Genomic DNA, 54,818 nt, shown 5'->3' on the forward strand with positions numbered 1-54,818 from the left:
ACCTCGGGCGAAGATCCCGCACCCTTTCTGAACGTGCATGGCGCGGGCTTTCGTGGGGTCTATGATCTGGCCGATCCCGACAGTTCGGTGTTCATCATCTCGACCGGCCAGTCGGGCCATTTCCTGTCGCGCCACTACGACGACCTGGCCCAGTTGTGGCGGCGGGGCGAATACATTCCGATGTCGCTGGATACCGAGCTGGCCCGCGCCGCCTCGGTCGGGGTCACGCGGCTGATCCCGCAATGACGCTGAGCGCGCCCGAGGGATTGCCGGCTGCGCTGATCTCGCTCGGTTTCCTGTTCCTGGCCGGGCTGGCCGCCGATGCCCTGGGGCATCGGACACGGCTGCCGCGGGTCACGCTTCTGCTCGGATGCGGACTGCTGGTGGGTCCGGCCGGGTTCGACCAGATGCCCACGATCCTGACCGGGATGTACCCGGTGATCTCGATTATCGCGCTCAGCATGGTGGCCTTTCTGCTGGGCGGGGAACTGTCGCTGAAAACCCTGCGCGCGCACGGGCGGGCAATCGTCCTGATCTCGCTCGCCATCGTGCTGGTGACCCTGCCGCTGGTGGCGGCGGGTCTCTGGCTGGTCGGGGTGCCACTGGCGGCGGCGCTGGTGCTGGGCGCGCTGGCCACGGCCACCGACCCGGCCGCCACCTATGACGTGATCGCGCAAACCGGGGTGCAGAACCGTTTCACCCATACGCTCAAGGGGATCGTCGCCATCGACGATGCCTGGGGCCTGATCGTGTTCAGCCTTATCATCGTGCTGGCCCGCGCGCTGGACGGGGGCGGGCTGTCCTTCGAAGTGCTTCAGATGTCGCTGCGCGAAGTTGCCGGGTCCGTCCTTCTGGGGCTTGCGGTCGGGGCGCCGGCCGCCCTGCTGACCGGGCGGCTGTCGAAGGGCGAGCCGCTGCGGATCGAGGCGCTGGGGCTGGTCTTTGTCACCGCGGGCCTCGCGATCTGGCTCGAGCTGTCCTATCTCATCGCGGGGATGACGGCGGGCGCGGTGATCGTCAACCTGGCGCGCCACCACACCCGCGCCTTTCACGAGATCGAACACCTGCAATGGCCGTTCATGATCATGTTCTTCATCCTTGCCGGGGCCTCGCTGGACGCGGATGCGCTGTGGCTGATCGGCCCCGCCGGGCTGGTCTATGCGGTGTTCCGGATCGTCGCGCGTTTGCTGGGCGGATGGATCGGCGCATCGCTTGCCGGGGAACCGGCAAAGGACCGCAGATGGTACGGCCCCGCGCTCTTGCCGCAGGCGGGCGTCGCCATCGGCATGGCGCTGATCGCGGCAGAGGTGTTTCCCGGCTACGGCGCCAGAATCATGGCGATGGCGGTGGGCACGACCATCGTTTTCGAGTTGATCGGACCGCTGGCCGCGGCGGTGACACTCAGCCGGGTCGCAAGGAAAACAGACCTCGAGAAAGGTTAAAGCGCGCCGTATTGCGCCTCCTGCCGGGCGGTCCAGTAGACCGTGAGGTCGAAGCCGTCCTCGGTCTGCTCCTCCTCCTGCACCACATCCTGCGCAAAGAGCCAGGCGCGTTTGCGCCCGTCGGAGAAGGCCAGGTGCAGCTGGGTTTCATGGCGAACGCCCTGCAGGATTCCCGCGATCGCGGCCAGCAGCGGCGCCATCCCCTGGCCGGTCTGGGCCGAGAGGGCAAAGGTCGTGTCGCTGCGCGCCGCGCGGGCCTGTACCGCCTCGAATTCCGCCGGGGCGAGCTGGTCGATCTTGTTCCAGACCTCCAGCCGCGGCCTTGCATCGGTGACGCCGAGCGAGGTCAGGATCGCCTCAATGTCCCGCGCCTGTTCCTCGGTGCCGGCGTGGCTGATGTCGCGCACATGCACGATCAGGTCGGCGGCCAGAACCTCTTCCAGCGTGGCGCGGAAGGCGGCGACCAGTTCGGTCGGCAGGTCCGAGATGAAGCCCACCGTGTCCGACAGGATCACCTCCGGCCCGTCGGGCAGTTGCACCCGCCGCATGGTGGGATCGAGGGTGGCGAACAGCATGTCCTTGGCCATCACCTCGGCCCCGGTCAGCCGGTTGAACAGGGTCGATTTGCCGGCGTTGGTATAACCGACCAGCGCCACGATCGGATAGGGCACCTTGGCGCGCGCCTTGCGGTGCAGTTCGCGCGTCTTCACCACCTTGTCGAGCTGCCGGCGCAGCCGCACCAGCTGATCATCGATGGCGCGGCGGTCCGCCTCGATCTGGGTCTCGCCGGGGCCGCCGACGAAGCCGAGCCCGCCGCGCTGGCGTTCCAGGTGGGTCCAGGCCCGCACCAGCCGGGTGCGCTGGTAAGAGAGCGCCGCCATCTCGACCTGCAGCACGCCCTCACGGGTGCGGGCGCGGTCGCTGAAGATCTCCAGGATCAGCCCGGTCCGGTCGAGGATCTTGACGCCCCAGGCCTTTTCCAGGTTGCGCTGCTGCACCGGGGTCACCGGCCCGTCGATCAGGACAAGTTCGATTTCGGCGGCCTCGAACCTGGCGCGCAGTTCCTCGATCTTGCCGGAGCCGAACAGGTGGCCGGGCTGCGCCCGCGGCAGGCGCACGATATCGGCTCCCGCCACATCGAGCCCCGGCAAGGCATCCGCAAGCGCGACGGCCTCTTTCAGCGCCGGCGCGGGATCGCGGCGATCAGAATCGGATTTGATGTCCGGATGAAGCACCCAGGCGCGGGTGTCTTCCTTGTCATGGTCCATCAAGAAGCGTCTTCGCCCTCATAAAGGCTGATCGGCTGGGCCGGCATGATGGTCGAAATCGCATGCTTGTAGACCAGTTGCGATTGGCCATCACGGCGCAGCAACACGCAAAAATTGTCAAACCAGGTGATGACGCCCTGCAATTTGACGCCGTTGATCAGAAAAATCGTGACCGGAACCTTGGTTTTTCTGACGTGGTTCAGGAACGCGTCCTGCAGGTTCTGTCTGTCCGAAGCCATTTTTTTAAATTCTCGCCCTTGTTCTTGCAACGCGATGCGGACCAACGCGCCCCTCGGGGGTCGAGTATGGAGTGAGGTTGAGGGAGTTTCCAGCCGAAAAAGCAATCTCTCCGCACGGGTTTTCCGCGAATCGTCTAATTCCGCCATAAATCCGGTGTGATCAGCGCAATGATCGCCAGGGTTTCCAGCCGTCCCAGCACCATCGTTGCGCAGAGCACCCCCTTGGCCCAACCGCCAAGCTCGGCCAGCCGGATCGGCGTGTCGGCGGCCACGTCGATCAGTGGCCCGGTTGTTGACAGCGCGGCAATGCTCAGAACGATGGCCTGGTCGAAACTCAGCCCCAGCGCGGAAAGAACGATGCAGATCAGAGTCAGCGACAGGGCGAACATCATGAAGAAGACCCAGGCGATAAAGGCGCCGTTTTTCTGGATTCGCCGGTTGTAACGGCCCTCACTGCTGACCGAACTGGGATGGACCAGCCGCTCCATCTCGCGCAGGCCGTTGAGGTAAAGGGCATAGACCCGGAGCAGCTTGACCCCCCCGGCGGTGGTTGCAACGCCCCCGCCGATCACCGACAGCCCCAGCAGGATCAACCCCGGCGTGGTCAGCCCGGACCATTGACCGGCCTCGTCCCAGTAAACGCTTTCGAACCCGGTCGTGGTGAGAAAGGACATCACCGTGAACACGGCCCCCCACAGGGCCTCGACCGCCAGCAGCGGGTCGCTCTGGCTGCTGACGTCCAGCGCCGCCAGCCAATGCCGCAGGAAGAGCAGCGCGGGGATGCCCAGAATCACCAGAAGTCCGGTCCGGAACTCCGGGTCGGTGGCGAGGTTGGCCCGCCTGACCGTGGCGGTGTCCGAGGAGAAGGTGAGCCGCGACAGGGCAAAGAACATGAACAGGAACAGGATCGCCTCGCCCCAGATGCCGCCATGGGCGCCGGCCATGCCGCCGACGGGCGATATCCCGGAGGTCGCCATCACCGACATCGCGTGACAGAGTGCGGTCAGCGAGGATTCTCCGGCGATCAGCAGCATGACCCAGACCACCCCGGTCAGCCCGGCATAGACCGGCGTCAGGGTGACGGTGATCCGGACCAGCCTGCGGCGCGGGTCCGCCCCGTCCAGCGCGTTGGACGAAGCCACCGCGCGGCCCGGCTGGCCCCGGGCCGTGACCTCGAATCCCCCCAGCGACAGCGGTGCGAGGATCGCCGAGGCCGCAATCCACATCACCAGCCCGCCCATCCAGCCGACCTGCGCCCGCCACAGGTGCAGCGCGCCGTCAAGCCGCGAGGGATCGTCGAACAGGTTGGCGCCGGTGGTGGTGATCGCGCTGACCATATCGAAATAGGCATTGAGGAAGGTGGTGGTCTGCAACGCCTCGTAGAACGGCAGCGCGAGGAACACCGGCAGAAGCGCGAAGGTGGCCAGCAGCACGAGAAGCTGACCCAGGCTACCGTGGCGCGATCTTCGGCGACCGAGCGCCAGCGCGATCATCGTCACCCCCACGAGACCGAGCAGCCCGGCAAAGAAGAACGTCTGAGAGACCTGGTGATTCTTGCGGATCTCGGCATGGATCGCCGGCAGCCACATCGACAGCGAGGCGATGCCCCAGATCATCAAAAACAGCGGCAGCCGCATCGCGAGGCCGGGTTGGGTGTGCCGTGCCATGATCAGAAGAAATCGATCGAGACCTGCAGCAGACGCTCGACCTCTGGCACATCCTTGGCCATGGCAAAGATCGCCACCACGTCGCCCTCCTCGATCCGCAGCCCGCCGGAAGGGCGCAGGATCTTGTCGCCCTTGCCCACCGCACCGATCAGCACGCCCTCGGGAAAGTCGATGTCACGCAGCTTCTGTCCGGCCATGGGAGAGGTCGACAGAACCTCGGCCTCGATCATCTCGGCCTCGGCATCGCCGATGGAATAGACCTGGCGCACCCGGCCGTGACGAATGTGGCGCAGGATCGAACTCACCGTGGTGGCGCGCGGGTTGATATAGGCGTCGATGCCCAGAGGGCCCATCAACGGCACCAGCGTGGGATCGTTGATCAGAGCAATGGCCAGCGGGCAGCCTTCGGCCTTGGCGCGCACCGCCGAGAGCATGTTGGTCTTGTCGTCGTCGGTGATCGCCAGCATCGCATCGGCGCGTTCGATCCCGGCCTCTTTCAACAGACCCGCGTCCAAACCGTCGCCATTCAGGACAATGGTGCGCTCCAGCGCCTCGGCGGCGCGTTCGGCCTGGGCGCGGTTGCGTTCGATCACCTTTACCCTTGTACGCGTCTTGCGTTGTTCCAGCGCGCGCGCGACCTCCAGCCCCACGTTGCCGCCGCCGACGATGACAACGCGCTCCTGGCTTTTCTGGATCTTGCCGAACACCTCGAGCGTCCGGTTCACGTCATCGGCATGGACGAAAACGTAACAGTTGTCGCCGCTGAAAAGCTGGTCGTCCGGCTCCGGCGCGAACAGGGTGCCCTCGCGCCGCACCGCCACGACGATCGCGCGCAGGGTCGAGAACAGATCGGTCAGCTGCCGCAACGGCGTGTTCACGATCGGGCAGGTCTCGTCCACCGTGACGCCAAGCAGTTGAGCGCGCCCGTCCATGAAGGTTTCGGTGTCGAAGGCCGCGGGTGCCGACAGGCGCTGCATCGCGGCTGCCGCGACCTCGCGCTCGGGGCTGATCACCACGTCGATGGGCATGTGATCGCGTCGGTAAAGATCGGAATAGATCGCGGTCAGATAGGATTGCGCCCTGAGCCGCGCGATCTTGCGCTGGATCGCAAAGACCGAATGCGCCACCTGGCAGGTGACCATGTTGACCTCGTCGGAATAGGTGGCTGCGATCAGCATGTCGGCATCCCGCGCCCCGGCGCGCTCCAGCACGTCGGGATAGCTGGCGAACCCGGCGATGCCCTGAACATCCAGCGTATCGGTGGCCCGGCGGACCAGGTCGGGGTTGTTGTCCACGACCGTCACGTCGTTGTGCTCCCCCGAAAGGTGGCGGGCGATCTGCCAACCCACCTGCCCCGCACCGCAAATGATGACCTTCATCGCCTATGCTTCCCTGCCGACAGGGGTTTTGAATGACAGATGCCCCCGGAACGGTCAATTCAATTGTACCGCCCTCCGCTCTGCGGCATTCTGAAGCCATGAAACCGCTCGCCGCCCAGCTCCTTGCCGCTCTGTTTCTGGCCGGTTGCGCGCCGCTGTCGCTCTATTACCGGCCCGGGGTTTCGGTGACGCGGATGCAGGCCGATACCACCCGCTGCGAGGTGCGCGCGCTGCGCCAGGCGCCGGTAGCGACCCAGATCCGGCAGTCGCCGCCCAGCTTTGTGCCGGCGCGGCGCATCTGCAACGGGCAGGGCGAATGCTGGGTGCGGCCCGGGCATTGGATCGAAGGGCCGATCTATACGGTCGATGCGAATGAGGGGCTGCGCGCGCGCGACGCAGCTCTGCATGGGCGAGAAGGGCTATGATCCCGTCACGCTGCCGCTCTGCCCGGCCGAGGTGCGGCGGGCGGTGCCGCCGGGGGTGACCACGGTGCTTCCGCAGCTGACCGAGATGGCCTGCGTGATCCGCAACGACGACGGCAGCTGGCAGATCGTCACGCGCTGAAAGGGCCGTCCGCCCCCTATTCCGCCGCCTCGTCGAGCCGGGCCACCCTTGCGCCGGATTTCTGCGATGTGACCACGCCCAGCGACTTCAGCTTGCGGTGCAGCGCGCTGCGCTCCATGCCGACGAAACTGGCGGTGCGGCTGATATTGCCGCCGAAGCGGTTGATCTGGGTCAGCAGGTATTCGCGCTCGAAGGCTTCTCGCGCCTCGCGCAGCGGCAGCGTCGCCAGCGCGCCGGACAGCACGACACGGCCATCGTCAGCGCTCTTGTCCTCGTCGCCGGGCAATTCCCGCGCCTCGATCGGCCCGGTCCCCTCGCCCAGGATCAGCACCCGTTCGATCAGGTTCTTGAGCTGGCGCACGTTGCCGGGCCAGACCATGGTCTGCATCAGCGCGATCGCTTCCTCGCTCAGCTCGCGGTAGGGCAGCCCCTGGCCGGTGTGGCAGCTCTCGATGAAATGGGTCGCCAGAACCGGAATATCCTCGCGGCGTTCCTCCAGCGAAGGCACGGCGATCGGCACCACGTTGAGCCGGTGGAACAGCTCCTGCCGGAAGCGGCCCTCGTCGATCTCCTGTTCCAGATCCCGGTTGGTGCTGGAGATGACCCGCAGATCGACGCGCACCTTGTCGGTGCCGCCAACCCGCTGGAACTGCTGGTCGACCAGTACCCGCAGGATCTTGGATTGTGTTCCCGAAGGCATGTCGGCCACTTCGTCGAAGAAGATCACGCCGCCGTGGGCCTCTTCCAGCAGGCCGGGTTCGACCCCGCGTTCGCTGGTCTCGCGGCCGAACAACACCTCTTCCATCCGCTCCGGTGCGATCGAGGCGCAGTTGATGCTGACGAAGGGGGCATTCGCCCGGTTCGAGTTGGCATGGATGTAGCGCGCGGCGATCTCCTTGCCGGATCCGGCCGGCCCGCTCAGCATCACCCGCCCGTTCGACTTGGTCACCTTGTCGAGCTGGCCCTGCAGCGCCCGGAAAGACGCGCTTTGACCGATCATCTCGGCGCTGGTCACCTCGCGCCGCTTCAGGGTGCTGTTCTCACGCCGCAGGCGCGAGGTTTCCATCGCCCGGCGGATCACCACCATCAACTGGTCGATGTTGAACGGCTTCTCGATGAAGTCATAGGCGCCCTGCTTGATCGCCGCGACCGCGATCTCGATATTGCCATGCCCGGAAATGATCACCACCGGAATGTCCGGGTTGTCGCGCTTGACGGTCTTGAGGATGTCGATGCCGTCCATCCGGCTGTCCTTGAGCCAGATGTCGAGGATCAGAAGCGCCGGCTCCTCGGCGTTGATCGCCGCCATGCATTCGTCGGAATTTCCGGCCCGCCGGGTGGCGAACCCCTCGTCCTCCAGGATGTCCGAAATCAGTTCGCGGATGTCGCGTTCGTCGTCAACGATCAGAATATCACTCATGTCATACCTGCTATAAATGTCTTTTTCCTCTTTGGCGGGCGCGTCGGGGCGGTTCCATCGGCGGCCACCGCCGCCGGAAGGCGGATCACGGCCATGGCTCCGAAATGGCCCTGCCCGTCGAAGACCGGCGCATCCTGCAAGCTCAGGGTGCCGCCATGTTCCTCGATGATCTTCTTGACGATGGGCAGGCCCAGACCGGTGCCCTCGTCGCGGGTGGTCACGTAAGGTTCGAACAGCCGCGCCCGATCCTCCGGCAGCCCGATCCCGTTGTCGGCGATGGTGATCTCGCAGCCCCCCTGCGTCGGCGTCATGCGCACCCGGATCTCCGGCGCGAACCCCTCCGGCGCCCCGCGTTTTTTCAGGCTCTCGATCGCCTCGCCGGCGTTCTTGATCAGGTTGGTCAGGGCCTGCGACAGCATGGTCGCGTCCACCTCTGACATCACCGGCGCCTCGGGCAGATCGGCCTTCAGCGCGACGCCGGGCTGCCCGGTCTGCTGCAACAGCACCGCGTCCGAGACAATGCGCACAAGGTCCTCGCTGTGGCGATCCGGCTCCGGCATCCGCGCGAACTTGGAGAACTCATCGACGATGCGGCGCAGGTCGTTGGTCTGGCGCACGATCACGTCGGTCATCGATTCCAGCTGGTCGCTGTCCTCTTCGCCCAGGCGCGGAGCGAACTTGCGCTTGATCCGCTCGGCGCTGAGTTGGATCGGCGTCAGCGGGTTCTTGATCTCATGCGCGATGCGCCGCGCAACGTCGCCCCAGGCCGCGAGACGCTGGGCGCTGACAAGGTCGGTCACGTCGTCGAAGGCGACGACATAGCCCTCCAGCCCACCGTCCTCCGCGGTCCGGGTCGCCATGCGCACCAGCAGATGCTCCAGCCGGCCCTGCCGCGTCACCTTGACCTCGCCCTGGGCAACGCCTGTGGCCGAGACCTTCACGCTGTCGAACAGCGGCCCGAACTCCGGTACAGCCACCTCCAGCGCCAGTGCGGTTTCGCTGCCGGTCCAGCCCAACAGCCGTTCGGCGGAGCGGTTGACAAAGGTTACCCGCCCCTCCGGATCGAACCCGACGACGCCCGAGGTCACCGAACTGAGCACCGAGTCGAACAGCCGGCGCCGTGCCTCGATCTGGCGGGTGTTGTCCAGCAGCGCCTGGCGCTGCCCGTTCAACTGGCGGGTCATCTGGTTGAAATAACGGCCCAGCATGGCGATCTCGTCGTCGCCCTCCTCCTCGAGCACCTGAACGTCAAGATCGCCGGTCCCCACCTGTTGCGCCGCGGTCGTCAGCCGCCCCACCGGGCGCGACAGCCGTTCGGCGAACCACAGGCCCAGCCAGACCGCCGCCAGAATCAGGATCACCGCGAAACCGACATAGAGCAGTCCGAATTCGAACAGCACCCGGCCCCGCTCGCTCTCGAGTTGCTGGTAAAGGACGACGGTTTCCTTGGTGTCGTCGAGAAGGTTCAGGATCCCGCCATCGACATCCCGACTGACATAGAGGAACCGGTCGACAAAGGCATTGAGCCGCACCAGCGCCCGAAACTCGTTGTTGTCCCAGTCCTGGATGATCACCAGCCCGGTGTCATCCGCCTCGGCAATCTGCTCTTCGGTGGGCTGGTCGAAATCGAACAGGTAGGAACGCTCGCCGCGGGCCCGGATTTCCCCGGTGCCGTCGATGACATAGGCCTCGCGCAGCCCGCGCTGGATCTGGCTTTGGCCCTGCGCCAGCATCTGCCGCAACTCGGCATCGTTGAGAAAGAAGACCATCTTGCGACTGCTGTCGAGGAACCGCGCCAATGCGCGGGCGTCCTCGGACAAGCCGTCGCGATGCTCGGTCTCATAGGCCTCGGCGGCGGCCAGAGAATTGCCCACAACCTCGCGCACCCGGTCGGAAAACCAGCCTTCGAGTCCGATGTTCACTGTCAGCCCGGCAAAGACCGCGACGATCACCGTCGGCACCATCGCCAGAAAGGTGAAAACCCCGATCAGCCGCAGGTGCAGGCGGGATCCTACCGATTTCGCCCGCCGCGCCGCGATCAGGCGGCCAAGCTGACCCAGAACCAGGGCGGCAACCACCAGAACATAGACGAGATCGGCCAACAGGATGACCCGCAGCCCCGGCGCAGACGCGCCGAGATCGAACGGCCCCAGCACCATGAAGGTAGCCACGGCGAGCAGCGGTCCCAGCATCACCAGCCCGAGCGTGCCGATGTTGCGGGCGCGCCGTGTGCGCCGCCACCTGTTTACTGCGGGAAACAGCCCGTATTGTGACCGGCTCGTCACCTGCCGTCCTCATCAATGTGTGCCGCTTACGCGGCAGACCGCCAAATGTCGTGGTCTATTCCGGTCCCAAATCAGGACTGACACCGGACCGCCACGGTTCTGTGGCCTTTTTACATCAACTTGCGGCGGCGTGTCACCTCTATATCGAGGTCGGTGATCTTCTTGCGCAGGGTATTTCGGTTTATTCCCAGCAATTCAGCGCATTTTGCCTGGTTTCCTCCGGTCGCTTCCAGCGCGATCTCGATCAGCGGCAGCTCCACCTCGCGCAGGATTCGCGCGTAAAGACCGGGCGGCGGCAGCATGTCGCCATGCAGGTCGAAATAGCGTTGCAGGTGGCGGGCGACCGAGGCGGAGAGCTTTTCCGACCCGCCGTTGTCGAGCACCGGCTCCATCTCGGGCTGGCGGCCCAGCACCGCCTCGACCTCCGAGCGGCTGATCTCTTCGGCGCGCCCGGTCAGAACCAGCCGGCGCAGGGCGTTTTCAAGCTGGCGCACGTTGCCGGGCCAGGAATAGGCGCGCACCAGTGCCTCGGCCTCTTCGCCGAGATTCCGTTTCGGCGCGCCTTCGCGCTCAAACCGTGCAAGGAAGTGATCGGCCAGCAGAGGGATGTCATCGACCCGTTCGCGCAGCGCCGGCACGTGGATGTTGGTGCCGCTCAGCCGGTAATAGAGATCCTGGCGCAGCCTCCCCTCTTCCATTTCCTTGGTGGCATTGCCCTGGCTGGTGGCCATGAAGCGCGGAACGTGATCGCCCGGCGCATCCATCATGCGCACGATGCGCGCCTGAACCTCTTCGTCGAGATCGCCGATCTCGTCGATCAGGAGGGTGCCGCCCTTGACCCGCGCCAGAACCCGCGCCGGCCCCTCCAGTTCCTGCAGGTCGGCGCCCGAGACCGTCACGAAGGGCAGCGTGCGCCGATCCGAGAAATCGTGGATCGCCCGCGCGATCAGTGATTTTCCGGTGCCGCTCTCGCCGGTGATCAATACCGGAAGATCGGTGTTCATCACCCGCGCCACCAGCCGATACAGCGCCTGCATCGCCGGCGTGCGCCCGACCAGCGGCAGATCGTCGGGGCGCTCGGCCTCGTCGGGCCGCTCGGGGCCGGTCGAGGCGCGGCGCTTTTGTTCCAGCGCGCGGGCGGTCCGCTTCATCAGGTCGGGCAGATCGAAGGGTTTCGGAAGGTAGTCATAGGCCTCGGCCTCGGCGGCCTGGATCGCCGTCATGATGGTATTCTGCGCCGAGATCACGATCACCGGCAGGCCGGGCCGGTCCTGGGCGATCTTTGGCAGCATCTCGAGCCCGTTGCCGTCGGGCATGACCACGTCGGAAATCACCACGTCGCCCTTGCCCTCGCCGACCCAGCGCATCAGCGTGGTCAGCGAGCTGGTCGCATGCACCTTGCACCCGGCACGCGTCAGCGCCTGGGTCAGGACCGTGCGGATCGTGCGGTCGTCATCCGCGACCAGAACCGTGCCATCCATCAACCGTTCTCCTTGTTTTCTTGCTCGCGCGGCACCCGGGCCAGCGACAGGCGAAATACCGTGCGTCCGGGCACCGAGGTGACCGAGATCCATCCGCCGTGGTCCGAGACGATCTTGCTGACCAGCGCCAGCCCGAGCCCGGTGCCATTCTCGCGCCCGGACACGAAGGGGTCGAAGATATCGCCCCGGATGTCCTCGGGCAGGCCCGGACCGTCGTCGATGATCTCGATCTGCAGCGGCAGCGACCGGCCGGAGCCATCGCTGCGCCGCAGCCGGAAGGAATGTTCGAAATAGGTGTGCAGCCGGATCGTCCCGCCCCTTGTATCGGCCGCCTCGGAGGCGTTCTTGAGCAGGTTCAGCACCACCTGAAGCAACTGATCCGGATCACCCCAGGCCAGCGGCAGCGAGGGATCGTAATCCTCGATGATCTTCATATGCGCGCCGAATCCCAGCAACGCCGAGCGCCGCGCGCGGTCCAGCACGTCATGCACGTTCACCGGCTTCATGTCCGGCGGGCTGAGGTTGCCGAATTGCTCGACCTGCTCCAGCAGCTTCACGATCCGGCGGCTCTCGGCCACGATCAGATCGGTCAGTTCCAGATCCTCCTGGGAAAGGTTCATGCTCAGCAATTGCGCCGCCCCGGTGATTCCCGCCAACGGATTCTTGATCTCATGCGCCAGCATCTCGGCCATGCCGATGGCCGATTGCGCCGCCGATTTCACCGAATGGCTCTGGGTCATGCGCCCGGCCAGTTCGCGCGGCGAGATCATCATGATCATCTGACCCGGAAACCCGGAGAGCGGTGCGATCTGCAGCGCACATTGCAATGGCGCGCGGTTGCCGGTGCCGACGTCGATATCGTTGACGAACAGCGGCGTGCCCTTCTCCCTCGCGCGGGAAAATGCCTCTTCGATCGGCGCGTCGATGGCGATCTGGTCCCAGACCGGCGTGCCGATCACCGATTTGCTCGAGGCGTTGAAAAACCCCTCGGCGGCGGCGTTGACGTCGAGGATACGGTCGCCCTCGTCGATCAGGATGGCGGGCACCGGCAGCGAGGCCCAGATCGTCTGGTCCCGGGTCATGCCGCCACCTGCGCGTTCGCGGATGTTTCAGCCAGGGCCTCGGGCAGCAGATGCAGCACCGCGCCCGGATCGCGCGCGGTCAGCACCGCGCGGCGCAACGCAGGCCCGGTTCCGACCCGGTCCATGTACCAACCCAGATGTTTGCGCGCCACGCGCAGGCCCAGATCGCCGCCGTAGAATCCCAGCATCGCCTGGTAGTGCCCCGCGACCATGTCTGCCAGCGCATCCCCGCGCGGAACCTCGGGCGCCGGTGCGCCCCAGAGCGCATGAGCAATCTCGGCCAGCAGCCAGGGCCGGCCCTGAGTGCCGCGCCCCACCATCACCCCGTCGGCGCCGGACAGCGCCAGCGCGCGGCGTGCATCGCCGGGGCCGCAAATGTCACCATTGGCCAGAACGGGGATCTCAACCGCCTGTTTCACCTCGGAAATCGCGGCCCAGTCGGCCCGCCCCTTGTAGAACTGGCAGCGGGTGCGGCCGTGGATGGTGATCATCGCCACCCCCGCCGCCTCGGCCCGCCGCGCCAGCTCGGGCGCGTTGCGCATCTCGTCGTCCCAGCCGAGCCGGGTCTTCAGCGTCACCGGCACCTCGACAGCACCCACCACCGCCTCGATAAGGCCAAGCGCGTGGTCGAGATCCTTCATCAGCGCCGAGCCGCTGGCCCCTGCCCCGCTGGCGCTGGTCACCTTCCTGGCCGGACATCCCATGTTGATGTCGATCTGCGCCGCGCCCCGGTCGGCGACCTGGCGCGCGGCCTCGGCCATCCAGTGCGCCTCGCGCCCGGCCAGTTGCACGGCGGTATTATCCACATCCATGCCCAGCTCGGCCCGTTCGCGCACGCCGGGCTTGGCCTGAACCATCTCCTGGCTGGCGACCATCTCGCTCACCACCAGCCCGGCACCGAACCGCCGGACCAGGTCGCGAAACGGCCGGTCGGTGATTCCGGCCATCGGGGCCAGGGCCACCGGGGGCGAAAGAGCCTGTATCTTAGGGTGAATGGTCAAACGCCTAATCCTTGTGCAGTTGCCGTCAATTTATGGAATGCCCGCCGGGTTAACAATCAAACCGGCGGGCCCAAAGCCCAACAAACCACCACTTGCCCAATTATTGGGCACTTTCCTTCGGGGAATTGCCTCACCCCGCATCACCGCATAAACAGAACCGCGCGCCCAACCGGGCGCCGGAAGTCGGAGCGAGCTCATGAGCACAGCTGCCATACTGGTTGCGGCCGGGCGCGGTCAACGGGCCGGCGGCGGCACGCCCAAGCAGTGGCGGCCCCTCGCCGGTCGGCGGGTCGCGGACTGGTCGCTGTCGGCCTTCCGCGACGCGCCCGGGATCGGCCCCGTCGTTCTGGTCCTCTCACCCGACGACGCGGCGGCCTGGGCGGAGTTTTCCGCCGTTCCGCGTCTGACCCTCGCCACCGGGGGCGCCGACCGGGCGGCATCGGTGCGAAACGGGCTGGCGGCGCTGGAGGGCAGCGGCGCGACCCGCGTGCTGATCCATGACATCGCCCGCCCCTGCGTCTCGCAAGAGCTGATCGCCGCCGTGATCGCCGCACTGGATGATGCCCCCGCCGCCGCGCCGGGGCTCGCGGTGACCGATGCGCTCTGGACCGGGGCAGAGGGCGCGGTGACCGGCACCCGGGATCGCAGCGGCCTGTTCGCGGCGCAGACGCCGCAGGGGTTTCACCTCGATGCGATCCGCGCCGCCCATGCGGCGCACCCGGGGGGCGCCGCAGATGACGTGGAGGTCGCCCGCGCCGCCGGTCTGAGGGTTGCCATCGTGCCGGGTGAGGCCGACAACCTGAAAATCACACGTCCCGGGGACTTCGCCCGGGCCGAACGCATATTGAGGCAGGACATGGATGTAAGACTGGGCAACGGGTACGATGTGCACCGGTTCGGGCCGGGCGATCACGTCATGCTCTGCGGTGTGCGGGTGCCGCACGACCGGGGGCTTCAGGGCCATTCGGATGCCGATGTGGGAATGCACGCGATTACCGACGCGATATACGGCGCCCTGGCGCAGGGCGACATCGGGCGGCATTTCCCGCCCTCGGATCCCCAGTGGAAGGGCGCAGACAGCGCCATTTTCCTGCGCCACGCGGGAGAATTGGCGCGGCAAATGGGCTTTCAGATATCGAACATCGACTGCACACTGATCTGCGAAAATCCCAAGATCGGCCCCCATGCGGAGGAGATGGCCCAAGTGCTCTCGCAGATTCTCGACATTGCTGCCGACCGGGTGTCTGTCAAGGCCACCACGTCGGAGCGGCTGGGCTTTACCGGTCGGGGCGAAGGCATCGCGGCGCTGGCCACCGCCGCGCTGATCGGAGGGTAAGACATGCTGCGTGCGATCAACACTTTCGGATTCGTCGGGCTGATGCGCCCGGCGCCGGGCACCTGGGGCTCGCTCGTCGCGGTTCTGCTGGGCTGGGGCATCGAGCATTGGCTGGGCTTCGTCCCGCTTGTCGCAGCTTTCGTCGCGGTGACCGCGCTCGGGTTCTACACCGTCGGCGCCGAGTTGCGCGACCGCCCGGGCGAGGACCCCTCGGAGATCGTGATCGACGAGGTGGCGGGCCAGTGGCTCGCGCTGATCTTTCCCGCGCTGGGGTTCTGGATGCGCGATGCGGCGATGGTCTGGCCCGGCGCGGTCGCGGCCTTTTTGCTGTTCCGGCTGTTCGACATCTGGAAACCCTGGCTGGTGGGGCGCGCCGACCGGCGCCACGATGCCGCAGGCGTCATGCTGGACGATCTCTGGGCCGGTGTCTTTGCCGGGGTCTGCACGGTTATCCTCGCCGGGCTCTATCACGGGGTGATGCTGCGATGACGGTTGCCGCGCTGCTCGAGGCCGCCCGCGCGGCCGGGGTGAGGATCGCCACCGCCGAAAGCTGTACCGGCGGCATGGTCGCCGCCGCGCTGACCGATGTGGCCGGCTCCTCCGACGTGGTGGACCGGGGGTTCGTGACCTATTCCAACGGGGCAAAGCGCGACATGCTGGGGGTGCGGGAAGAAACGCTTACCGCCCATGGCGCGGTCTCCGAACAGGTGGCGCGCGAGATGGCCGAGGGTGCGCTGGCGCATTCCGCCGCCGATCTGGCCGTCTCGATCACCGGCATCGCCGGCCCGGGCGGGTCGGAGCACAAGCCCGAGGGGCGGGTCTGTTTCGGGCTGGCGATGATCGGGCACGAGACCCATGTCGAAACCATCGAATTCGGCGCGCGGGGCCGGGCCAAGGTGCGCCGGGCCGCGCGGGATCACGCGCTGGCGATGCTGACCGGCGCACTTTCTTAACGCGCACGTTTTTTGATCATCATGCGCAAAAAGGCGCCCTGAATTCAGGCGGTATTGAAAAAGCGTACGATTCAGGCGGCATATTCCCCGTTTGCCTCTTTTTTCCCCGCCCCCGATCCGCTTGGTCGCACCCCAACGCTTAGGCACGAGGGGGAGAATAGCCAATGAACGGCGCCGATACCGCATGGATCATCGTGGCAACCGCGCTGGTCCTGTTCATGACACTACCGGGGCTTGCGCTGTTCTACGGCGGGCTGGTGCGGGCGCGAAACGTGCTGAGCGTCTTCATGCATTGCTATGCGATCGCCTGTTTGATGAGCGTTCTGTGGCTGATCGCGGGCTATTCCATCGCCTTTGGCGACGGCCTGTCCGGAGTCTGGGGCGGGCTGGGGAAAGCCTTTCTCGCCGGCATCACCGCCGAGAGCCTCACTGGCACCCTGCCCGAGGTGCTGTTCTTTGCCTTCCAGATGACCTTTGCCATCATCACCCCGGCGCTGATCGTCGGCGCCTATGTAGAGCGGATCGGGTTCGGATTCGTGTTGCTGTTTTCGGGCCTGTGGATGCTGCTGTGCTATGCGCCGGTGGTGCACTGGATCTGGGGCGGCGGGATGCTGTCCGATGGCGGCATCTTCGGCGCCGTGGGGGTCAGGGATTTCGCCGGCGGCATCGTGGTGCATGAGACCGCCGGCCTGGCAGCGCTGATCGTCGCCGTCTTTCTCGGGCCGCGCCGCAACCGCACTACCCCGCCGCACAACCCCGGTTTCGTGATGATCGGGGCCGCGATGCTCTGGGTCGGATGGTTCGGGTTCAACGGCGGCTCGCAACTGGCGGCCGACGGCGGCGCCGCGATGGCGCTGACCGTGACGCATATCTCGGCCGCCACCGCCTCGCTCTCCTGGGCGCTGTGGGAGCGGATCAAGTTCGGCAAGGCCTCGCTGGTCGGCACCGTCACCGGCACCATCGCCGGGCTGGCCTCGATCACGCCGGCCAGCGGATTTGTCGGTCCGGTCGAGGCGCTGATCATCGGCGCGGTCGCGGGCGTGCTGTGCCAGGAGATGGTCGTCCTGATCCGCGAGAGGCTGCGCATCGACGACACGCTGGACGTCTTCGCCGTCCACGGCGTCGGCGGCATTTTCGGCACGGTGATGATCGCCGCATTCGGCGCCGGCAGTTGGGCGGCGCAACTGGGCGGGCTGGTCGTGGTCGGCGTGTTCACCGCCCTGGTGACCGTTGCGCTGGTCAAGCTGGTGGCGCTGGTGACGCCGCTGCGGGTGGATGCCGAGACCGAGACCAACGGCCTTGACCTGAGCGCGCATGGTGAGCGGGCCTATGAGATGACGTCCTAGGGCCTGACGCGACCGGCGGGCAAGCAAACGGGCCCTCGGGCCCGTTTTCGTGTCTGCGCCGGATCAGCCGTACAGCGCCTTGGCCCGCGCCTCGAAGGCGCGCACGATGCGCTGCATCGCCTCGTTGAACACCACGCCGATGAGTTTCTGCAAAACCGCGTTCTTGAACTCGAAGTCGACGAAGAACCTCACCTCGCACCCCTCGCCGCTGTCGGCAAACTGCCATTGCGACCGCATGTAGCGGAACGGGCCATCAAGATACTCGGTGTCGATCCGCCCCTCCTCCGGCCAGAGCGTGACCCGGCTGCCGAAGCGTTCCCGGAACACCTTGAAGGAGATCACAAGATCCGCCTCCATCAGTTCTGCGCCGTTGGCGATGGGCCTGCGCGAGCGGATACGCGCCGCAGCGGTCCAGGGCAGGAACTCCGGGTAGCGGGCCACATCGGCGACCAGATCGTACATTTCACGGGCCGAATAGGGCAATTGGCGGGTTTCGGAGTGGGTGGGCATCCTGACGCGGTGTTTCCTGGGTGACAGTGGCGCCCCGTTTCGTATGCTTGGCCGCGAAGTTCAAGGGGAAGCCATGCCAAAGCGTCCATATGTCATCGACGAGTTGATCTCGGCCAAGACCATCGCCGCCCGGATCGAGGAGTTGAGCCGCGACATCACCGCGGAATTCCACGGCACGGACAAACTTGTCGTGGTGGGGCTGCTGCGCGGGTCCTTCGTGTTCATTGCCGACCTCGTACGCGAGCTGGACCTGCCCATCGAGGTGGATTTCATCGAGGCCTCCTCTTACGGCGATTCGACCGAGAGCAGCCGCGAGGTGCGCATCCTGAAGGATCTGCGCTCGGCCATCGAGGGGATGGATGTGCTGGTGGTTGAGGATATCGTCGATACCGGGTTTACCCTGAGCCATGTCATCAAGCTGCTGAAAAGCCGCAAGCCCGCGCGGCTGAGGACCATCGCGCTGCTCGACAAGCCGTCGCGGCGCGAGGCGCCCGTGCAGGCCGACTGGATCGGATTCGAGATCCCGGACGAATTCGTGGTCGGCTATGGCATCGATTTCGCACAGCGCAACCGCAACCTGCCGTTCATCGGCAAGGTGCGGTTCACGCCGTGAATTTCTTCTGGCTTCTTCGGATGCGGCGGTGGGTGCAGCACCCGCCGTCCTGGGGCCGGGTGAAACTCGTGCTGGCCGTTGTGGCAATCTGCCTTGCGCTCTATGCCATCGAACGCTGGATCGGCTGGCCCGACGCGTTGAACCTTCAGCCCGGCGGCCCGAGGATGCGTCCGCTGCACTGAGCGAGGAGGGCTTCACGCGGATGTGATGTTTTTTCCGTCTCTTCGTGGCAGAATCCGTGCAGGATGGGGCGGGCAAAGCCATCAACCCAGTGATGAGGATCATTATGAAGAAGACTGTTTTCACCCTCGCCGCCGTTGCGGCCGTGATCGGCACCGTTGCCGTCGCGCAGGATTATTCGGCAAATCTCAAGGCTCGGCAGGGTCAGTTCCGCATTCTGGCGCTGAACATCGGCATTCTGGGCGGCATGGCGCAGGGCAAGATCGCCTATGACGCCGAGGCTGCGCAGCGCGCCGCCGATTCGATGGTCGCGGTTACCCATATCGACCCCGGCCCGCTCTGGCCGGAAGGGTCCGACAACATGAGCATCGACGGCACCCGCGCGATGCCCTCGATCTGGGACGAGAACGCCGATTTCCTTGCCAAGTGGGGCGCGCTCGGCGAGGCTGCGGCCGGCATGCAGCAGGTCGCGGCCACCGGGCAAGAGGCGCTTGGCCCGGCGATGGGCAAGCTCGGCGGCGCCTGCAAGGCCTGCCACGACAAGCACCGCGCGCCCGAATAGACGATGCGCGCCCTACGCTGGCTGATCCTCGTCGCGGTGCTGGGCGCCGCGGCGGGGTGGTGGATGACGCGGGCCCGCCCCCTGCCCGGCGATGCGCTGGCGGCTCTGGAGGGCGATGCGGTACGCGGCGAGGCGGTGTTCCTCGCCGGTGGCTGCGCCTCCTGCCACGCCGCACCGGAGACGACGGACAAGCGGCGGCTCTCCGGCGGGCAGCGGTTCGCCTCGGATTTCGGCACTTTCGTCGCGCCCAACATCTCGCCCGACCCGGTGCAGGGGATCGGCAGCTGGACCGGCGCGCAATTCGCCAGCGCCCTGCGGCGCGGCGTGTCGCCGGAGGGGCGGCATTACTACCCGGCGTTTCCTTATACCGCCTATGCCAGAATGCGCGATCAGGATGTCGTCGACCTCTGGGCGTTCTGGCAGACGCTGCCGGCCAGCGATGCGGAAAGCCAGCCGCACGAGGTGGGCTTTCCGTTCTCGGTCCGGCGCGGTGTGGGTTTGTGGAAGCTGCTCTATCTCAACGATGGCTGGGTGATGCAAGGCGACCTTGATCCGACACTTGAGCGCGGCCGCTACCTGGTCGAGGCGCTGGCCCATTGCGGTGAATGCCACACGCCGCGCGGACCTCTGGGCGGGCTCGATACCGCGCGCTGGCTGCAGGGCGCGCCGAACCCCTCGGGCAAGGGCAAGATCCCGGCACTAACCCCGGACAGGTTGACCTGGGACGCGGGCGAGATCGCCTATTACCTGGAAACCGGGTTCACCCCCGATTACGACAGCGCCGGCGGTCACATGGTGGCGGTGGTGGAGAACTTCGGCCAGTTGACGGCCCAAGATCGCGCGGCGGTGGCAGCCTATGTGAAGGCGCTGCCTTAGAAGCCCCAGTCATGGCCCTGAAAGGGCGCGGAATTGTTCATCGCGCTTTTGGGCTGGAGATCCCCGCTTTCACGGGGATGACAGGTCGTGCGAAAGCGGGACAGGAGCGCAGGCAAGGCGGCGCTGACGGGCCTCAGCCCTGCGCCAGCTTGGCCTCACGCGCCGCCCTCAGCCGGGCGAAATCGTCGCCGGCGTGGTAGGACGACCGGGTGAGCGGCGTTGCCGAAACCATCAGGAACCCCTTGCCGAAGGCTGCCTTTTCGTAGGCGGCGAATTCCTCCGGCGTGACGAACCGGTCGACGGCATAGTGTTTCGGCGTCGGCTGCAGGTATTGCCCGATGGTCAGGAAATCGACATCCGCCGCGCGCATGTCGTCCATCACCTGGCGCACCTGCGGCGCATCCTCGCCCAGCCCGACCATGATGCCCGACTTGGTGAAGATCGAGGGATCAAGCTCTTTCACCCGTTGCAGCAGACGCAGCGAGTGGAAATAGCGCGCGCCGGGGCGCACCCCCGGGTAGAGGCCAGGCACGGTTTCCAGATTGTGATTGAACACGTCCGGCTTCGCCTCGACCACCACCTCCAGCACCTCGGGGGCGCATTTCAGGAAATCGGGCGTCAGGATCTCGATCGTGGTTGCCGGGCTGCGGTGCCGCACGGCACGGATGGTCTGGGCGAAATGATCCGCGCCGCCGTCCTCAAGGTCGTCGCGGTCGACGCTGGTGATCACCACGTGGTTCAGCCCCAGCTTTTCCACCGCGTGAGCGACGCGGCCCGGCTCAAACGCGTCCAGCGTGTCGGGCCGCCCGGTGGCGATGTTGCAGAAGGTGCAGCCGCGCGTGCAGATCTCGCCCATGATCATCATGGTGGCGTGGCCCTGGTTCCAGCATTCGCCCACATTGGGGCAGCCGGCCTCTTCGCAGACCGTCACCAGCCCGTTGTCGCGCATGATCTTGTGGGTGTCCGCATAGCCTTTGCCGCCCGGTGCCTTGACCCGGATCCAGGCCGGTTTCTTGGGTTGGGCATTATCGGGGCGATGCGCCTTTTCCGGGTGACGCTGCTCGGGGATCTTGAGATCACGCATGGAGGGGGCCTCGGTCATGTCTGGTTTGCGTCCCCTAGCATATAGATGACGCAGGGAAACCACCAGCGACGCATAGCCGCCATGACGCCGCGCCGGGTCTGGTCGCGAGAGTTCACAAATCGTGCGGTTCCTGGCCGCGGACCCATGAACGCTGCACTTGCAGCAATTCCCCGGTTGATGGCAATCTGGAATCGTTTTAATCCGGGCCCGAAACACCCTGCACAGGAGCCCGAGATGAAAGCCGGAATGAAACTGCCCGACGTGACCTTCCACACCCGTATCCGTGACGACTCCGTCGGCGGCCCGAACCCCTTTCGCTGGGAAGACAAGACCACCAAGGACTATTTCGCCGGCAAGCGCGTGATCCTGTTCTCGCTGCCCGGTGCCTTTACCCCGACATGCTCGACCTATCAGCTTCCCGGCTTTGAAAAGGGTTATGACGAGTTCCGGGATCTGGGCATCGACGAGATCTATTGCATGTCGGTCAACGACAGTTTCGTCATGAACAAGTGGGCCGAGGCGCAGGCGCTGGAGAACGTCAAGGTCATTCCCGATGGCTCGGGCGAGTTCACCCGCCGCATGGGCATGCTGGTGCGCAAGGACAACCTCGGGTTCGGGTTGCGCTCCTGGCGCTATGCCGCCGTGGTCAAGGATGGCGTGATCGAGGCCTGGTTCGAAGAGCCCGGCCTGGCCGACAACCACCCCGAGGACCCCTATGGCGTGTCCTCGCCGGAAACGGTCAGGGATTACCTGACCGAGGCCGCCAAGGCCGCCGCCTGATCCCCATTACCGGTTTCGACATCTTCGGGTCCGCCCTGTGCGGGCCCGTTCTGCTTTCGGTAGGCGGCGACCAGCCCCTCGCCCACGCCGCGGATCATCTCTCCCAGGGTGTCGAACCAATCTTCCGCCGGCGTGCTGTCGCGGCGCACAAGGCCGATGCGGCGCGCCGGTTCGGGCGAAGGGAACCGCCGCAGCGCCAGTTCCGGCGCCGCCGCCTGCTCCGCCGCTGCCGCCAGTTCCGGCATCAGCGTCAACCCGAATCCCGCCGCCACCAGTTGCGACAGGGTCGCCAGCGACGAGGCGCCCATGTTGATGCTGCCGCTGTTGCGGTCCATGCCGCAGACCTCCAGCGCCTGATCGGTGAGACAGTGACCGTCCTCGAGCAAAAGCAGTTGCGAGGGCTTCAGATCGGTGGGGCGTGGCGCCTGGCCGGTCGCGTCCATCCGGGCGAGACGCGCGCGCGATCCGGCCAGAAGAAATCGATCCTCGAACAGCGGCAGCTCGACCAGGCCGCGCATCCCTGTGGGCAGGGCCAGAATCACCGCGTCCAGCTCCCCCGCCCCGAGCGCGGAGAGCAGGCGTTCGGTCCGCGCCTCGCGCACCTGCACGGTCAGCGACAGATCGCCGGCCCGCAGGGTCTCGAGCACCCCCGGCAGCAGATAGGGGGCCAGCGTGGGGATCACCCCCAGCGACAGGGACCGCCCGCCGCCGTGATCGCGGGACAGCCGATCCAGCCGACCGGCGGCCGAAAGAACCTCATCAACATGGGCCAGAACCTGCCGACCCATCCCGGTCAGCACCACATCGCGCGCGCGCCGCTCGACCAGCACGCCACCCATCACCTCTTCCAGCGCGCGAATCTGGACCGAGAGTGCGGGCTGCGACACGTTGCAGACCTCGGCGGCGCGGCCGAAATTGCGTTGTTCGGTCAGCGCCTTGAAATAGGTGAGTTGCCGAAGGGTGAATTTCATAGACGAACATTATCACACCAGCGGTTTGTCGAAAATTCCCATTATGGCGCGACACCTGCGCGCAGGTCAGGGCCCCGTTGTTTCACCCCGGTCGCATCCATCATTGCGCTATCCCGTTCTCCGCCCGAAGGGCATCGGACATGATCGACTGAAATTCCCTCTGTCCCCAGCGGCAGCTGGAACGGCGTGAGGAATACGGTCGCGACCCGGTGTGCCAGACCAGCATCTGCTCGCTCGAGGCGACGATCGCCCAGTTCGCGGGCTGGCTGGCCGATCGCGGGATTGCCTTTGGCAAGGACGATGTGAAACCGCCGCGCTGACCCGCCTCAGCCGATCAGGGCATCGGTGCCGGCAGAACCGTCGTAAAAGGCCTCGAGTCGCTGCAATGCGATGCGCAGGACGATCTTTCCCGAGCGGGCCGACCATCCCAGCCGTTTCTCGGCCTGCTCCAGACCCTCCATGTAGCAACAGCACCGCAGCGCGACATCGCTGAGCCCGGGGCCCAGTTCGTCCAGCGCGCGGATCACCCGTTCGCGCGCGGCCCCGGGTCCGCGTATCGGCGAGGATTCGGCCTTGCCTCCGGGGCGAGGGCCGGTGAGGAACCTGTCCCAGTTCTGGGTGACCCGCGGGCCAACCTGGGCGAGTTCGAAATCCTCGCGCAACCGCTCGCCGGCGCGCACCAGCCCGGGGTCGAGAAACGGCTGCCCATCCCTGTCCTTGCGCCGCGCCAGCAAAAAGAGGGGGCTTTCGGCATGGCACCCGCGTCCGCCTGGCGCGTTGGCCTCGTTGCTTGCCGGCCCGCCCCGCTCGGACGCGGCGTAGGGCGCCTGCGCCTCGGCCATCCCGCTTTCGGACCGGGTCCGCGCCCGGTTTTCCTGCGCGGCCAGCATCCGTTGCAACGCACTGCGCCCGACCCCGGTGATCCGATACCGGCAGATCCGGCCCGGTGTGGCGCAGGCGATCCAGTCGTTCAACGCCATCGCTTGCGCCACGGCCACATCGACGACGGCGGTGCGCGTTCCCTCACCTTGGACATCGCCGCGCACGACCACCGCCTTTTCCATCTGCTCGGCGACGGCAAGCACCGATCCCGGTTCGCACAGCCGGCGCAGCACGGTCAACGCGTCTGTGTCAAAACTCTCACCCTCGGACGGTGTTTCTGGATCCTGTGTCCGGCGCATCGCGGATGTCTCCTTTGCTGGGGATTGCCCGGCGAGGGTCTCTACCGACCCGGAATAGACCCGGGCCAAGGTGGTCAGCGCCGCATCGACCAGCGGATCGTCCCGACGCGTTTCGATCCGGCGGATCTGACGCAGGACGGTCGAGGCATGACACCCCGCAGAGCGCGCCAGCGCCCGGATCGGCCGGCCCGCGACCGTATGGTCGAGATACCTTTGCGCGGGGATCGGAACCCAGTCCGGAACCAGCGGAAGTGGGGTATGCGTCATCTTATCGCCAGCGGGTCGTCTCAAGGGCAAATCGAGTTATCCGAAATTCGTCCCCAAGGTCGCCCACAAGGGTCGGTAACCTTGGTTACGCGGGGGTTAAGAAATCGCCTGGACGGAAAGCATTGTTTCTAAAAGATAAACAAAAGTGAAAGCTGCGCGCGATCACTGCAACCCCGCAACACCCTCTAAAGTTGTGCGAAACTCGTACCTTTCTCCCCAAACGGAAAGGAAACGCGATGCAAGATATCCACAGCCTGATCGCCCGACGTCGGCGCCCCCGGCTATTGGTGCGGGCGGCGCGGATCGGGGCCCGGGACTATCGCCGCGCGGCGCATCTGCCCCGGCTGCTTGGCTATGGCCGCCTGCCCGATCCGGCGCCGGCGCTGCTGCGTCTGATGGAGATCGAGGACGAGATCGAGGATCTGCGACACGCCCAGGATGCCGGATACTCGCTGGTCCGGCACCTGGACGTTCTGATCGCGCTGGTCGGCGAGGCCCACTTGCTGCGCGTGCCGTGCGACGCGCCGAAACTTTTCCCGGTTACATGCCCGGTTACATGAAGGCGTCGGGCATCGAGTTCTTCTTGTCGGCGACGTAGGCGTTCAACGCCTCGCTTATCGCCGGGTCGAGCGGTGGTTGCTGATAGACGTCGAGCAGATGCGCCACCCGGGCCGATGCCAGCGCCTGGGTGTCGCGTGCGCCTTGCTCCTCCCAGGTTTCGAACGGCTTGTAGTCCAGCAGATCGGTGCGCCAGAAAGCGGTTTTGAAATTGGCCTGGGTATGCGCGCAACCAAGGTAGTGGCCGCCCGGCCCCACCTCGCGCAGCGCGTCCATCGCCTGGGAGTCCGCATCGATCGCGATCCCGGCGGCGAGTTTGTGCAGAACGCCAAGCTGATCGGCGTCCATCACGAATTTCTCGAACGAGGAGACCAGCCCGCCTTCGAGCCAGCCGCAGGCGTGCAGCATGAAGTTGACCCCGCCCAGCAGCGCCGCGTTCAGGGTATGCGCGGTCTCGTAGGCGGCTTGCGCATCGGGCAGTTTCGAGGCGCAAAGCCCGCCGCCAGACCGGAACGGTAGCCCCAGCCGCCGCGCCAACTGGCCGGCGCCATAGAGGATCTGGCTGGCTTCCGGGGTGCCAAAGGTCGGCGCGCCGCTGTTCATGTCGATCGAGGTAACGAAGGCGCCGAACACCACCGGCGCACCGGGGCGGACCAGCTGGCTGTAGGCGATACCGGCCAGGACCTCGGCCAGGACCTGGGTCAGAGTGCCCGCAACCGAGACCGGCGCCATCGCACCTCCGACGATGAAGGGCGAGATCACGCAGGCCTGGTTGTTGCGGGCATAGACCTCCAGCGCGCCCATCATCACGTCGTCGAAAGTCATCGGAGAGTTGATGTTGATGAGCGAGGTCATCACCGTGTTCTCCTGCACGAAGTCCTTGCCGAACAGGATCTCGCACATCTCGACGCTGTCCTGCGCCCGGCTCGGATCGGTGACCGACCCCATGAACGGCTTGTCGCTCAGCGTCATATGCGCCAGCAGCATGTCCAGATGCCGCTTGTTGACCGGAATGTCCGTGGGTTCGCATACCGTGCCGCCGGAATGGTGCAACCATTTCGACATGTAGCCCAGCTTCACGAACTTGCGGAAATCCTCCATCGTGGCATAGCGACGGCCGCCGGCGACATCGCGCACGAAAGGCGGGCCGTAGACCGGGGCGCAGACCAGCGTCTTGCCGCCGATCTCCACCGACTTTTCCGGGTTGCGGGCGTGTTGGGTGTAGCGTGACGGTGCGGTCGCGCACAGCTTGCGCGCCAACCCGCGCGGGATGCGCACCCTCTCGCCTTCGATCTCGGCACCGGCTGCGCGCCAAAGTTCCAGCGCGCCGGGATTGTTGACGAAATTCACCCCAATCTCTTCGAGCACCGTTTCGGCGTTGGCTTCGATGATCTCGAGCGCCTCTTCGGTGAGGATCTCGTAGTTCGGGATGTTGCGCTCGATGAACTTCGCCGTCTCGATCCGCACCGCTGTCCGCTCTGCCCGCCGGGCGGCGCCACCGCCACCCCGCGCCCTGCGCCGTGCAACTGCCTCTGACATGTCTTCATCCCCCGACCAGCCGGATTGTTCTGACCCGTTTGATAGCGCAGCCGCATCCGCTGCCCCGCAAAGATAACGGCGCATCCGGGGGAAAAGCGACATCCCGGACACCACACAAAACATATGAATCACCATATATCTAAAAAATCCTATGCGAAACGCCTGAAGGCTGCATACTGTAGCGCACCGGATACCCTCGCGGGCGTTCGGGCAAACAACGAGAGGACGGGCTCGCAGACCAGTTGCCGGTCCGTTTCAGGGAGAGGGACATGACAACAAAAAAAACGATCGACCGCATCGCGGTCGGCGGGTTCGCGTCAATTGTGGCGGCATTTGCTTTCAGCGCACCTGCCCATGCCACGAACGGTTATTTCGCAAACGGTTACAACGCGGAATCCAAGGCGATGGCCGGAGCCGGCGTCGCTGTGGACAACGGGGTCATCGGGCTGGCACAGAACCCGGCCCTTGGCAACAAGGTGGGCAACGGCGCCGAGGGCTGCATCAGCCTTTTCGCCCCCGATCGCGGGTTCACCATCGGCGGCGCCGCGCCGCTGACACCGGGCAGCTATCGCAGCGAAAACGACATGTTCGTGATCCCCTGCGGCGGCGCGAACTTCCGGCTCAACGATCGCAGCACGCTGGGCTTTCTGGTCTATGGCAACGGCGGTATGAACACCGAGTACATCGGCAATCCCTTCGCGGGGTTGGGCGCTGGCTCCTCTCCGCTGGGCGTGAACCTGGAGCAGGTGTTCATGTCTCTCAGCTATTCCTTTGAAGTGAACGAGAGCCTGACACTGGGCTTCGCACCGATCTTCGCGGCGCAACGGTTCAGCGCCACCGGGTTAGAGGCGTTTATCCCCCTGTCCAGCAACCCTGCGGGCGTGACCAACAATGGCGATGACTGGTCGCATGGCTGGGGTGCCAACCTGGGCCTGGTGTGGCAGCCGAGTACCGAATGGACCCTCGGAGCCTCCTACCGCACCAAGATCGAGATGGACCCCTTTACCAAATATTCCGGCCTGTACGCCGAACAGGGAGATTTCGATATTCCCGCCACCGCGACACTTGGCGCGGCCTATACGCCGGCGTCGAACTCCGCTCTGACCCTGTCGGCAGAGTTTCAGCGTATTTTCTACAACGATGTCGCCGCCATCGCCAATTCCGGTGCGCTGCTGGCCACCCCGCTGGGCGCCGCCAACGGCCCCGGTTTCGGCTGGAAGGACATGAACGTGGTGCGCATCGCCGCCATCTACCAGGCAAACTCGCAACTTACCCTGCGCGGCGGTGTAAGCTATGCCACCGATTTCATCGAGCCGAACGAGGTTTTGCTGAACGTTCTCGCCCCGGCGACGATCAACTGGCATGCCTCGATCGGCGCAAGCTACAAGATGACGAATGGCTGGGAACTGTCCGGCGCCTACACCCATGCGCTGGACTCCAAGATGAGCGGCGCCAACCTGACCCCCGGTTTCGGCCAGCCGGTGACGCTGGACATGTCGCAGAACGAATTGACCTTCGGCGTCAGCTACGAATGGTGACACCCCGCGCGCCCGCGTGCCCCGGTGCGCGGGCGCCACTTGCGGAAACCGGGAAGCGGCGCTATCGACCGCTGCATGACCCAGACAGCGCATGACCGCATCCTCATCATCGAGTTCGGCAGCCAGGTAACGCAGCTCATCGCGCGCCGCCTGCGCGAGCTGAACGTGTATTGCGAAATCCACCCCTATCAGAAGGTGACCGAGAGCTTTCTGGACACCTTCGCGCCAAAGGCCGTGATTTTTTCCGGCGGGCCGGATTCGGTGACGCGCGAAGGCTCGCCCCGGCCGCCGAAGGCGGTCTATGATCTGGGCGTGCCGATCCTGGGCATCTGCTATGGCCAGCAGGTCATGATGCAGGATCTGGGCGGCAAGGTGGAGGCTGGCGAATCCCACACCGCCGAATTCGGCCGCGCCTATGTCTCGCCCACGGAGGCCCGAACCGAACTGCTGTTCGGCTGGTTCCTGGAGGACCGCGAGCAGGTCTGGATGAGCCACGGCGATCACGTCTCGGCCCTGGCCCCGGGATTCGAGGTCTACGGCACCTCGCCGGGCGCGCCCTTTGCCATCACCGCCGATCTGGAGCGGAATTTCTTCGCGGTGCAGTTCCACCCCGAGGTCCACCACACCCCGAACGGCAAGACGCTTTACGAGAATTTCGTGCGGCTCGCCGGGTTTGTCGGCGACTGGACCATGGACGCCTACCGCGAAGAGGCGATCCGCAAGATCCGCGAACAGGTCGGCGATGCCAAGGTGATCTGCGGCCTCTCCGGCGGCGTCGACAGCTCGGTCGCGGCGGTGCTGATCCACGAGGCGATCGGCGATCAGCTGACCTGCGTCTTTGTCGATCACGGGTTGTTGCGCCAGGGCGAGGCCGAAGAGGTCGTGACCATGTTCCGCGACCATTACAACATGCCGCTGATCCATGCCGACGAGCAGGAGCTGTTTCTTGGCGCGCTCGACGGTGTCTCCGACCCCGAGATCAAGCGCAAGACCATCGGCAAGCTCTTCATCGACGTGTTCCAGAAACATGCCGGCGAGGTCGGCGGCGCCAAGTTCCTGGCCCAGGGCACGCTCTATCCCGACGTGATCGAATCGGTTTCGTTTTCCGGCGGGCCGTCGGTCACCATCAAGTCGCACCACAATGTCGGCGGGCTGCCCGAGAAGATGGGGCTGAAACTGGTCGAACCGCTGCGCGAGCTCTTCAAGGACGAGGTCCGCGCATTGGGCCACGAGCTGGGCCTGCCGGCCAGCTTCATCGGGCGCCACCCGTTCCCCGGCCCCGGTCTGGCGATCCGCTGCCCCGGCGAGATCACCCGCGAGAAACTGGACATCCTGCGCAAGGCCGACGCCGTCTATATCGACCAGATCCGCAAGCACGGTCTTTACGACGAGATCTGGCAGGCCTTCGTCGCGATCCTGCCGGTGCGCACGGTGGGCGTGATGGGCGACGGGCGCACCTATGATTTCGCCTGCGCGCTGCGCGCGGTCACCAGCGTCGACGGCATGACCGCCGATTATTACCCCTTCAGCCACGAGTTCCTGGGCGAGACTGCCACCCGGATCATCAACGAGGTCAAGGGCATCAACCGCGTCACCTATGACGTGACCTCGAAACCGCCGGGCACCATCGAGTGGGAGTGAGGCACGCGGCGGGCTGACCGCACCGCCCGCCACCTCGGGATGAAACCCGCTTGACCTCCCCCGGCTTTGGCGGTTCGGTGCGCGCCGAGGAGAGGTCGTAACATGCAGGATACATCGCCGCCCCGAGTCGGCCGCGCCGCACTCTGGATGACCGGGGCCATCGTGTCGTTTTCGGCGATGGCGGTCTCGGGCCGCGAGGTCAGCGGCGTCCACGATACCTTTGAGATCATGATGTATCGCAGCTTTCTGGGCTTCGTGATCGTGGTCGTCATCCTGGCGGCGACCGGCAAGCTGGGCCAGGTCAACACCCGCGACTTCGGCACCCAGGCCGGGCGCAACCTGGTGCATTTCGCCGGTCAGAATCTCTGGTTGCTGGCGGTCACCCTGATCCCGCTGGCGCAGGTCTTTGCGCTGGAGTTCACCGCGCCGCTCTGGGTGGTGGTGCTGTCGCCGCTGGTGCTGGGCGAACGGCTGACCCCGACCCGGGTCTTGGCGGCGCTGATCGGGTTTGCCGGCATCCTGATCGTCGCCCGCCCCAGCGCCGAGACGCTGAACATCGGGCTGTTGGCGGCGGCCGGCGCGGCCCTGTTCTTTGCCTTCACCAACATGCTGACCAAGAAACTCACGCGGCGCCACAGCGTGGCGAACATCATGTTCTGGCTGACCCTGCTGCAGCTTGTTTTCGGGGCCGTGGCCGCCGGGTTCGACGGCGATGTCGCGCTGCCCGATGCCACCTCCCTGCCCTGGCTGGTGGTGATCGCGCTGGGCGGGCTCCTGGCCCATTTCTGCATCACCAATGCGCTCTCGATCGCGCCGGCCACGGTGGTGATGCCGATCGACTTCGTCCGTCTGCCCACCATCGCCATTGTCGGCATGATCCTCTATGCTGAACCGCTGGAGATCTGGGTCTTTGTCGGTGCGGCGGTAATCTTTGCTGGCAACTATCTCAACATCCTGGCCGAAACCCGCAAGTTCCGGGTCGTCTGACTTGACGGCGGGCGGGTAACTGGCGCCATGAACGCACAAAAATCCATTTCCCCCCGCGCCTGGGGCGAGCTTTTCCTGCTTGGCCTGATCTGGGGCGCGTCCTTTCTGACCCTGCGCATCGCACTGGACGAGATCCCGGTGCTGACTGCGGTGCTGCACCGGGTATTCTGGGCCATGCTGGTGCTCTGGGTCGTGGTTATCGCGATGCGCCTGCCGGTGCCGCGTGACCCGAAGGTCTGGGCCGGGTTCCTGGTGATGGGGCTAATGAACAACGTGATCCCCTTTGGCCTGATGACCTGGGGCCAACTCCACATCGAATCCGGCCTGACCGCGATCCTGAACGCGACCACGGCAATCTTCGGGGTGCTGGTGGCCGCCCTGGTCTTTGCCGACGAACGGCTGACCTGGCGCAAGGCCATCGGCGTCGGGCTTGGCTTTTCCGGTGTGACCCTGGCGATCGGCGCCGGGAGGCTGACCGAGTTCGACCCGCGCAGCCTCGCCCAGCTTGCCGTCTTGGGCGGCACACTGAGCTACGCGCTGGCAAGCGCTTGGGCGCGGGCACGCCTGGGCGGGCTGGCGCCGCAGGTGGCAGCGGCGGGGATGCTGACCGGCTCCACCCTGATCCTGCTGCCGGCCACCCTGATGATCGACGGCCCGGTGACGCTCGCGCTGCGACCGGTGACCTGGGCCGCCATCGGCTATTACGCGCTGGCCGCGACGGCCGGGGCCTATCTGCTCTATTACCGGGTGCTGGGGATGGCCGGGTCCGGGAACCTGATGCTGGTCACGCTGATCATCCCGCCGGTGGCAATCGTGCTGGGCGCGCTGGTGCTGGGCGAGGAACTGACACCCCGGGCCTTCGCCGGATTCGCCCTGCTCGCTCTGGGTCTTGTGGTTCTCAACGGATGGATCGGACGGCGCCGCGATTGACCCCCCCGCGCCCCGCCGCTAGCAAGGGCAAAAGGGATCGAGGAACCATGCTTTACACTTCGGCGGACGACTGGCGCGCGGCGCCGCGCAAGCGGGTTCTGTTCTTTGGCATGTCGGGCCTCGGCAAGACCCATGTCAGCAACATGCTGCGCGCGGCGGGCGACTGGTTCCACTACAGCATCGATTACCGCATCGGCACCCGCTACATGGGCGAATACATCACCGACAACGCCAAGGCCGAGGCGATGAAGGTGCCCTTCCTGCGCGATCTGCTGCTGTCGGATTCGATCTATATCGGCTCGAACATCAGTTTCGACAATCTCACCCCGGTCTCGACCTACCTGGGCAAGCCCGGCGACCCGGCCAGGGGCGGGCTGCCGATCATCGAATACCGCCGCCGGCAGGAGCAGTTCCGCCTGGCCGAGATCCACGCGCTGCTGGACACCGAGTATTTCATCGACCGCGCCGAACGCCTTTACGGCTATCCCAATTTCATCTGCGACACCGGCGGCTCGATCTGCGAATGGGTCGATCCCGAGAATCCCAGGGACCCGGTGCTGAGCGAATTGGACCGCCATACGCTGATGGTCTGGATCAAGGGGGACGACGCCCATACCGAGGCGCTGATCCGTCGCTTCGACCGCGCGCCCAAGCCGATGTCCTATCAGCCGGAATTCCGCGACACCGCCTGGTCCGCCTACCTCGACCAGAAGGGCGTGGACGAGGCCCGGGTCGACCCGGACGACTTCATTCGCTGGACCTATGCCCAGGCGATGGCGCATCGCCAGCCGCGCTATGCCGCGATGGCGCGCAACTGGGGTCTCACGGTCACTGCCGACCAGATCGCGGCGCTTCGCGACGCGGGCGATTTCGACGAACTGATCGCCGGGGCGATTGCCGCGCGCGGCTAAGCGACGGCCCCCTGCCCCATTGCCACCCGGGAACGGCAGCCGTTGTCCGGGTGAGCGCGGCTTGACGCGCGCGCGATCACGAAACCGTTTGATTCCATGGCATGGCGGCGAAAAACGAACAAAAACGACCTTTCTGATGTCGTTTCCGTACTTTTTTCGGACGCGGTCCGTGAATCCCGGCGCAGAGACCGATATCAAGACCCGCAACCCGGGACGGACGGCTTGGCACCGCCGCAGGCTCGGATTATCTAGCGGGAGAAAAAGGAATGATCTTCGACATGCCCATCAAAATCCCATCCGACCTGCCCGCCTACGATGTCCTCACACGCGAGGGCGTCCTGGTCATGTCCGAGGAACAGGCGGCCCGTCAGGATATCCGCCCGCTGAAGATCGGGCTTCTCAATCTCATGCCCAAGAAGATCCAGACCGAGACGCAGTTCGCCCGGCTGATCGGCGCGACGCCGCTGCAGATCGAGTTCTCGCTGATCCGGATGTCCGATCACGAGAGCAAGACCACCTCGTCCGAGCACATGGAAGAGTTCTACCATCCGTTCAACGAGGTGAAGGACCAGAAATACGACGGGCTGATCATCACCGGCGCCCCGATCGAACACCTGGATTTCGGCGATGTCACCTATTGGGACGAATTGCGCGAGGTGTTCGAGTGGACCCAGACCAACGTGCATTCCACCTTTGGCGTCTGCTGGGGCGCGATGGCGATGATCAACCATTTCCACGGGGTCGAGAAACACCTGCTCGATCACAAGGCCTTTGGCTGTTTTCGCCACCGCAACCTTGCGCCGGCCTCGCCGTTCCTGCGGGGCTTCTCCGACGACCTTGTCGTGCCGGTCAGCCGCTGGACCGAGATTCGGCAGCCGGAACTGGACGCCAGGCCCGCGCTGACCACCCTGCTGCGCAGCGACGCGGTCGGCCCCTGCCTGGTCGAGGATCAAGGCCATCGCGCGCTCTATGTCTTCAACCACTTCGAGTACGACAGCGACACGCTCAAGCAGGAATACGACCGCGACGCCAGGACCGGCACGGCCGTCAAGGTGCCGGTCAACTACTATCCCGATGACGACCCGTCGCGAACGCCGCTGAACCGCTGGCGCGGCCATGCGCATCTTCTCTATGGCAACTGGATCAGCGAAATCTACGCCACCACGCCCTTCGACATCGACAGGATCGGCCTGGAATCCTCTGACCTGAGGGGCTGAACGGCGCGGCGCCCGCGACCCGCCGCATTCGGCGGGTTTGCGTTAAGCTGATTAACATTACATATAGAGAGAAACTGGAATTTGAAAGGCAGGCGCATGGACCTCCCGTTTGACGGCGCAATCACCCGGTTCTTTGATCACGAGGCGCCCGATGACATACGCAAGACGATCCGCCGGGCCGACAAGGACGATATCCTGACCCCGGCCTATCCGCACTCGGAACGGCTGGGCAAGAAGACCTACGAGCGCGATCTGGAGGCGTTGCAGATCGAACTGGTCAAGATGCAGTCCTGGGCCAAGGAAAGCGGAGCGCGCATCGTTGCCGTGTTCGAGGGGCGCGATGCCGCTGGCAAGGGCGGGACGATCAAGCGGTTCCGCGAATACCTCAACCCGCGCGGCGCCCGCGTGGTGGCCCTGCCCAAACCCACCGAGGCCGAGCGCGGCCAATGGTATTTCCAGCGCTACATCGACCATTTGCCGACCGCCGGTGAGATCGTGTTTTTCGACCGCAGTTGGTACAATCGCGGCGTGGTCGAAAAGGTTTTCGGGTTCTGCACCGAGGGTGAGCGCGAACGCTTCTTTCGCCAGGTACGCCCCTTTGAACAGGCGCTGGTCGATGACGGGATTCACCTGTTCAAGTTTTGGCTGAACGTCGGCCGGGCCGAACAGTTGCGCCGGGTCCTCGACCGCGAGCGCGACCCGCTGAAACACTGGAAACTCAGCGAGATCGACGTCAAAGGGCTGTCGCGCTGGGAGGCTTATTCCGAGGCCATCAATGAGACCCTCACGCGTAGCCATACTGAACGCGCGCCCTGGACCGTGATCCGCTCCGACGACAAGCGCCGGGCCCGGATCGAGGCGATCCGCCATGTGCTGCTGGCCCTGGACTACGATCACAAGGACCCAAAGGCGCTGGGAACACCCGATCTTTCGGTCTGTGGCGGGCCGGACATCTGGGATGGCTAAACGCGGGTATCACCACGGCAACCTGCGTCAGGCGCTGATAGAGGGCGCGCTCAAGCTGATCGAGGCCAAGGGGCCGACCGGCTTTACCCTGTCGGAGGCGGCCAAGACGGCGGGCGTCACCCCGGCGGCGGTCTATCGCCATTTCGCCGGGCGCGAGGATCTGATCGCCGAGGCGGCGCGCCAGGGGTTCGAGATGTTCGCCGACCTGATGCAATATGCCTTTGACAAGGGGCAGCCCTCGGCACTTGCCGCCTTCGAGGCCACCGGACGGGCCTATCTCGCCTTTGCGCGCAAACATCCCGGCCATTACATCGCCATGTTCGAAAGCGGCATCTCAGTAAACCGCACGCCGGAGCTGGCCGCCGCCTCGGCCCGGGCGCGCGGCGTTCTGGAAAAGGCCGCCGCCAATCTCTCCGAGCATATCCCGGAGAGCAAACGCCCGCCCGCTTCGATGTTCAGCGCCCATATCTGGGCGCTGAGCCACGGCGTGGTCGAGCTTTACGCCCGCAACGCCGGGGCCACCGCGCCGTTTTCGCCCGAGGATCTGCTGGAGACCGGAATCGGCATCTACCTGCGTGGGCTGGGGCTGATCGAACCGGACGCATAGGCGCGGACCGGACACAAAAAAGGCCGCGCAACCGCGCGGCCTTTTCGTTTGGGTATCGCCAGCGATTAACGCTTGGAGAACTGGAAGCTCCGGCGCGCCTTGCGCTTGCCGAATTTCTTGCGTTCCACCACGCGGCTGTCGCGGGTCAGGAAGCCAGCAGCCTTGAGCGCACCGCGCAGGCTCGGGTCATACAGTTGCAGCGCCTTGGAGATGCCATGCTTGACTGCACCGGCTTGGCCGGACAGGCCACCGCCCTTGACCGTCGCCATGACGTCGAACTGGTCCTCGACACCGGCCACGGTGAACGGTTGACGCAGGATCATCTGCAGCACCGGACGGGCGAAATAGGTTTTCATTTCCTTGCCGTTCACGATGACCTTGCCGGAGCCCGGCTTGATCCAGACGCGGGCAACCGCATCTTTCCGCTTGCCGGTGGCATAGGAGCGACCGAACTCGTCACGCACGGACTCGCGCACGATGATCTGTTCGGCCACGGGTTCCACGCCTGCGACGGCGCTCAGCTCTTCGAGAGTGTTGATCTGATCAGCCATCTGTTTCAGCTCCGGGTGTTTTTCTTGTTCATGGATTTGACATCCAGAACTTCGGGGCTCTGGGCCTCGTGCGGGTGGTCGGTGCCGGCATAGATGCGCAGGTTGGTCATCAGCTGGCGCGACAGGCGGTTGCCCGGCAGCATGCGCTTGACGGCTTGGATCACAACGCGCTCGGGGTGTGCACCCTCGAGGATCTGCTGCTTGGTGCGCGACTTGATGCCGCCCGGATGCCCGGTGTGCCAGTAGAAGTTTTCTTCGCGCTTCTTGCCGGTCATCTGCACCTTGTCGGCATTGATGACGATGACATTGTCGCCCATGTCCATGTGCGGCGTGAAGGTGGCTTTGTGCTTGCCACGCAGACGCGTGGCGATGATCGAGGCAAGGCGGCCCAGAACGACGCCCTCGGCGTCGATCAGGATCCATTTCTTCTCGATCTCTGCAGGGGTCGCAGAAAAGGTTTTCATCGGATCGGTCCCGTTTAGTCGTGAACGACGGGCCAGATGGCGCCGCCGGAATTCGATGGACGGGGTATATGGAAGCGCCGCGCGCAGGTCAACGGCAATACGATCCAATTTAATGCGTTAAAACAATAGTTTAAAAAATAGGTATCATTTTACCCCACGTCTCACACGCTGATCTGCTCCGGCGGGTTGTCCAGCAGGTCGCGCAGGCGGGTCATCGCGCTGTCGAAGGTGGCGAGGCTGACACCGGCATTGACCGCCATGCGTACCGCGTGCGGCACACGCGCGCTGCGCAACGTGAAATCCTCCGACGAGCGCACCCTTACCCCGCGCGCCTCGGCGGCCTGGCAAAAGGCACCGGCACGCCACCCCTGTGGCAGGGTCAGCCACATGAACGGCAGGTCGGCGCGCCATGCCAGATTGTAGACCCCCAGCGTATTGACCGCGACCTGAACGTATTCGCCGATGCGCTGCAACATCTTCTGCTCCAGCCCCGGTAGATCAGGATGCACCAGCAGCTTGGCCCCCAGGTCGGAAATCGGTGTGGCGAGCCCGAAGAAGCTTTGCTCGGCCACCCTCCGCAGCCGCCCCACCTGCCCCTCGGGCGCCAGACCGAAGCCCAGCCGCAGGGACGGCGACACGCTCTTGGAAATCGACGAGACATACCATGTCCGTTCCGGCGCCAGCACCCGATAGCTTGCCGCCACATGGGCGCCGCTGACGTAACAGTTATCCTCAAGGATCTGCAGATCGGCCCGCCGCGCCGCCGCCACCAGCGCCCTCCGGCGCGGCTCCAGCGTGGCCAGCAGGGTCGGGTTGTGCGCCTCGGGCGAGGTGCAGACAATCTGCGCGTCGTGCCCGCGCGCCGCCGCCTCGAGTGCCTCCGGAATAAGCCCGTGTTCATCCATCGCCACCGGCACCACATCGGCGCGCAGCAGTTCCGCCGCGCGGCGGACCCCCGGCTAGGCCAGTTCCTCCACCAGAACCGTCGGGCGCCGCCCCCGCAGTACCGCGCTCAGGATCAGCACCACCGCATTCTGCCCGCCGTTTGCAAGCACAACATCGTCCTCCCGCACCGGGCCGATCGGCATTCCCTGCAGCCACTCCGCCGCCGCCGCGCGGACCGGGCGTTCGGCGGTCTGGCTGGGGTAATGCATCAGCCCCGATGGCGGATCCTGCGCCACCTCGGCCAGCAGCTTGCGGATCAGTGCGGCCTGCCCCACCTGCGGCAGATGTGGCGCGAACAGGTTGACGTGATGCCCGTCGCCCCCTTCCGATCCGTGCGGCGCCACGTCCGCCACCAGCGTCGAGACCTCCTCGGGCTCGGGGCCGGCGACAAAGGTGCCGCGCCCCACCTCGGCCTGAAGCACACCCTCTTCGGTCAACAACGTATAGGCGCGCGCGACCGTTCCGGGGGTGATCCCCAACTGATAGGCCAGTTCGCGCACCGGCAGCAGCCTTTCGCCCACCGCAAGCTGCCCGGACCCGATTCCCGCCCGGATGCGGTCGGCGACGGCCCTGTATTTGGGCCCTTTGGTTTCGGAGAGGGCGCCGGCCAATATTGTATCCATGACAATCTTTCCTTTGACCCCTTGAAGGGTCGTATTGTATCCATACTTGTATCGAGACTAACACTTCGTATCAATACAATTCAAAAGGTGCCCAAATGTCACGCGTCCTGCACAACGGTTATCCCAGCCCCCTCGCCTCTGGCCAGCGCCGGATCGCACGTGGTGTGCGTCTGGTGACCGTGCTGGGCGTCTGGATCATGCGCCGCCGTACACGCAACCGGCTGAGCGAGTTGGAGCCGCATATGCTCGCCGATATCGGCCTGACCGCGGCCGAGGCCCGCAAAGAGGCCGGGCGTACGTTCTGGCAAGGCTGACCTGAATCCCCGTCCGGAAACGGACCTCTTCCTCGCCGGGGCACTGCCCCGGCGTTTTTTGTTCCGCGCCGTTATTCCGGCTGACAGATCTCGTGTCGGCCGATCGCAATCACGGTACGCGCCAGCAGACCCGCGATGATGACCGCAAGGACCGTCAGACCGATCAGACCGACGGTCTGATAGACTCCGGACCCGGTCAGGCGGGCATAGACGAAGGAGGCGATGGTCAGCGCGGCGACCGGAAAGGACAGCGCCCACCAGCTCAACGCGAAGGGCAGCTTGAGCAGCTTCGGCACCTGGACCAGGATCAGCGCGGCAAAGACATAGGTCGTGTTCATCAGGATGTGCCCAAAGGGGTCGATTTTCCCAACAAGTTGAATATACGAGATGAAACCGACAGCCGGCGGCGCAATCAGGATCAGGAGCGTCGGAAACAGCCGGGCCGGAATCGGATTGTGAAAGACCATCCGGTTCATCACCAGCGTCAGCAGCACGATCCAGAACACCAGCCCGCCGGAGAAGAACAGCCAGGAGATCTCCGGGTAGCCCAGCCGCACGCCGACGACGGGAACGATGATGTTGCCCACGGCGGGGATGAACCAAGCGGGCGTCAGGTGACCGACCTCGAAGGACCGGTGACTGATCCAGCCGGAGACCACGGCGACGGTCAGCACACCCTGCGCGATTGTCCCCACCGCCCAGAGTGCGTGGGAGGCCTGCGGATAGTTCGCATAGCAGGCGACCGCCATCAGCAGCAGCGAGATCGACATCGCCGGAAAGAAGGCCAGTCGCACCGGATGGTTCCATTCCCACAGCACCGCATCGCGGTGGCGCAGGATCTTCGCCACGTAAAACAGCGCTATGACCGCAAAGACGGCAACGCCGAAAAACAGTGCGACCGTGACCAGGGGCTCGACCCAGGGCAGAACCTCATGCGCGCTGTGAAGCGCCAGCACCAGCCCCATCAACCCCATCACGATGGCGAAAAAGGTGATCGGGAAATGCGCCAGACGGTGAAAATCGGTGTCTTCCGGCGCGGTGCCGGATGCGGTTGTGTCGCTCATGGCGTGTCCTCATGCATCTTTTGTTCTACCTTGCGCGACAAAACGGTGAAAAGCCTTGATACAAATCAAACCTGTACCCTGAAAGTATCTTTATTGCCGCAGGCAAGCCGACCACGGCGAGCATATTGTATCAATACAGGATCGGGGAGTTTTCGGGCCGTTCTGTACGAACCGCCCGGCGTCGTTCAGCGCGGCGGGATCGAATAGGTCAGGCTCGCGCGGGCCACCGGTTTATCGCTGCCCTCGGAGGCCATCAGAACGTCGCAGACAGCGAGCATGCGACCGAGCTTGAGCAGACGGCAGTGCGCGATCACGTCGCGCCCCGATTCGGGCTTGCGCATGAAGTCGAGCGAACAATTCGTGGTCACCGCCAGCGCCTGGCGGCCAATCCGCGCCAGCACCATCGCGTAGACCGAAACATCGGCCAGGGCGAACATCGAGGGCCCCGACACCGTGCCGCCGGGGCGCAGGTGCCGCTCGCGGGTGAGAAGCCGCATGGTGATGGTGTCCTCGGTCAGCGCGTCGATGGCGAAATCGTCGCGGATCTGGGGAAAGACCTGCGCCAGGTATTCGGCCAGGTCTTCTTTGTTCAGGACCAGAGACATGCTTTTCCTCCCGCTGGCTTGGCCCTAGAGTTGCCTCAACATCCAATGGGAGGGCAAGATGACAATTCTGGAACGTAGCGGCACGGGTGCGGTGGCACATCTGCATATGAACGCGCCGGAGCGGCTGAACGCGCTCTCGGACGAGATGATCGCGGCGCTGCAATCCCAGTTCGACGCGCTAAAGGACGATAAAGACATCCGCGCGGTGATCCTGTCGGGCGAAGGCAAGGCCTTCTGCGCCGGCCACGACCTCAAGGAGATGACGGCGGGACGGCAGGCCGAGGATGGCGGCAAGGCCTATTTCAAGGATCTGTTCGAACGCTGTTCGAAAATGATGCTGTCGATCCAGACCCTGCCGCAGCCGGTGATCGCGCGGGTGCATGGAATCGCCACCGCCGCCGGCTGCCAATTGGTGGCCAGCTGCGACATGGCAGTGGCGGCACAGGGCACGCGGTTCGGCGTCAACGGGGTGAACATCGGGCTGTTCTGTTCGACGCCGATGGTCGCGCTAAGCCGCAACATCCCGCGCAAGCACGCCTTTGAAATGCTGAGCACCGGGGAATTCATCGAGGCCGACCGCGCCCGCGAGCTGGGCCTTGTGAACCGCGCCGTGGCGCCCGAGGACCTGGAGGCGGAGACCGCCGCGCTGGCGGCGAAACTGGCCGGCAAGCTGGGCGCGGCGGTGCGGATCGGCAAGCAGGCGTTTTACGAGCAGGCGCAGATGCCGATCGCAGAAGCCTATGCCTATGCCGGGTCGGTGATGGTGGAAAACATGCTCTACCGCGACACCGAAGAGGGGATCGCGGCCTTTCTCGACAAGCGTCCGCCCGACTGGTCCCAGTAAACATCGAAACGAATGTTTCGAAAACTCTCCGCACTGTTTCCAAAGCTCCGCTTCTCTTTGTGGTTGAGTTATGGCACAGTTTTCGTGACGCCTCGTCTCGAGCCGCCGCCGAAGGAGGGTCCCTCCAGGCCGGATTCTCATCCCGGTCGATTCCCTTGCTGCGGCGGCTCCGGGGCGTGGCTCCTATTCTCCTGACAGTCTGTCGTTGCACCGCGCCCGCCGCTGCCTTATCTGGCAGCGCATGAGCGAGACATTACATATCGTGGGCGGCGGCATGGCCGGGTCCGAGGCCGCCTGGCAGGCGGCGCAGGCGGGCATCGACGTGGTCATCCACGAGATGCGCCCCAAGATCGAAACCTTTGCCCACCGGACCGGCATGCTGGCCGAGATGGTCTGTTCCAATTCCTTCCGCTCCGACGACAGCGAACAGAACGCGGTCGGGCTGCTGCATTGGGAAATGCGGGCGGCGAACGGGCTGATCATGGCAACAGCGGACGCGCACCGGCTGCCCGCCGGCGGCGCGCTGGCGGTCGATCGCGATCCCTTTGCCGAGGCCGTGACAGCGCGGCTGGTGGCGCATCCGCGCATCTCGGTTAGTTATGAGGAAATCGACAGCCTGCCCGACGACGGCCAGTGGATCATCGCCACCGGGCCGCTGACCTCGGCCGGGCTGGGCCGGGCGCTCCAGGCCGAGACCGGGGCCGAGGCGCTGGCGTTTTTCGACGCCATCGCCCCGATCGTCTATGCCGAGAGCATCGACATGTCCAAGGCGTGGATGCAGTCGCGCTATGACAAGGGCGAGACGGAGGAGGAACGCACCGCCTACCTGAACTGCCCGATGGACAAGGGCCAGTACGAGGCCTTCATCGACGCACTGCTGGCCGCCGACAAGACCGAGTTTCACGTGGGCGAAGAGACGTCTTCCCCCGTACCCACCCCATATTTCGACGGCTGCCTGCCGATCGAGGTGATGGCCGAACGCGGCCGCGAGACCCTGCGCCACGGACCGATGAAGCCCGTGGGCCTGACCAACCCGCACCAGCCCGATGTGAAGGCGCATGCGGTAGTGCAACTGCGCCGCGACAACAAGCTGGGCACGCTGTTCAACATCGTGGGCTTTCAGACCAAGATGAAATACGGGAGCCAAACGGAGGTTCTGCGGATGATCCCGGGGCTGGAGCAGGCCCGCTTTGCCCGGCTGGGGGGCATTCACCGCAACACCTTCCTCAATTCCCCGACCCTGCTGGACGGGCAGATGCGGCTGAAATCAAAGCCGAACATCCGCTTTGCCGGGCAGATCACCGGCGTCGAGGGCTATGTCGAAAGCGCCGCGATGGGGCTTCTGGCGGGGCGGCTGGCGGCGGCCGAGATCCAGGGCCGCGCGCTGACACCGCCGCCGGGCACCACCGCCACCGGCGCGCTGATCACCCACATCAGCGGCGGTGCCGAGGCCAAGACCTTTCAGCCGATGAACGTGAACTTCGGGCTGTTCCCGCCGGTCGAAGGGCTCAAGGGCGGCCGTCGCGGGCGCAAGGACCGCTACAAGGCCTATACCGACCGGGCCAAGGCCGACTGGGCCGACTGGCTGGGCGCGGCGGTCTGAGCAGGGCCGGTTGCGTGGGCCAAGCTGCCGCTCTAGGCTGCGGGCATGAGCGACGAAAGCTATCTAGACAAGGTCTATGACGCGCGCGATGCCGAGAGCACCCGGCGCCTTTATGACGACTGGGCGGCGAGTTATGAGGACGAGCTGACGCGCAACGGCTATGCCACGCCGGCGCGCTGTGCTGCGGCGCTGGCGGCGCATGTGCCCGACCTCTCCGCGCCGATCCTCGATTTCGGCTGCGGCACGGGTCTGTCCGGCCAGGCGCTAAACGCCGTCGGGTTCACCGCGATCGACGGCGTTGACCTTTCGCCCGACATGCTGGAGGTGGCCCGCGAAAAGGATCTCTATCGCAGGCTCGACGTGATCGAGGCGGGCGCGCCGCTGTCGCGGGGCGGCTATGGCGCGATCTGCGCGGCGGGGGTAATCGGCGCGGGCGCCGCCCCGGTTTCGATCTTTGACACGCTGATGGTGGCACTTTCCCCTGGCGGGCGGCTGATGTTTTCCTTCAACGACCACGCGCTGGCCGAGCCAGAGTACGAGGACAAGATCGACAGCTATCTCGGCGCCGGAAAGGCAGAGTTGCTGTTCCGGGAACATGGGCCGCACCTGCCCGGCATCGGGTTGGGCGCCACGGTCTATGTGATCGCCAAAACGTGAGTTTCACCACCCGGTTCGCCCCCTCGCCCACCGGGCCGCTGCACCTGGGCCATGCCTATTCGGCGCTGCTGGCCAATGACATGGCGCGCGCGACGCAGGGACGTTACCTGCTGCGCATCGAGGACATCGACCAGAGCCGCGCCCGCCCGCAGTGGGAGGCTCAGATCTATGACGACCTGCGCTGGCTGGGGCTGCGCTGGCCTGAACCGGTGATGCGCCAGTCTGACCGGATGGCGCGTTATGGCGCCGCGCTGGACCGGCTGGCGGCGATCGGGCTCAGCTATCCCTGCCGCTGCCGCCGGGGCGATATCGAGGCCGCTGCGGGCGCCCCGCAGGAGGGCGTGCCGAAATTCGGCCCCGATGGGCGGATCTATCCCGGCACCTGCCGCAGCCGGCCGATGGCAGACGCCGGGCCAGGGGACGTGATCCGCCTGAACATGGAAAGGGCCACGCACGCCCTGCCCGCGCTGGGGTTCACCGAGACCGGCCCGGCGCATTCCGGTCATCACGCGTTGAGCCGCGATCACCTGTGCCGCGCGGTGGGAGATATCGTGCTGATGCGGCGGCAAATGGGCGGCTCCTACCACCTATCGGTGGTGGTCGATGACGCCGACCAGGGAATCACCCATGTGGTGCGGGGCGAGGACCTGTTCGGGGCGACACAGATCCACGTGCTGTTGCAGCACCTGCTGGGCCTGCCGACGCCGACCTATCACCATCACCGGCTGATCCGCGACGCGGCGGGCAAACGGCTGGCCAAGCGCGACGATGCACGGGCGATCTCGAAGTATCGCTCCGAGGGGGCGACGCCAGAGGACATCCGGCGGATGGTCGGGCTGGGCTGAGCCCTGGATGGGGGCGCTGCCCCCCGCGCTGCGCGCGCCCCCGGAGTATTTTCAGCCAGAAAAAGGCGGCGATGCGCGCCAGTCTCAGCCCTCCATCGGTTTCATCAACTCGACCTCTTCGCCGTCGCGCACGGCGGTGTAGAAACAGCTGCGCCGGTTGGTGTGGCAGGCCGGGCCGGTCTGGTCGACCAGCACCAGCAGGCAGTCGCGGTCGCAATCGATCCGGAAATCCACCAGTTTCTGTACGTGGCCCGAGCTTTCGCCCTTGACCCAGTAGGACTGGCGCGAGCGCGACCAGTAGGTCACCCGCCCGGTCTCCAGCGTGCGCGCGACCGAGGCGGCGTTCATCCAGGCCATCATCAGCACCTCGCCGCTGGTCGCGTCCTGGGCGATGGCGGGGATCAGCCCGTCGGCGGAAAAGGTGAGCGTGGCTGGATCGAAGGACATGGGCGGAAAACCTTTTGCATCGCGGGATCGGCCCCCTATGTATGGGGAACACGCTACGAGGGAAACCCATGTCCGGCGACACCGACCTGATCAAGCTCTACTCGGCCCGCATCCTGGCGTTGGCTGCCGACATTCCGCACCTGGGCCGGCTGGACGGCCCGGACGCCACGGTCAAGAAACGCTCGCCACTCTGCGGTTCGACGGTGACCGTGGACGTCAAGGTCAAGGATAACCGGATCGCCGATTTCGGACAGGACGTGAAGGCCTGCGCGCTGGGCCAGGCCTCGGCCTCGGTGGTGGGGGGGGTCATCATCGGCGTGACCCGGGCACAGGTCGAGGCCGCGCGCGACCAGCTCAAGGCGATGCTGAAACAGGACGGCCCGGCCCCCGATGCCCCCTTCGAGGGGTTGGAGGTGCTGCGCCCGGCGCGCGAATACAAGAACCGCCATGCCTCGATCCTGCTGGCGCTGGAGGCCACCGCCGAGGCGATGGAACAGGCCGAACAGGCCGATTGCGCCTGACGGCACAACGAAATTGAAATCTATATCCTTTGGAGAGCGGTACAGGCAGTGATCATCCACGGCATTCTGGAACAGATCGTTACATTGTGGGTCGTGATAGACCCGATCGGAACCATCCCTGTCTTTATCGCCATCACCGCCGGAGCCGGGGCCGCCCTGCGGCGGAAGATCGCGCTGCAGGCCGCGCTGGTCAGCGCCGCAGTCTTGTTGTTTTTTCTGATCTTTGGTCAGATCCTGATTGATGCACTTGGCATCGGGCTGAACTCGTTTCAGGTGGCCGGAGGGATTATTCTGTTCCTTTTCGCGCTGACCATGATTTTTGGCGAAGGCAAGACCGAGGCCGAGCAGCGGGCAATCCCGGACATGGTCGGCGATGAACGGCGCGCCACCAACCCGGCGATCTTTCCCCTTGCGGTCCCCTCGCTGGCGTCGCCCGGCGCGATGCTGGCCATTGTCATCCTGACGGACAACAAGCGGTTCAGCGTATCCGATCAGGCGATAACGGGTGTGGTTATGCTGGGTGTGATCGCCGCCGCCTATCTGTTGATGCGGTTGGCCGAGCCGATCATCCGTCTGATCGGCACGGCTGGATCTGCCATCATCAGCCGGGTAATGGGGATGATCCTGGCGTCGGTCGCGGCCAACGCGGTACTGACGGCCTTGTTGCAGATCGCCACCACCGGCGAGCTTTAAGGCGACTGCGACCGAATCCGCCGGCCCCTGCTCCGAAAAAAACCGCCGCACCTCCGGGTGGAGGGCGGCGGCAGGTGAGAGCGTCTCGTGAGGCATCCGGTTGGCGCAGGGCCCGTTGGGCACGGGCCGGACAGGGATCGGTTGAGGCAGGTCACCCTTGCATCGAACAATGGGACAGAGATGCAGAGCCGTCCGGCACGAGAACGCAGGCAGAAACGGGTATCAGACCAGACCGGGCAGGTGCAGCGCGCCCAGCAGCATCGCCATCAAGGCCGCGGCACCCAGCGCATCCTGCAAGAGCGTCTCGCGGCTGGTCGAAAGGGTCGTCTTGATCTGGGTCAGCATGGGGTCACCTCCGGGTTTGTCAGACGGTTGATGTTCCGTGTTGACCTTTTGTTCTCATATTTCCTCACGTCCTGTAAAGAACTTTTTGAGAACATTTGTGAACTTTTGGGAACATCAAGGGCAACCCTCGGAAAAGAAAGATCTTTTCAAAACGCGATTTGTTCCCTCTTTGCACGCCCGGGGCTCCGCCCGTTCGCAGGCGAAACGCTCCACTGGAGCGTTTCCGGGAAGCCTGCTCACCCCACAGAAATCCAGCGGATGGCGCGGTCCTGCCGCATCAGCCAGAGCAGCACGCGGGCGGCGCGGCCACGGTCGCTCTCCAGCCCCGGATCGGCCTCGATCAATGCCCGCGCATCGCTTTGCGCAACCGCCATCAGCGCGGTCTGGCGCTCCAGGTCGGCGATGCGGAACCGGGGCACGCCCGACTGCGCAGTGCCGATCAGGTCGCCGGCGCCGCGCATCTGCAGATCCACCTCGGAAATGCGGAACCCGTCCTCGGTCGCGCGCAGAAGTTCCAGCCGCCGCCGTCCGCCCTCGCCCAATGGCGGGCGGTACAACAACAGGCAGGTGCTCTCGTCCGCACCGCGCCCCACCCGTCCGCGCAACTGGTGCAGCTGCGCCAGACCGAAGATTTCGGCCCGCTCGATCACCATGATGGTGGCATTGGGCACGTTCACCCCCACCTCGATCACCGTGGTGGCGACCAGGATCTGGATCTCGCCCGCCTGGAAACCGGCCATTGCCGCGTCTTTCTGATCGGGGGGCATCTGGCCATGCACCAGCCCCACCACCCCCTCGCCCAGCACCGCGCGCAGGTGCTTGAAGCGCTCCTCGGCGGCGGTCAGGTCGGACAGTTCGGATTCGTCCACCAGCGGGCAGACCCAATAGCATTGCCGCCCCTCGGCGATGGCCCCGCGCAGGTGGTCGATCACCTCGCCCATCCGCTCGGTGCTGAGCACGGCGGTCCTGATCGGCTTACGCCCCGGCGGTTTCTCGTCCAGCACCGAGACATCCATGTCGCCGTATTGCGCCAGCGACAGGCTGCGCGGGATCGGTGTCGCGGTCATCACCAGCATGTCGGCCGCCACGCCCTTTTCGGCCAGTTCCATCCGCTGTTTCACGCCGAACCGATGCTGTTCGTCGACGATGGCAAGGCGCAGATCGTGAAATTCCACATCCGCCTGGAACACCGCGTGGGTGCCGACCAGCACCTGGATGTCGCCGCGCGCCAGTGCCGCCAGCTTGGCCTGCCTCTCGCGCCCCTTGTCGCGCCCGGTGAGCAACTCCAGCACCACGCCGGCCTCTTCGGCCAGGGGTTGCAACGCCTCCAGATGCTGGCGGGCGAGGATCTCGGTCGGGGCCATCATCACCCCCTGCCCGCCCGCCTCGACCGCGATCAGCAGCGCAAGGAAGGCGACCAGCGTCTTGCCCGCGCCGACGTCGCCCTGAAGCAGCCGGTTCATCCGTTCCGGCGCGGCCATGTCCCTTGCGATCTCGGAGAGCGCCCGCGTCTGCGCCCCGGTCGGCGCATAGGGCAGCGCCGCGCGCACCTTTTCCTGCAGCGCCCCGGTTCCGGCGCTGGCGATGCCGCGCGCGCGCCGTTCGCGCCGCCGGGCCAGCGCCAGGGTCATCTGGTGGGCAAAGAACTCGTCATAGGCCAGCCGGGCGCGGGCCGGGGCATCGGGGCTGATATCGTCCATCCCCACCGGCGCATGGGACGCGCGGATCGCCTCGGCCCATCCGGGCCAGCCCTGCGCCGCGACATAGGCCGGATCGATCCACTCGGCCAGGTCCGGCACGCGGGTCAACGCCCCCTGCACGGCCTTGTACATCACCCTTTGGCTGACGCCCTGGGTCAGGTGATAGACCGGTTCGAATTCGGGGATTTCACCGGCCTCCTCGACCGGCAGGACGTGATCGGGGTGGACCATCTGGGCGATGCCGTCGAACAGCTCCAGCTTGCCCGAGACCACCCGTTTCGCCCCCTCCGGCAGCAGCCGCTTGAGGTAGTCGCCGCGCGCGTGGAAAAAGACCAGCTGGAACTCCTCCTGCGCGTCACTGACATGCACGCGGTAGGCGCCGCCGCGATTGCGCGGCGCGCGGTGAATCCCGACCGTGACCTCGACGGTGAGCGTGCCGGGGATCTCGGCGCCGCGAATGGTGTCGCGCCGGCGCCTGTCGATCACAGCGAAGGGCAAGGAGAACAACAGGTCGCGCGGCGCCTCAACCTCCAGCTGCGCCATCAGCTTGGCGGTCTTGGGGCCGACCCCCTCGAGCGTTTCGAGGTCGGCGAACAGCGGAAACAGCGCCTCGGGCCGCCCGGTCATGCCGCCCCGATCAGCGCGAGCCAGCCGTCCTCGTCGATGGTCTCGATCCCCAGTTCGGCGGCCTTGGCGGCCTTGGACCCGGCACCGGGACCCGCGACCAGCAGATCGGTCTTCTTGCTGACCGAACCGGAGACCTTGGCCCCCAGCCCCTCGGCCCGCGCCTTGGCCTCGGCGCGGGTCATCTTTTCCAGCGTGCCGGTGAAAACAACGGTCTTGCCCGCCACCGGGCTGCCCGAGGTTTCGGGTGCCTCGACCGGCTGAATGTCGAGTTGCGCGACCAGACGGTCGATCAAGGCGCGTTCGGCGGGCTGGGCAAAGGCGGTGACCAGGGCCACGGCGACCGTGGTCCCTATGCCATCGACGCCGACCAGATCCTCCCACGCCGCGCGGGCACCGGAGGGCAGCGGCGGGTCCTCAGCCCATACGGCCGCACGGGTGTCGGTGACGCGGGCGCGGCGCCCCTCCTGCGCCGCCGCGGCGCGTTCGGCCAGCACGGCGGCCTCGGCCCGCAGAAGCCGCTCCATCGCCGGGCGCGCCGCGTCGAGCGACGAGATCATCGCGGGCCAGCGGGTATAGTGACGGGCCAGATCGGCGGCCCCCACCTCGCCCACGTGGCGGATGCCGAGAGCAAAGATCACCCGGTTGAGCGGGATTGTCCTGCGCTCGTCGATTGCATCGAACAGGTTCTGCGCCGACCTCTCGCCCCAGCCTTCGCGGTTCTTCAACTGCTGCATGCCGCTGCCGTAGCGCTCCCGCAGGGTGAAGATATCCGCCGGTTCGGCGATCCAGCCGTCGGCGTGGAACTGCTCCACCTGTTTCGCCCCCAGCCCCTCGATATCGAAGGCCGCGCGCGAGACGAAGTGTTTCAGCTTTTCCACCGCCTGCGCCGGGCAGATGAGGCCGCCGGTGCAGCGGCGCACCGAATCCCCCTCTTCCCGGATCGCATCCGAGCCGCATTCGGGGCATTTGCGCGGGAAAATGTACGGTTCCGCCTCCTCTGGCCGCTTCGACAGGTCCACATCGGCCACCTTGGGGATCACGTCGCCGGCGCGATAGACTTGCACCCAGTCGCCCACCCGGATGTCCTTGCCGTCGCGGATCGCGCCGCCGGAGGAATCGCGCCCGGCGATGTAATCCTCGTTGTGCAGCGTGGCGTTGGACACCACCACGCCGCCCACCGTCACCGGGGTCAGCCGTGCCACCGGGGACAGCGCGCCGGTGCGCCCGACCTGGATGTCGATCGCCTCGAGCCGGGTCCAGGCGGTTTCGGCGGGGAACTTGTGCGCGATGGCCCAGCGGGGCGTGGTCGAGCGGAATCCCAGCCGCGCCTGCAACGCCAGATCGTCGACCTTGTAGACCACGCCGTCGATGTCATAGCCGAGCGTGGCGCGCTGTTCCTCGATTGCGCGGTAATGGGCCAGAAGCTCCTCGGGCCCCTGGCACAGCCGGGTCAGATCGTTGGTGGAGAACCCCAGCGCCTTGAGCCGGGAAATCGCGCCCATCTGGGTCTCGGCCAACGGTTGCGACAGCTCCCCCCAGCCATAGGCGAAGAACCGCAGCGGGCGGGACCGGGTGATCCCGGCATCCAGCTGCCGCAGCGAGCCAGCGGCGGCGTTGCGCGGGTTGGCGAAACTCTTGCCGCCGCGCGCTGCCTGCCTGTCGTTCAGCGCGGCAAAATCGGCGTGGCTCATATAGACCTCGCCGCGCACCTCAAGCAGTTCCGGCGCGCCGGTCAGCCGTTGCGGTATATCCTCGATGGTCAGCGCGTTGGCAGTCACGTTCTCGCCCACCGCGCCGTCGCCGCGGGTGGCGGCCTGTACCAATGCGCCGTGCTCGTAGCGCAGCGAGAGAGAGAGCCCGTCGATCTTGGGCTCGGCGGTATAGGCGACGGTCCCCGGCCCCATTCCAAGGTACTTGCGAACGCTGGTATCGAAACCGGAGACATCCTCGGGGGCAAAGGCATTGCCCAGCGACATCATCCGCTGGGCATGGGTGACCTTGGCAAACCCCTCGGCGGGCCGGGCGCCGACCCGGTCAGAGGGGCTGTCGGTACGTTTCAGGCCGGGGAATCGGGCCTCGATCGCGGTATTTCGGCGTTTCAGCCGATCATACTCTGCGTCCGAGATCACCGGCGCGTCCTCGGTGTGATAGGCGGCGTCGGCCCGGGCCAGCAGATCGGCCAGCCGCGCCAGTTCCGCCCGCGCCTGGTCTTCGGTCAGTCGCTTGATGTCGATGTCGTCAGTCACGGTGGCGCGCGCCCCACAGATGATCCCGGGTGTTTCTCCGGTTCCCGTGATACGGCGCGGCAGGCCGCAGGTCCAGACGCTGCGAGGGCGCCGGGCGCGGTCAGGAGGTCAGGCCGAAGCCGCCAGATGCGTGTCGCTCTCGTCCTCGCGCGGGTCGCGCAACACATAGCCACGCCCCCAGACGGTTTCGATGTAATTGTCTCCGCCGGTGGCCTGTCCGAGCTTCTTGCGCAGCTTGCAGATGAACACGTCGATGATCTTGAGCTCCGGCTCATCCATGCCGCCATAGAGATGGTTCAGGAACATCTCCTTGGTCAGCGTGGTCCCCTTGCGCAGGCTGAGCAGCTCGAACATCTGGTATTCCTTGCCGGTCAGGTGCACCGGGGTGCCCTCCGCCTCGACCGTTTTCGCATCGAGGTTGACCGCGACCTTTCCGGTGTGGATGACCGATTGCGAATGCCCCTTTGAGCGGCGGATGATCGCGTGGATGCGCGCCACCAGTTCATCGCGGTGGAACGGCTTGGTCAGGTAATCGTCGGCGCCAAATCCGAATCCCTTGATCTTGCTTTCGGTATCGTCCGAGCCGGAAAGGATCAGGATCGGGGTGTCGATCCGCGCCATACGGATCTGGCGAAGCACCTCGTGCCCGTTCATGTCGGGCAGATTCAGGTCCAGCAGGATCAGGTCGTAGTCGTAGAGCTTGGCCAGATCTATTCCCTCTTCGCCCAGTTCCGTCGCGTAGACGTTCAGGTTGGCATGGGTCAAAATCAATTCAATACTTCTCGACGTGGCCGGGTCGTCTTCCACCAATAAAACACGCATCAGGAAACTCTCCGTGAACTCGCTTTTCCAGTATTGCGTTAACCTTGGCGAAAAAAAGTTAATCGCATGTTACCGCGATGGAGTTTACCGAGAGGATACCCAAACAACCTAACGTTGTCTATATGTCTTCAATGCCGTTGCTTTCAAAGCCTTTTCTCCGTGCGTCGTCACGGCCTCGACCCAGGATTTCAACTCTTCATCGCTTAACGCATAGCGGGTCTTGGCCTCGGTCTCGGTTATCAGCCCGTAGAGAACCGCCCGAACGACAGCGGCCTTGCGCGACGCCACCCACCGTTGGGTCGTTGCCGGCGGCAGATCGGCGCGTGTCATCCTGGTTCCGTTCGGCAGCCTGACCGCGCGTGGTCCTTCCACTTTTTTCAGATACATCTCCAACCCCTGAGCAGTCCCGCCCCCATGGTCGGCAGCACCTCTTAACGGGTGGTGAAACCGCCCCCTTGCGAGTATCTGGCATTTTCCTATATTCCGACGTACTTTCCGCACCCCGCCACCAATGAGGAGCCGCCGCCATGGCGCTGGACACCGATGCACCGCTGAACTCGCTGGGCCTGCCCAAACCGCCGGCCGAGACGCGGGTCGTCGTGGCGATGTCCGGCGGTGTCGACAGCTCGGTCGTGGCGGCGCATCTTTCCGCCGAGGGCTATGACGTGGTCGGCGTGACGCTGCAGCTTTACGATCACGGCGCGGCGCTGGCGAAAAAGGGCGCCTGCTGTGCGGGGATCGACATCCACGACGCCCGGCGCGTGGCCGAGGAGCGCGGCTTTCCCCATTACGTGCTGGATTACGAGAATATCTTCAAGGATGCCGTGATCGACGAGTTCGCCGACAGTTACCTCGCCGGCGCCACCCCGGTGCCCTGCATCCGCTGCAACGAGCGGGTGAAGTTCAAGGATCTGTTGGAAACGGCCAGGGATCTGGAGGCCGATTGCATGGCCACCGGCCATTACATCCAGCGCAAGATCGGACCGAACGGGCCGGAGTTGCACAGCGCCGCCGATCCGAACCGCGACCAGTCGTATTTCCTGTTCTCGACCACGCCGGAGCAGCTCGAATTCCTGCGGTTCCCGCTGGGGCATCTGCCCGGCAAGGCGGCGACACGCGCGATGGCGGCGGATTACGGGCTGGCGGTGGCCGACAAGCCAGACAGCCAGGACATCTGTTTCGTGCCCAATGGCGATTATGCCAGCGTGATCGAAAAACTGCGCCCCGGCGCCGTCGACCCGGGCGAGATCGTGCATGCCGACGGTCGGGTGCTGGGCAGCCACGACGGCGTGATCCACTATACCATCGGCCAGCGCCGGGGGCTTGGCATCGGTGGCTTGAGCGAGCCGCTTTACGTGGTCAGGCTCGATGTCGACAAGAAGCAGGTCGTGGTCGGCCCCAAGGACATGCTGGCGACCCGGGTGATCCCGGTGCGCGAGATCAACTGGCTGGGGGATGAGCCGTTCGACAGCCGGCCCGAGTGGCATCTTTCGGTCAAGGTCCGCTCGACCCGCCCGCCGCGCGAAGCGATCGTGCGGCCGATGTCCCCGACCACGGCGGAGGTCGAATTGCTGACCCCGGAGGAAGGTGTCAGCCCCGGCCAGGCCTGCGTGTTCTATGAAACCGGGGGCACGAGGATCTTCGGCGGCGGCTGGATCTGGCGGGGCGACTGACCGTTACAACCGCGCCAGCACCGCCCGCGCCGCGCGCAGCCCCGGCGCCTCGCCGCCCTGCCCCAGCCGCTCCATGGTCAGCCGCATGGCGTCTTTCTGCGCGCCGGGATGCTTCAGAACCTCCAGCATCGCCCGGGCGATCAGCTCGGGCCGGCAATCGGGGCCGAGGCATTCGGGCACCACGCGGGTGTCGCTGACCAGGTTGACCAGGTTGGCGGTATCGACCCGCACCATTGGGCGTACCAGTTGCCAGGTCAGCCAGTTCACCTTGTAGGCCATGACCATCGGCGTGTCGGCCGCGGCCAGTTCCAGCGCCACGGTGCCGGAGGCCGCAAGCGCAAGCTGCGCGGTGGCGAAGGCGGCGCGCTTGTCGGTCGCTGCGGTCGCGGGACCGGTGTCGCCGGGATCGAGGATCAGCGGCGCGCCGGGCCAGTCCGATGCCATCTCGCGCACCATCCCCGCCACCGGGGCGGCGGCCGGAACCACCACCTGCAGATCGGGCCGCGCCGCGAGGACCGGCCCCAGCGCCGTGCCGAAAACCGGCGCGAGCTTTGCGACCTCGCCCTTGCGCGATCCGGGCAGGACCAGCAGCACCGGCACCGCGCCCAGCCCGTGGCGGGCGCGAAACCGGGATACCTCCCCGGCGGTCGCCACCGGCTCGGCCACCACCGGGTGACCGACGAAATCGCAGGCCATCCCGGCCGCCTGCATATAAGGCGGCTCGAACGGCAAGAGCGCCAGAACATGATCGATCACCCGCGCCATCCGGTCGGCGCGCTTCGGCCGCCAGGCCCAGACCGAGGGCGCGACATAGTGCACCGTGCGGACCCTGGTTTCCGCCTTGACCAGACGGGCCACGCGCAGGCAGAAATCCGGGCTGTCGATGGTGATCAGCACATCCGGTTTCACCTCGATCACCGCGTGCGCGGTCTGTTCGATCCGGCGCTTGAGGTCGAAGTATTTCGGCAGAACCTCGGCGATGCCCATGACGCTGAGTTCATCCATGGGAAAGCGGCTGACGAGGCCCTGCGCCTGCATCTGCGGTCCGCCGACCCCGTCAAAGGTGATCCCCGGCGCCAGTTGCCGGAGCCCCTGCATCAGCGTCCCGCCCAGCCGGTCGCCCGACGGCTCTCCGGCGACCAGAAAGGCGCGCATCAGCCCTGCGGCTCCCGCGACCAGAGGAACATGCCCATCCGGTCGCAGGCGGCAATCACCCCGGGCCGGTCCAGCACGATGACGCCGCCGGCCTCGATCACGATCCCCTCCAGCCCGGCACCGGCGGCGGCGCGCACGGTTTCCGGCCCGATGGCGGGCAGATCGGCGCGCCGGTCCTGCCCCGGCTTCGGCGCCTTGAACAGCAAGCCGCCTTCGCCATCGGGGCGCTCGGCCAGCGCCGCCAGCATCCAGTCAGTGCCGAACACCCCCTCGACCGACAGCGCCTGTCCGCGCCGCACCGCGCAGGCCTGGCCGATATCCGCCGCCGCCATCGCCGCCACGATCCCGGCGCCGCGGGTGGCGTCGGCACGGTGAATGTCGGTCGGCTGCGCCATCGTGGGGGCACCGGGCGCCATCAGCAGGCCGGGCGCAGCCTCCTGCGCGGGCAGCACGGAAAAACCGGCGGTCTCGAAGATCCCGATCAGCGCGCGCAACGCCCCGTCATCGCCCGTGGCGAGCGCTTCGGTCAGCACCGGCACCAGCGGCAGCGTCGCGGCGTCGATCGCCGAGGGATCGATCTGCGGGCGGTCGATCCCACCGGCCATGCAGACGCGGTCGACATCACGTTCCCTGAGGTGTTCCAGCAGGCTGCCCAAGGTCTCGATCCGGTAGGTGATATCGACCGTGAGCCGG

56 protein-coding genes and 1 pseudogene (1 of these 57 running past the window's edge) are annotated in these 54,818 nt (G+C 65.7%); 30 read left to right on the forward strand and 27 right to left on the reverse strand.

What is annotated here, in order from left to right:
- Both P1U75_RS17305 and P1U75_RS17310 read left to right on the forward strand, forming a co-directional pair.
- On the forward strand, positions 1–246 hold a 246-nt coding region (locus tag P1U75_RS17305; RefSeq protein WP_300245434.1), incomplete at its 5' end, for a penicillin acylase family protein.
- Positions 243–1,442 (forward strand): cation:proton antiporter, encoded by a 1,200-nt coding sequence (locus P1U75_RS17310; RefSeq protein ID WP_300245436.1) that lies wholly within the window; start codon positions 243–245, stop codon positions 1,440–1,442. The genes P1U75_RS17305 and P1U75_RS17310, both read left to right, overlap by 4 nt.
- On the opposite strand, the gene hflX is transcribed toward P1U75_RS17310, so the two are convergent.
- From hflX to trkA, 4 genes are all read right to left on the reverse strand, one after another.
- On the reverse strand, positions 1,439–2,710 hold the full coding sequence (hflX, locus tag P1U75_RS17315) for a GTPase HflX (protein ID WP_300245439.1): 1,272 nt from the start codon (positions 2,708–2,710) through the stop codon (positions 1,439–1,441). The two genes, P1U75_RS17310 and hflX, sit on opposite strands and share 4 nt — an antisense overlap.
- A complete protein-coding gene (gene hfq / locus P1U75_RS17320; protein WP_008204623.1) occupies positions 2,710–2,949 on the reverse strand; it encodes an RNA chaperone Hfq in 240 nt (79 codons plus the stop codon). Before hfq ends, hflX begins: the two co-directional genes overlap by 1 nt.
- 134 nt (positions 2,950–3,083) lie before the next feature.
- Entirely contained in the window at positions 3,084–4,616 is a 1,533-nt protein-coding gene (locus P1U75_RS17325) for a potassium transporter TrkG (RefSeq protein ID WP_300245442.1), read from the reverse strand.
- A gap of 2 nt (positions 4,617–4,618) precedes the next feature.
- Positions 4,619–5,995, reverse strand: coding sequence for a Trk system potassium transporter TrkA (gene trkA / locus P1U75_RS17330; RefSeq protein WP_300245444.1), 1,377 nt, complete (start codon positions 5,993–5,995; stop codon positions 4,619–4,621).
- A gap of 98 nt (positions 5,996–6,093) precedes the next feature.
- Between trkA and P1U75_RS17335 the strand changes: the two genes are divergently transcribed.
- Entirely contained in the window at positions 6,094–6,420 is a 327-nt protein-coding gene (locus P1U75_RS17335; protein ID WP_366915063.1) for a hypothetical protein, read from the forward strand.
- Positions 6,401–6,559, forward strand: a complete 159-nt coding sequence (locus P1U75_RS20635; protein ID WP_366915064.1) for a hypothetical protein — start codon at positions 6,401–6,403, stop codon at positions 6,557–6,559. Before P1U75_RS17335 ends, P1U75_RS20635 begins: the two co-directional genes overlap by 20 nt.
- A gap of 16 nt (positions 6,560–6,575) precedes the next feature.
- Here the strand turns inward: P1U75_RS20635 and P1U75_RS17340 are convergent, their stop codons facing one another.
- The 5 genes from P1U75_RS17340 to dusB all read right to left on the reverse strand — a co-directional run bounded on the left by P1U75_RS17340 (position 6,576) and on the right by dusB (position 13,774).
- Positions 6,576–7,979, reverse strand: coding sequence for a sigma-54 dependent transcriptional regulator (locus P1U75_RS17340; protein WP_300245446.1), 1,404 nt, complete (start codon positions 7,977–7,979; stop codon positions 6,576–6,578).
- On the reverse strand, positions 7,976–10,264 hold the full coding sequence (locus P1U75_RS17345) for a PAS domain-containing sensor histidine kinase (protein ID WP_366915066.1): 2,289 nt from the start codon (positions 10,262–10,264) through the stop codon (positions 7,976–7,978). The genes P1U75_RS17340 and P1U75_RS17345 overlap by 4 nt, the downstream gene beginning before the upstream one ends.
- Before the next feature lie 110 nt (positions 10,265–10,374).
- Positions 10,375–11,745, reverse strand: coding sequence for a sigma-54 dependent transcriptional regulator (locus P1U75_RS17350; RefSeq protein ID WP_300245449.1), 1,371 nt, complete (start codon positions 11,743–11,745; stop codon positions 10,375–10,377).
- Positions 11,745–12,827 carry an ATP-binding protein gene (locus P1U75_RS17355; protein WP_300245452.1) on the reverse strand — a complete coding sequence of 361 codons (1,083 nt, stop codon included), beginning with the start codon at positions 12,825–12,827 and terminating at the stop codon, positions 11,745–11,747. The genes P1U75_RS17350 and P1U75_RS17355 overlap by 1 nt, the downstream gene beginning before the upstream one ends.
- Entirely contained in the window at positions 12,824–13,774 is a 951-nt protein-coding gene (gene dusB / locus P1U75_RS17360) for a tRNA dihydrouridine synthase DusB (RefSeq protein WP_300245626.1), read from the reverse strand. The genes P1U75_RS17355 and dusB overlap by 4 nt, the downstream gene beginning before the upstream one ends.
- A gap of 250 nt (positions 13,775–14,024) precedes the next feature.
- Here dusB and P1U75_RS17365 point away from each other — a divergent pair, with 250 nt between their 5' ends.
- The 4 genes from P1U75_RS17365 (at position 14,025) to P1U75_RS17380 (ending at position 17,463) form a co-directional block, all read left to right on the forward strand.
- Positions 14,025–15,164 (forward strand): bifunctional 2-C-methyl-D-erythritol 4-phosphate cytidylyltransferase/2-C-methyl-D-erythritol 2,4-cyclodiphosphate synthase, encoded by a 1,140-nt coding sequence (locus tag P1U75_RS17365; RefSeq protein WP_300245454.1) that lies wholly within the window; start codon positions 14,025–14,027, stop codon positions 15,162–15,164.
- A 3-nt stretch (positions 15,165–15,167) separates the two neighbouring features.
- Positions 15,168–15,653 carry a phosphatidylglycerophosphatase A gene (locus P1U75_RS17370; RefSeq protein WP_300245457.1) on the forward strand — a complete coding sequence of 162 codons (486 nt, stop codon included), beginning with the start codon at positions 15,168–15,170 and terminating at the stop codon, positions 15,651–15,653.
- Entirely contained in the window at positions 15,650–16,117 is a 468-nt protein-coding gene (locus P1U75_RS17375; protein WP_300245459.1) for a CinA family protein, read from the forward strand. Before P1U75_RS17370 ends, P1U75_RS17375 begins: the two co-directional genes overlap by 4 nt.
- A 164-nt stretch (positions 16,118–16,281) precedes the next feature.
- Positions 16,282–17,463, forward strand: coding sequence for an ammonium transporter (locus tag P1U75_RS17380; protein ID WP_300245462.1), 1,182 nt, complete (start codon positions 16,282–16,284; stop codon positions 17,461–17,463).
- Positions 17,464–17,526: 63 nt separating this feature from the next.
- Here P1U75_RS17380 and P1U75_RS17385 read toward each other — a convergent pair whose 3' ends face one another.
- The gene (locus P1U75_RS17385; RefSeq protein ID WP_300245464.1) at positions 17,527–17,973 is read right to left on the reverse strand and encodes a type II toxin-antitoxin system RatA family toxin; all 447 of its coding nucleotides are present in this window, start codon (positions 17,971–17,973) and stop codon (positions 17,527–17,529) included.
- A gap of 73 nt (positions 17,974–18,046) precedes the next feature.
- Between P1U75_RS17385 and hpt the strand changes: the two genes are divergently transcribed.
- The 4 genes from hpt to P1U75_RS17405 all read left to right on the forward strand — a co-directional run bounded on the left by hpt (position 18,047) and on the right by P1U75_RS17405 (position 20,204).
- Positions 18,047–18,586 carry a hypoxanthine phosphoribosyltransferase gene (hpt, locus tag P1U75_RS17390; RefSeq protein ID WP_300245467.1) on the forward strand — a complete coding sequence of 180 codons (540 nt, stop codon included), beginning with the start codon at positions 18,047–18,049 and terminating at the stop codon, positions 18,584–18,586.
- Positions 18,583–18,768: a hypothetical protein gene (locus P1U75_RS17395; protein ID WP_300245469.1), complete on the forward strand. Its 186-nt coding sequence runs from the start codon at positions 18,583–18,585 to the stop codon at positions 18,766–18,768. The genes hpt and P1U75_RS17395 overlap by 4 nt, the downstream gene beginning before the upstream one ends.
- Before the next feature lie 104 nt (positions 18,769–18,872).
- The gene (locus P1U75_RS17400; protein ID WP_300245470.1) at positions 18,873–19,328 is read left to right on the forward strand and encodes a cytochrome c; all 456 of its coding nucleotides are present in this window, start codon (positions 18,873–18,875) and stop codon (positions 19,326–19,328) included.
- A 3-nt stretch (positions 19,329–19,331) separates the two neighbouring features.
- A complete protein-coding gene (locus P1U75_RS17405) occupies positions 19,332–20,204 on the forward strand; it encodes a cytochrome c (protein WP_300245472.1) in 873 nt (290 codons plus the stop codon).
- 133 nt (positions 20,205–20,337) lie between these two features.
- On the opposite strand, the gene lipA is transcribed toward P1U75_RS17405, so the two are convergent.
- Positions 20,338–21,288 carry a lipoyl synthase gene (gene lipA / locus P1U75_RS17410; protein WP_300245629.1) on the reverse strand — a complete coding sequence of 317 codons (951 nt, stop codon included), beginning with the start codon at positions 21,286–21,288 and terminating at the stop codon, positions 20,338–20,340.
- A gap of 234 nt (positions 21,289–21,522) precedes the next feature.
- On the opposite strand from lipA, the gene P1U75_RS17415 reads away from it, so the two are divergent.
- Entirely contained in the window at positions 21,523–22,068 is a 546-nt protein-coding gene (locus P1U75_RS17415) for a peroxiredoxin (protein ID WP_300245474.1), read from the forward strand.
- Here P1U75_RS17415 and P1U75_RS17420 read toward each other — a convergent pair.
- A complete protein-coding gene (locus tag P1U75_RS17420) occupies positions 22,035–23,039 on the reverse strand; it encodes a hydrogen peroxide-inducible genes activator (RefSeq protein ID WP_300245476.1) in 1,005 nt (334 codons plus the stop codon). The two genes, P1U75_RS17415 and P1U75_RS17420, sit on opposite strands and share 34 nt — an antisense overlap.
- A gap of 326 nt (positions 23,040–23,365) precedes the next feature.
- Positions 23,366–24,487, reverse strand: a complete 1,122-nt coding sequence (locus P1U75_RS17425) for a DUF6456 domain-containing protein (protein ID WP_300245479.1) — start codon at positions 24,485–24,487, stop codon at positions 23,366–23,368.
- Between the two features lie 236 nt (positions 24,488–24,723).
- Here P1U75_RS17425 and P1U75_RS17430 point away from each other — a divergent pair, with 236 nt between their 5' ends.
- Complete coding sequence (locus P1U75_RS17430; RefSeq protein WP_300245481.1) at positions 24,724–25,047, forward strand: DUF6477 family protein; 324 nt, start codon at positions 24,724–24,726, stop codon at positions 25,045–25,047.
- Here P1U75_RS17430 and P1U75_RS17435 read toward each other — a convergent pair.
- The gene (locus P1U75_RS17435) at positions 25,040–26,584 is read right to left on the reverse strand and encodes a trimethylamine methyltransferase family protein (protein WP_300245484.1); all 1,545 of its coding nucleotides are present in this window, start codon (positions 26,582–26,584) and stop codon (positions 25,040–25,042) included. The two genes, P1U75_RS17430 and P1U75_RS17435, sit on opposite strands and share 8 nt — an antisense overlap.
- A 269-nt stretch (positions 26,585–26,853) precedes the next feature.
- Here P1U75_RS17435 and P1U75_RS17440 point away from each other — a divergent pair, with 269 nt between their 5' ends.
- The 8 genes from P1U75_RS17440 to P1U75_RS17475 all read left to right on the forward strand — a co-directional run bounded on the left by P1U75_RS17440 (position 26,854) and on the right by P1U75_RS17475 (position 35,381).
- Complete coding sequence (locus tag P1U75_RS17440) at positions 26,854–28,122, forward strand: outer membrane protein transport protein (RefSeq protein WP_300245486.1); 1,269 nt, start codon at positions 26,854–26,856, stop codon at positions 28,120–28,122.
- Between the two features lie 75 nt (positions 28,123–28,197).
- Positions 28,198–29,763: a glutamine-hydrolyzing GMP synthase gene (gene guaA / locus P1U75_RS17445; RefSeq protein ID WP_300245487.1), complete on the forward strand. Its 1,566-nt coding sequence runs from the start codon at positions 28,198–28,200 to the stop codon at positions 29,761–29,763.
- 102 nt (positions 29,764–29,865) lie between these two features.
- Positions 29,866–30,750 carry a DMT family transporter gene (locus tag P1U75_RS17450; protein WP_300245489.1) on the forward strand — a complete coding sequence of 295 codons (885 nt, stop codon included), beginning with the start codon at positions 29,866–29,868 and terminating at the stop codon, positions 30,748–30,750.
- Between the two features lie 27 nt (positions 30,751–30,777).
- Positions 30,778–31,680, forward strand: coding sequence for a DMT family transporter (locus P1U75_RS17455; RefSeq protein WP_300245491.1), 903 nt, complete (start codon positions 30,778–30,780; stop codon positions 31,678–31,680).
- 47 nt (positions 31,681–31,727) lie between these two features.
- Positions 31,728–32,591 carry an ATPase gene (locus P1U75_RS17460; RefSeq protein ID WP_300245493.1) on the forward strand — a complete coding sequence of 288 codons (864 nt, stop codon included), beginning with the start codon at positions 31,728–31,730 and terminating at the stop codon, positions 32,589–32,591.
- Between the two features lie 278 nt (positions 32,592–32,869).
- On the forward strand, positions 32,870–33,808 hold the full coding sequence (gene metA / locus P1U75_RS17465) for a homoserine O-succinyltransferase (RefSeq protein ID WP_300245495.1): 939 nt from the start codon (positions 32,870–32,872) through the stop codon (positions 33,806–33,808).
- 96 nt (positions 33,809–33,904) lie between these two features.
- Entirely contained in the window at positions 33,905–34,774 is an 870-nt protein-coding gene (gene ppk2 / locus P1U75_RS17470) for a polyphosphate kinase 2 (RefSeq protein ID WP_300245497.1), read from the forward strand.
- A complete protein-coding gene (locus P1U75_RS17475; protein ID WP_300245499.1) occupies positions 34,767–35,381 on the forward strand; it encodes a TetR/AcrR family transcriptional regulator in 615 nt (204 codons plus the stop codon). The genes ppk2 and P1U75_RS17475 overlap by 8 nt, the downstream gene beginning before the upstream one ends.
- A gap of 65 nt (positions 35,382–35,446) precedes the next feature.
- Here the strand turns inward: P1U75_RS17475 and rpsI are convergent, their stop codons facing one another.
- From rpsI to P1U75_RS17490, 3 genes and pseudogenes are all read right to left on the reverse strand, one after another.
- Positions 35,447–35,932 carry a 30S ribosomal protein S9 gene (gene rpsI, locus P1U75_RS17480; RefSeq protein WP_300245501.1) on the reverse strand — a complete coding sequence of 162 codons (486 nt, stop codon included), beginning with the start codon at positions 35,930–35,932 and terminating at the stop codon, positions 35,447–35,449.
- A gap of 5 nt (positions 35,933–35,937) precedes the next feature.
- Positions 35,938–36,396: a 50S ribosomal protein L13 gene (gene rplM / locus P1U75_RS17485; RefSeq protein ID WP_300245630.1), complete on the reverse strand. Its 459-nt coding sequence runs from the start codon at positions 36,394–36,396 to the stop codon at positions 35,938–35,940.
- Positions 36,397–36,557: 161 nt separating this feature from the next.
- Positions 36,558–37,964, reverse strand: a pseudogene (locus tag P1U75_RS17490) (PLP-dependent aminotransferase family protein).
- A gap of 95 nt (positions 37,965–38,059) precedes the next feature.
- Between P1U75_RS17490 and P1U75_RS17495 the strand changes: the two are divergent.
- Positions 38,060–38,278 carry a DUF1127 domain-containing protein gene (locus tag P1U75_RS17495; protein ID WP_300245503.1) on the forward strand — a complete coding sequence of 73 codons (219 nt, stop codon included), beginning with the start codon at positions 38,060–38,062 and terminating at the stop codon, positions 38,276–38,278.
- Between the two features lie 71 nt (positions 38,279–38,349).
- Here the strand turns inward: P1U75_RS17495 and P1U75_RS17500 are convergent, their stop codons facing one another.
- Together P1U75_RS17500 and P1U75_RS17505 are read right to left on the reverse strand one after the other, a co-directional pair.
- The gene (locus tag P1U75_RS17500; protein ID WP_300245505.1) at positions 38,350–39,342 is read right to left on the reverse strand and encodes an SLAC1 anion channel family protein; all 993 of its coding nucleotides are present in this window, start codon (positions 39,340–39,342) and stop codon (positions 38,350–38,352) included.
- Between the two features lie 185 nt (positions 39,343–39,527).
- Positions 39,528–39,947, reverse strand: a complete 420-nt coding sequence (locus P1U75_RS17505; protein ID WP_300245506.1) for a PaaI family thioesterase — start codon at positions 39,945–39,947, stop codon at positions 39,528–39,530.
- Positions 39,948–40,005: 58 nt separating this feature from the next.
- Between P1U75_RS17505 and P1U75_RS17510 the strand changes: the two genes are divergently transcribed.
- The 4 genes from P1U75_RS17510 to gluQRS all read left to right on the forward strand — a co-directional run bounded on the left by P1U75_RS17510 (position 40,006) and on the right by gluQRS (position 43,896).
- Positions 40,006–40,791, forward strand: a complete 786-nt coding sequence (locus tag P1U75_RS17510) for an enoyl-CoA hydratase (RefSeq protein ID WP_300245508.1) — start codon at positions 40,006–40,008, stop codon at positions 40,789–40,791.
- 241 nt (positions 40,792–41,032) lie between these two features.
- The gene (gene trmFO / locus P1U75_RS17515) at positions 41,033–42,394 is read left to right on the forward strand and encodes a methylenetetrahydrofolate--tRNA-(uracil(54)-C(5))-methyltransferase (FADH(2)-oxidizing) TrmFO (protein WP_300245510.1); all 1,362 of its coding nucleotides are present in this window, start codon (positions 41,033–41,035) and stop codon (positions 42,392–42,394) included.
- A gap of 45 nt (positions 42,395–42,439) precedes the next feature.
- On the forward strand, positions 42,440–43,051 hold the full coding sequence (locus P1U75_RS17520; RefSeq protein ID WP_300245512.1) for a methyltransferase domain-containing protein: 612 nt from the start codon (positions 42,440–42,442) through the stop codon (positions 43,049–43,051).
- Positions 43,048–43,896, forward strand: a complete 849-nt coding sequence (gene gluQRS, locus P1U75_RS17525) for a tRNA glutamyl-Q(34) synthetase GluQRS (protein WP_300245514.1) — start codon at positions 43,048–43,050, stop codon at positions 43,894–43,896. The genes P1U75_RS17520 and gluQRS overlap by 4 nt, the downstream gene beginning before the upstream one ends.
- Positions 43,897–43,980: 84 nt before the next feature.
- Here the strand turns inward: gluQRS and hisI are convergent, their stop codons facing one another.
- Entirely contained in the window at positions 43,981–44,343 is a 363-nt protein-coding gene (gene hisI, locus P1U75_RS17530; RefSeq protein ID WP_300245516.1) for a phosphoribosyl-AMP cyclohydrolase, read from the reverse strand.
- Between the two features lie 68 nt (positions 44,344–44,411).
- Here hisI and P1U75_RS17535 point away from each other — a divergent pair, with 68 nt between their 5' ends.
- Together P1U75_RS17535 and P1U75_RS17540 are read left to right on the forward strand one after the other, a co-directional pair.
- On the forward strand, positions 44,412–44,864 hold the full coding sequence (locus tag P1U75_RS17535; protein ID WP_300245518.1) for an iron-sulfur cluster assembly scaffold protein: 453 nt from the start codon (positions 44,412–44,414) through the stop codon (positions 44,862–44,864).
- Between the two features lie 48 nt (positions 44,865–44,912).
- A complete protein-coding gene (locus P1U75_RS17540; protein ID WP_366915067.1) occupies positions 44,913–45,557 on the forward strand; it encodes a MarC family protein in 645 nt (214 codons plus the stop codon).
- A gap of 222 nt (positions 45,558–45,779) precedes the next feature.
- On the opposite strand, the gene P1U75_RS17545 is transcribed toward P1U75_RS17540, so the two are convergent.
- The 5 genes from P1U75_RS17545 to P1U75_RS17565 form a co-directional block, all read right to left on the reverse strand.
- Positions 45,780–45,902 carry a hypothetical protein gene (locus P1U75_RS17545; protein WP_300245520.1) on the reverse strand — a complete coding sequence of 41 codons (123 nt, stop codon included), beginning with the start codon at positions 45,900–45,902 and terminating at the stop codon, positions 45,780–45,782.
- 236 nt (positions 45,903–46,138) lie between these two features.
- Positions 46,139–48,229 carry an ATP-dependent DNA helicase RecG gene (gene recG / locus P1U75_RS17550; protein ID WP_300245522.1) on the reverse strand — a complete coding sequence of 697 codons (2,091 nt, stop codon included), beginning with the start codon at positions 48,227–48,229 and terminating at the stop codon, positions 46,139–46,141.
- Entirely contained in the window at positions 48,226–50,475 is a 2,250-nt protein-coding gene (gene ligA, locus P1U75_RS17555) for an NAD-dependent DNA ligase LigA (protein ID WP_300245524.1), read from the reverse strand. Before ligA ends, recG begins: the two co-directional genes overlap by 4 nt.
- Positions 50,476–50,583: 108 nt before the next feature.
- On the reverse strand, positions 50,584–51,297 hold the full coding sequence (gene ctrA / locus P1U75_RS17560; RefSeq protein WP_300245526.1) for a response regulator transcription factor CtrA: 714 nt from the start codon (positions 51,295–51,297) through the stop codon (positions 50,584–50,586).
- 108 nt (positions 51,298–51,405) lie between these two features.
- The gene (locus tag P1U75_RS17565; protein ID WP_300245528.1) at positions 51,406–51,684 is read right to left on the reverse strand and encodes a DUF1153 domain-containing protein; all 279 of its coding nucleotides are present in this window, start codon (positions 51,682–51,684) and stop codon (positions 51,406–51,408) included.
- A gap of 140 nt (positions 51,685–51,824) precedes the next feature.
- On the opposite strand from P1U75_RS17565, the gene mnmA reads away from it, so the two are divergent.
- The gene (gene mnmA / locus P1U75_RS17570; RefSeq protein WP_300245529.1) at positions 51,825–52,970 is read left to right on the forward strand and encodes a tRNA 2-thiouridine(34) synthase MnmA; all 1,146 of its coding nucleotides are present in this window, start codon (positions 51,825–51,827) and stop codon (positions 52,968–52,970) included.
- 3 nt (positions 52,971–52,973) lie between these two features.
- Here the strand turns inward: mnmA and lpxB are convergent, their stop codons facing one another.
- Both lpxB and lpxI read right to left on the reverse strand, forming a co-directional pair.
- Complete coding sequence (gene lpxB, locus P1U75_RS17575; RefSeq protein WP_300245532.1) at positions 52,974–54,125, reverse strand: lipid-A-disaccharide synthase; 1,152 nt, start codon at positions 54,123–54,125, stop codon at positions 52,974–52,976.
- A protein-coding gene (gene lpxI / locus P1U75_RS17580; protein ID WP_300245534.1) for a UDP-2,3-diacylglucosamine diphosphatase LpxI crosses the window boundary here: on the reverse strand, positions 54,125–54,818 show its 3' portion. It continues 101 nt past the right edge of the window; 694 of the gene's 795 nt are visible here — the last part of the coding sequence; its start codon lies off the right edge, out of view — the gene reads right to left on this strand; it ends in the stop codon at positions 54,125–54,127. The genes lpxB and lpxI overlap by 1 nt, the downstream gene beginning before the upstream one ends.

The sequence above is a fragment of the Antarcticimicrobium sp. genome (assembly GCF_029212575.1).
Classification (GTDB): Bacteria; Pseudomonadota; Alphaproteobacteria; order Rhodobacterales; family Rhodobacteraceae; genus Antarcticimicrobium.

Excerpts from the sequence above, each read along its gene's own strand:
- guaA (WP_300245487.1), top strand. The coding sequence starts at position 28,198 with ATGACCCAGACAGCGCATGACCGCATCCTCATCATCGAGTTCGGCAGC.
- ppk2 (WP_300245497.1), top strand. The coding sequence starts at position 33,905 with ATGGACCTCCCGTTTGACGGCGCAATCACCCGGTTCTTTGATCACGAG.
- trmFO (WP_300245510.1), top strand. The coding sequence starts at position 41,033 with ATGAGCGAGACATTACATATCGTGGGCGGCGGCATGGCCGGGTCCGAG.
- P1U75_RS17460 (WP_300245493.1), top strand. The coding sequence starts at position 31,728 with ATGCTTTACACTTCGGCGGACGACTGGCGCGCGGCGCCGCGCAAGCGG.
- P1U75_RS17400 (WP_300245470.1), top strand. The coding sequence starts at position 18,873 with ATGAAGAAGACTGTTTTCACCCTCGCCGCCGTTGCGGCCGTGATCGGC.
- hflX (WP_300245439.1), bottom strand. The coding sequence starts at position 2,710 with ATGGACCATGACAAGGAAGACACCCGCGCCTGGGTGCTTCATCCGGAC.
- P1U75_RS17365 (WP_300245454.1), top strand. The coding sequence starts at position 14,025 with ATGAGCACAGCTGCCATACTGGTTGCGGCCGGGCGCGGTCAACGGGCC.
- P1U75_RS17495 (WP_300245503.1), top strand. The coding sequence starts at position 38,060 with ATGTCACGCGTCCTGCACAACGGTTATCCCAGCCCCCTCGCCTCTGGC.
- metA (WP_300245495.1), top strand. The coding sequence starts at position 32,870 with ATGCCCATCAAAATCCCATCCGACCTGCCCGCCTACGATGTCCTCACA.
- P1U75_RS17505 (WP_300245506.1), bottom strand. The coding sequence starts at position 39,947 with ATGTCTCTGGTCCTGAACAAAGAAGACCTGGCCGAATACCTGGCGCAG.
- lipA (WP_300245629.1), bottom strand. The coding sequence starts at position 21,288 with ATGCGTGATCTCAAGATCCCCGAGCAGCGTCACCCGGAAAAGGCGCAT.
- P1U75_RS17420 (WP_300245476.1), bottom strand. The coding sequence starts at position 23,039 with ATGAAATTCACCCTTCGGCAACTCACCTATTTCAAGGCGCTGACCGAA.
- P1U75_RS17310 (WP_300245436.1), top strand. The coding sequence starts at position 243 with ATGACGCTGAGCGCGCCCGAGGGATTGCCGGCTGCGCTGATCTCGCTC.
- P1U75_RS17355 (WP_300245452.1), bottom strand. The coding sequence starts at position 12,827 with ATGACCCGGGACCAGACGATCTGGGCCTCGCTGCCGGTGCCCGCCATC.
- P1U75_RS17415 (WP_300245474.1), top strand. The coding sequence starts at position 21,523 with ATGAAAGCCGGAATGAAACTGCCCGACGTGACCTTCCACACCCGTATC.
- P1U75_RS17565 (WP_300245528.1), bottom strand. The coding sequence starts at position 51,684 with ATGTATCTGAAAAAAGTGGAAGGACCACGCGCGGTCAGGCTGCCGAAC.
- P1U75_RS17350 (WP_300245449.1), bottom strand. The coding sequence starts at position 11,745 with ATGGATGGCACGGTTCTGGTCGCGGATGACGACCGCACGATCCGCACG.
- P1U75_RS17340 (WP_300245446.1), bottom strand. The coding sequence starts at position 7,979 with ATGAGTGATATTCTGATCGTTGACGACGAACGCGACATCCGCGAACTG.
- P1U75_RS17440 (WP_300245486.1), top strand. The coding sequence starts at position 26,854 with ATGACAACAAAAAAAACGATCGACCGCATCGCGGTCGGCGGGTTCGCG.
- trkA (WP_300245444.1), bottom strand. The coding sequence starts at position 5,995 with ATGAAGGTCATCATTTGCGGTGCGGGGCAGGTGGGTTGGCAGATCGCC.
- recG (WP_300245522.1), bottom strand. The coding sequence starts at position 48,229 with ATGACCGGGCGGCCCGAGGCGCTGTTTCCGCTGTTCGCCGACCTCGAA.
- dusB (WP_300245626.1), bottom strand. The coding sequence starts at position 13,774 with ATGGCCGGAATCACCGACCGGCCGTTTCGCGACCTGGTCCGGCGGTTC.
- hisI (WP_300245516.1), bottom strand. The coding sequence starts at position 44,343 with ATGTCCTTCGATCCAGCCACGCTCACCTTTTCCGCCGACGGGCTGATC.
- P1U75_RS17380 (WP_300245462.1), top strand. The coding sequence starts at position 16,282 with ATGAACGGCGCCGATACCGCATGGATCATCGTGGCAACCGCGCTGGTC.
- rpsI (WP_300245501.1), bottom strand. The coding sequence starts at position 35,932 with ATGGCTGATCAGATCAACACTCTCGAAGAGCTGAGCGCCGTCGCAGGC.
- P1U75_RS17455 (WP_300245491.1), top strand. The coding sequence starts at position 30,778 with ATGAACGCACAAAAATCCATTTCCCCCCGCGCCTGGGGCGAGCTTTTC.
- hfq (WP_008204623.1), bottom strand. The coding sequence starts at position 2,949 with ATGGCTTCGGACAGACAGAACCTGCAGGACGCGTTCCTGAACCACGTC.
- P1U75_RS17500 (WP_300245505.1), bottom strand. The coding sequence starts at position 39,342 with ATGAGCGACACAACCGCATCCGGCACCGCGCCGGAAGACACCGATTTT.
- P1U75_RS17405 (WP_300245472.1), top strand. The coding sequence starts at position 19,332 with ATGCGCGCCCTACGCTGGCTGATCCTCGTCGCGGTGCTGGGCGCCGCG.
- P1U75_RS20635 (WP_366915064.1), top strand. The coding sequence starts at position 6,401 with ATGGGCGAGAAGGGCTATGATCCCGTCACGCTGCCGCTCTGCCCGGCC.
- P1U75_RS17325 (WP_300245442.1), bottom strand. The coding sequence starts at position 4,616 with ATGGCACGGCACACCCAACCCGGCCTCGCGATGCGGCTGCCGCTGTTT.
- P1U75_RS17425 (WP_300245479.1), bottom strand. The coding sequence starts at position 24,487 with ATGACGCATACCCCACTTCCGCTGGTTCCGGACTGGGTTCCGATCCCC.
- P1U75_RS17430 (WP_300245481.1), top strand. The coding sequence starts at position 24,724 with ATGCAAGATATCCACAGCCTGATCGCCCGACGTCGGCGCCCCCGGCTA.
- P1U75_RS17450 (WP_300245489.1), top strand. The coding sequence starts at position 29,866 with ATGCAGGATACATCGCCGCCCCGAGTCGGCCGCGCCGCACTCTGGATG.
- mnmA (WP_300245529.1), top strand. The coding sequence starts at position 51,825 with ATGGCGCTGGACACCGATGCACCGCTGAACTCGCTGGGCCTGCCCAAA.
- ctrA (WP_300245526.1), bottom strand. The coding sequence starts at position 51,297 with ATGCGTGTTTTATTGGTGGAAGACGACCCGGCCACGTCGAGAAGTATT.
- rplM (WP_300245630.1), bottom strand. The coding sequence starts at position 36,396 with ATGAAAACCTTTTCTGCGACCCCTGCAGAGATCGAGAAGAAATGGATC.
- P1U75_RS17370 (WP_300245457.1), top strand. The coding sequence starts at position 15,168 with ATGCTGCGTGCGATCAACACTTTCGGATTCGTCGGGCTGATGCGCCCG.
- hpt (WP_300245467.1), top strand. The coding sequence starts at position 18,047 with ATGCCAAAGCGTCCATATGTCATCGACGAGTTGATCTCGGCCAAGACC.
- P1U75_RS17475 (WP_300245499.1), top strand. The coding sequence starts at position 34,767 with ATGGCTAAACGCGGGTATCACCACGGCAACCTGCGTCAGGCGCTGATA.
- P1U75_RS17545 (WP_300245520.1), bottom strand. The coding sequence starts at position 45,902 with ATGCTGACCCAGATCAAGACGACCCTTTCGACCAGCCGCGAGACGCTC.
- P1U75_RS17385 (WP_300245464.1), bottom strand. The coding sequence starts at position 17,973 with ATGCCCACCCACTCCGAAACCCGCCAATTGCCCTATTCGGCCCGTGAA.
- P1U75_RS17520 (WP_300245512.1), top strand. The coding sequence starts at position 42,440 with ATGAGCGACGAAAGCTATCTAGACAAGGTCTATGACGCGCGCGATGCC.
- lpxB (WP_300245532.1), bottom strand. The coding sequence starts at position 54,125 with ATGCGCGCCTTTCTGGTCGCCGGAGAGCCGTCGGGCGACCGGCTGGGC.
- P1U75_RS17510 (WP_300245508.1), top strand. The coding sequence starts at position 40,006 with ATGACAATTCTGGAACGTAGCGGCACGGGTGCGGTGGCACATCTGCAT.
- P1U75_RS17375 (WP_300245459.1), top strand. The coding sequence starts at position 15,650 with ATGACGGTTGCCGCGCTGCTCGAGGCCGCCCGCGCGGCCGGGGTGAGG.
- P1U75_RS17535 (WP_300245518.1), top strand. The coding sequence starts at position 44,412 with ATGTCCGGCGACACCGACCTGATCAAGCTCTACTCGGCCCGCATCCTG.
- P1U75_RS17335 (WP_366915063.1), top strand. The coding sequence starts at position 6,094 with ATGAAACCGCTCGCCGCCCAGCTCCTTGCCGCTCTGTTTCTGGCCGGT.
- P1U75_RS17435 (WP_300245484.1), bottom strand. The coding sequence starts at position 26,584 with ATGTCAGAGGCAGTTGCACGGCGCAGGGCGCGGGGTGGCGGTGGCGCC.